The 57,671-nt window shown below is 43.6% G+C and carries 50 protein-coding genes (2 of these 50 running past the window's edge); 37 read left to right on the forward strand and 13 right to left on the reverse strand.

Annotation, left to right across the window (positions count from 1 at the left end; translation table 11 throughout):
• The 3 genes from ACTW1R_RS06075 to ACTW1R_RS06085 form a co-directional block, all read left to right on the forward strand.
• Positions 1 to 115, forward strand: the final stretch of a protein-coding gene (locus ACTW1R_RS06075) for a PRD domain-containing protein (protein ID WP_008378725.1). The gene continues 725 nt to the left of window position 1, outside the view; the window shows 115 of its 840 coding nt (coding positions 726-840); its start codon lies off the left edge, out of view; its stop codon occupies positions 113 to 115.
• A gap of 95 nt (positions 116 to 210) precedes the next feature.
• A complete protein-coding gene (locus tag ACTW1R_RS06080) occupies positions 211 to 2,097 on the forward strand; it encodes a beta-glucoside-specific PTS transporter subunit IIABC (protein WP_375806318.1) in 1,887 nt (628 codons plus the stop codon).
• A gap of 13 nt (positions 2,098 to 2,110) precedes the next feature.
• Positions 2,111 to 3,517 carry a glycoside hydrolase family 1 protein gene (locus ACTW1R_RS06085; protein ID WP_087627251.1) on the forward strand — a complete coding sequence of 469 codons (1,407 nt, stop codon included), beginning with the start codon at positions 2,111 to 2,113 and terminating at the stop codon, positions 3,515 to 3,517.
• A gap of 157 nt (positions 3,518 to 3,674) precedes the next feature.
• Here ACTW1R_RS06085 and ACTW1R_RS06090 read toward each other — a convergent pair whose 3' ends face one another.
• On the reverse strand, positions 3,675 to 4,106 hold the full coding sequence (locus tag ACTW1R_RS06090; RefSeq protein ID WP_489927524.1) for a GNAT family N-acetyltransferase: 432 nt from the start codon (positions 4,104 to 4,106) through the stop codon (positions 3,675 to 3,677).
• A gap of 284 nt (positions 4,107 to 4,390) precedes the next feature.
• On the opposite strand from ACTW1R_RS06090, the gene ACTW1R_RS06095 reads away from it, so the two are divergent.
• Positions 4,391 to 5,731 (forward strand): peptidoglycan DD-metalloendopeptidase family protein, encoded by a 1,341-nt coding sequence (locus ACTW1R_RS06095; protein ID WP_375806321.1) that lies wholly within the window; start codon positions 4,391 to 4,393, stop codon positions 5,729 to 5,731.
• A gap of 77 nt (positions 5,732 to 5,808) precedes the next feature.
• Here ACTW1R_RS06095 and ACTW1R_RS06100 read toward each other — a convergent pair whose 3' ends face one another.
• Positions 5,809 to 6,177 carry an iron chaperone gene (locus ACTW1R_RS06100; RefSeq protein WP_005225664.1) on the reverse strand — a complete coding sequence of 123 codons (369 nt, stop codon included), beginning with the start codon at positions 6,175 to 6,177 and terminating at the stop codon, positions 5,809 to 5,811.
• Between the two features lie 416 nt (positions 6,178 to 6,593).
• Between ACTW1R_RS06100 and ACTW1R_RS06105 the strand changes: the two genes are divergently transcribed.
• From ACTW1R_RS06105 to ACTW1R_RS06215, 23 genes are all read left to right on the forward strand, one after another.
• Positions 6,594 to 7,106 carry a hypothetical protein gene (locus ACTW1R_RS06105; protein WP_010747911.1) on the forward strand — a complete coding sequence of 171 codons (513 nt, stop codon included), beginning with the start codon at positions 6,594 to 6,596 and terminating at the stop codon, positions 7,104 to 7,106.
• Entirely contained in the window at positions 7,090 to 8,445 is a 1,356-nt protein-coding gene (gene celB, locus ACTW1R_RS06110; RefSeq protein ID WP_010747912.1) for a PTS cellobiose transporter subunit IIC, read from the forward strand. Before ACTW1R_RS06105 ends, celB begins: the two co-directional genes overlap by 17 nt.
• A 101-nt stretch (positions 8,446 to 8,546) precedes the next feature.
• Positions 8,547 to 9,275 carry a GntR family transcriptional regulator gene (locus ACTW1R_RS06115; protein WP_375806323.1) on the forward strand — a complete coding sequence of 243 codons (729 nt, stop codon included), beginning with the start codon at positions 8,547 to 8,549 and terminating at the stop codon, positions 9,273 to 9,275.
• A gap of 790 nt (positions 9,276 to 10,065) precedes the next feature.
• Positions 10,066 to 11,151 (forward strand): DivIVA domain-containing protein, encoded by a 1,086-nt coding sequence (locus tag ACTW1R_RS06120; RefSeq protein ID WP_016610405.1) that lies wholly within the window; start codon positions 10,066 to 10,068, stop codon positions 11,149 to 11,151.
• A 136-nt stretch (positions 11,152 to 11,287) separates the two neighbouring features.
• Complete coding sequence (locus tag ACTW1R_RS06125; protein WP_489927525.1) at positions 11,288 to 12,595, forward strand: hypothetical protein; 1,308 nt, start codon at positions 11,288 to 11,290, stop codon at positions 12,593 to 12,595.
• Complete coding sequence (locus ACTW1R_RS06130) at positions 12,592 to 12,966, forward strand: hypothetical protein (RefSeq protein WP_005235091.1); 375 nt, start codon at positions 12,592 to 12,594, stop codon at positions 12,964 to 12,966. The genes ACTW1R_RS06125 and ACTW1R_RS06130 overlap by 4 nt, the downstream gene beginning before the upstream one ends.
• A complete protein-coding gene (locus tag ACTW1R_RS06135) occupies positions 12,899 to 14,275 on the forward strand; it encodes a glucosaminidase domain-containing protein (protein WP_325815602.1) in 1,377 nt (458 codons plus the stop codon). The genes ACTW1R_RS06130 and ACTW1R_RS06135 overlap by 68 nt, the downstream gene beginning before the upstream one ends.
• Positions 14,268 to 15,311 carry a hypothetical protein gene (locus tag ACTW1R_RS06140; protein WP_375806326.1) on the forward strand — a complete coding sequence of 348 codons (1,044 nt, stop codon included), beginning with the start codon at positions 14,268 to 14,270 and terminating at the stop codon, positions 15,309 to 15,311. Before ACTW1R_RS06135 ends, ACTW1R_RS06140 begins: the two co-directional genes overlap by 8 nt.
• 13 nt (positions 15,312 to 15,324) lie before the next feature.
• Positions 15,325 to 16,779 (forward strand): hypothetical protein, encoded by a 1,455-nt coding sequence (locus tag ACTW1R_RS06145; RefSeq protein WP_489927526.1) that lies wholly within the window; start codon positions 15,325 to 15,327, stop codon positions 16,777 to 16,779.
• A 38-nt stretch (positions 16,780 to 16,817) separates the two neighbouring features.
• Positions 16,818 to 17,141, forward strand: a complete 324-nt coding sequence (locus tag ACTW1R_RS06150; protein ID WP_375806526.1) for a hypothetical protein — start codon at positions 16,818 to 16,820, stop codon at positions 17,139 to 17,141.
• 25 nt (positions 17,142 to 17,166) lie between these two features.
• Positions 17,167 to 17,862, forward strand: coding sequence for a type IV pilus modification PilV family protein (locus tag ACTW1R_RS06155; RefSeq protein WP_074931860.1), 696 nt, complete (start codon positions 17,167 to 17,169; stop codon positions 17,860 to 17,862).
• A gap of 43 nt (positions 17,863 to 17,905) precedes the next feature.
• Positions 17,906 to 18,592, forward strand: coding sequence for a type II secretion system protein (locus ACTW1R_RS06160; RefSeq protein ID WP_086338412.1), 687 nt, complete (start codon positions 17,906 to 17,908; stop codon positions 18,590 to 18,592).
• Positions 18,579 to 20,627, forward strand: coding sequence for a type II secretion system protein (locus ACTW1R_RS06165; RefSeq protein ID WP_375806329.1), 2,049 nt, complete (start codon positions 18,579 to 18,581; stop codon positions 20,625 to 20,627). The genes ACTW1R_RS06160 and ACTW1R_RS06165 overlap by 14 nt, the downstream gene beginning before the upstream one ends.
• Before the next feature lie 14 nt (positions 20,628 to 20,641).
• The gene (locus tag ACTW1R_RS06170; protein ID WP_270290485.1) at positions 20,642 to 22,216 is read left to right on the forward strand and encodes a GspE/PulE family protein; all 1,575 of its coding nucleotides are present in this window, start codon (positions 20,642 to 20,644) and stop codon (positions 22,214 to 22,216) included.
• A 91-nt stretch (positions 22,217 to 22,307) separates the two neighbouring features.
• Positions 22,308 to 23,618 carry a type IV pilus twitching motility protein PilT gene (locus tag ACTW1R_RS06175; RefSeq protein ID WP_270290484.1) on the forward strand — a complete coding sequence of 437 codons (1,311 nt, stop codon included), beginning with the start codon at positions 22,308 to 22,310 and terminating at the stop codon, positions 23,616 to 23,618.
• Positions 23,619 to 23,621: 3 nt separating this feature from the next.
• The gene (locus ACTW1R_RS06180; protein WP_016610395.1) at positions 23,622 to 24,833 is read left to right on the forward strand and encodes a type II secretion system F family protein; all 1,212 of its coding nucleotides are present in this window, start codon (positions 23,622 to 23,624) and stop codon (positions 24,831 to 24,833) included.
• 74 nt (positions 24,834 to 24,907) lie between these two features.
• Positions 24,908 to 25,444: a type II secretion system protein gene (locus tag ACTW1R_RS06185; RefSeq protein WP_489927527.1), complete on the forward strand. Its 537-nt coding sequence runs from the start codon at positions 24,908 to 24,910 to the stop codon at positions 25,442 to 25,444.
• Between the two features lie 71 nt (positions 25,445 to 25,515).
• Complete coding sequence (locus ACTW1R_RS06190) at positions 25,516 to 26,268, forward strand: prepilin peptidase (RefSeq protein WP_144808452.1); 753 nt, start codon at positions 25,516 to 25,518, stop codon at positions 26,266 to 26,268.
• A gap of 107 nt (positions 26,269 to 26,375) precedes the next feature.
• Positions 26,376 to 27,422 (forward strand): type IV pilus biogenesis protein PilM, encoded by a 1,047-nt coding sequence (gene pilM / locus ACTW1R_RS06195; protein WP_270290482.1) that lies wholly within the window; start codon positions 26,376 to 26,378, stop codon positions 27,420 to 27,422.
• Between the two features lie 2 nt (positions 27,423 to 27,424).
• Positions 27,425 to 28,048 (forward strand): hypothetical protein, encoded by a 624-nt coding sequence (locus tag ACTW1R_RS06200; protein WP_123833833.1) that lies wholly within the window; start codon positions 27,425 to 27,427, stop codon positions 28,046 to 28,048.
• Positions 28,041 to 28,667, forward strand: coding sequence for a hypothetical protein (locus tag ACTW1R_RS06205; RefSeq protein ID WP_016610389.1), 627 nt, complete (start codon positions 28,041 to 28,043; stop codon positions 28,665 to 28,667). The genes ACTW1R_RS06200 and ACTW1R_RS06205 overlap by 8 nt, the downstream gene beginning before the upstream one ends.
• 21 nt (positions 28,668 to 28,688) lie before the next feature.
• A complete protein-coding gene (locus ACTW1R_RS06210) occupies positions 28,689 to 32,732 on the forward strand; it encodes a pectate lyase-like adhesive domain-containing protein (RefSeq protein ID WP_489927528.1) in 4,044 nt (1,347 codons plus the stop codon).
• Between the two features lie 248 nt (positions 32,733 to 32,980).
• Positions 32,981 to 33,688: a demethylmenaquinone methyltransferase gene (locus tag ACTW1R_RS06215; RefSeq protein WP_375806333.1), complete on the forward strand. Its 708-nt coding sequence runs from the start codon at positions 32,981 to 32,983 to the stop codon at positions 33,686 to 33,688.
• 104 nt (positions 33,689 to 33,792) lie between these two features.
• Here the strand turns inward: ACTW1R_RS06215 and ACTW1R_RS06220 are convergent, their stop codons facing one another.
• The 5 genes from ACTW1R_RS06220 to ACTW1R_RS06240 all read right to left on the reverse strand — a co-directional run bounded on the left by ACTW1R_RS06220 (position 33,793) and on the right by ACTW1R_RS06240 (position 38,550).
• The gene (locus ACTW1R_RS06220) at positions 33,793 to 35,598 is read right to left on the reverse strand and encodes an ABC transporter permease (protein WP_144808463.1); all 1,806 of its coding nucleotides are present in this window, start codon (positions 35,596 to 35,598) and stop codon (positions 33,793 to 33,795) included.
• 13 nt (positions 35,599 to 35,611) lie between these two features.
• A complete protein-coding gene (locus ACTW1R_RS06225; protein WP_270290479.1) occupies positions 35,612 to 36,364 on the reverse strand; it encodes an ABC transporter ATP-binding protein in 753 nt (250 codons plus the stop codon).
• A gap of 7 nt (positions 36,365 to 36,371) precedes the next feature.
• On the reverse strand, positions 36,372 to 36,734 hold the full coding sequence (locus ACTW1R_RS06230) for a YxeA family protein (protein WP_081116756.1): 363 nt from the start codon (positions 36,732 to 36,734) through the stop codon (positions 36,372 to 36,374).
• Between the two features lie 167 nt (positions 36,735 to 36,901).
• Entirely contained in the window at positions 36,902 to 37,252 is a 351-nt protein-coding gene (locus tag ACTW1R_RS06235) for a hypothetical protein (RefSeq protein WP_005225673.1), read from the reverse strand.
• Positions 37,249 to 38,550, reverse strand: coding sequence for a DUF1576 domain-containing protein (locus ACTW1R_RS06240; RefSeq protein ID WP_128487511.1), 1,302 nt, complete (start codon positions 38,548 to 38,550; stop codon positions 37,249 to 37,251). Before ACTW1R_RS06240 ends, ACTW1R_RS06235 begins: the two co-directional genes overlap by 4 nt.
• Positions 38,551 to 38,927: 377 nt before the next feature.
• Here ACTW1R_RS06240 and ACTW1R_RS06245 point away from each other — a divergent pair, with 377 nt between their 5' ends.
• Entirely contained in the window at positions 38,928 to 40,721 is a 1,794-nt protein-coding gene (locus tag ACTW1R_RS06245) for an oligopeptide ABC transporter substrate-binding protein (protein ID WP_123833837.1), read from the forward strand.
• Positions 40,722 to 40,978: 257 nt separating this feature from the next.
• On the opposite strand, the gene ACTW1R_RS06250 is transcribed toward ACTW1R_RS06245, so the two are convergent.
• Positions 40,979 to 41,842 carry a helix-turn-helix domain-containing protein gene (locus tag ACTW1R_RS06250; protein WP_123833838.1) on the reverse strand — a complete coding sequence of 288 codons (864 nt, stop codon included), beginning with the start codon at positions 41,840 to 41,842 and terminating at the stop codon, positions 40,979 to 40,981.
• Positions 41,843 to 42,899: 1,057 nt separating this feature from the next.
• Between ACTW1R_RS06250 and ACTW1R_RS06255 the strand changes: the two genes are divergently transcribed.
• The 3 genes from ACTW1R_RS06255 (at position 42,900) to ACTW1R_RS06265 (ending at position 47,374) form a co-directional block, all read left to right on the forward strand.
• Positions 42,900 to 43,742: a PRD domain-containing protein gene (locus tag ACTW1R_RS06255; protein ID WP_005225677.1), complete on the forward strand. Its 843-nt coding sequence runs from the start codon at positions 42,900 to 42,902 to the stop codon at positions 43,740 to 43,742.
• A gap of 169 nt (positions 43,743 to 43,911) precedes the next feature.
• Positions 43,912 to 45,813, forward strand: coding sequence for a beta-glucoside-specific PTS transporter subunit IIABC (locus ACTW1R_RS06260; protein WP_010747921.1), 1,902 nt, complete (start codon positions 43,912 to 43,914; stop codon positions 45,811 to 45,813).
• Between the two features lie 91 nt (positions 45,814 to 45,904).
• Positions 45,905 to 47,374, forward strand: coding sequence for a glycoside hydrolase family 1 protein (locus tag ACTW1R_RS06265; protein ID WP_413127469.1), 1,470 nt, complete (start codon positions 45,905 to 45,907; stop codon positions 47,372 to 47,374).
• 50 nt (positions 47,375 to 47,424) lie between these two features.
• Here the strand turns inward: ACTW1R_RS06265 and ACTW1R_RS06270 are convergent, their stop codons facing one another.
• On the reverse strand, positions 47,425 to 47,610 hold the full coding sequence (locus tag ACTW1R_RS06270) for a hypothetical protein (protein WP_311902296.1): 186 nt from the start codon (positions 47,608 to 47,610) through the stop codon (positions 47,425 to 47,427).
• 365 nt (positions 47,611 to 47,975) lie between these two features.
• On the reverse strand, positions 47,976 to 48,233 hold the full coding sequence (locus tag ACTW1R_RS06275; RefSeq protein WP_489927529.1) for a hypothetical protein: 258 nt from the start codon (positions 48,231 to 48,233) through the stop codon (positions 47,976 to 47,978).
• A 572-nt stretch (positions 48,234 to 48,805) separates the two neighbouring features.
• Between ACTW1R_RS06275 and ACTW1R_RS06280 the strand changes: the two genes are divergently transcribed.
• Positions 48,806 to 49,693, forward strand: a complete 888-nt coding sequence (locus ACTW1R_RS06280) for an SDR family oxidoreductase (RefSeq protein ID WP_005225682.1) — start codon at positions 48,806 to 48,808, stop codon at positions 49,691 to 49,693.
• An 82-nt stretch (positions 49,694 to 49,775) separates the two neighbouring features.
• Here the strand turns inward: ACTW1R_RS06280 and ACTW1R_RS06285 are convergent, their stop codons facing one another.
• Entirely contained in the window at positions 49,776 to 51,281 is a 1,506-nt protein-coding gene (locus ACTW1R_RS06285) for a helix-turn-helix domain-containing protein (protein WP_375806338.1), read from the reverse strand.
• A gap of 92 nt (positions 51,282 to 51,373) precedes the next feature.
• Here ACTW1R_RS06285 and ACTW1R_RS06290 point away from each other — a divergent pair, with 92 nt between their 5' ends.
• The 5 genes from ACTW1R_RS06290 (at position 51,374) to ACTW1R_RS06310 (ending at position 56,988) form a co-directional block, all read left to right on the forward strand.
• Positions 51,374 to 52,042: a WxL domain-containing protein gene (locus tag ACTW1R_RS06290; protein ID WP_489927530.1), complete on the forward strand. Its 669-nt coding sequence runs from the start codon at positions 51,374 to 51,376 to the stop codon at positions 52,040 to 52,042.
• Between the two features lie 16 nt (positions 52,043 to 52,058).
• Positions 52,059 to 53,090 carry a WxLIP family cell surface protein gene (locus ACTW1R_RS06295; protein WP_489927531.1) on the forward strand — a complete coding sequence of 344 codons (1,032 nt, stop codon included), beginning with the start codon at positions 52,059 to 52,061 and terminating at the stop codon, positions 53,088 to 53,090.
• 45 nt (positions 53,091 to 53,135) lie between these two features.
• On the forward strand, positions 53,136 to 55,298 hold the full coding sequence (locus ACTW1R_RS06300) for an L-type lectin-domain containing protein (RefSeq protein WP_489927532.1): 2,163 nt from the start codon (positions 53,136 to 53,138) through the stop codon (positions 55,296 to 55,298).
• 681 nt (positions 55,299 to 55,979) lie between these two features.
• On the forward strand, positions 55,980 to 56,348 hold the full coding sequence (locus ACTW1R_RS06305; protein WP_015509452.1) for a DUF7006 family protein: 369 nt from the start codon (positions 55,980 to 55,982) through the stop codon (positions 56,346 to 56,348).
• 277 nt (positions 56,349 to 56,625) lie between these two features.
• Positions 56,626 to 56,988, forward strand: coding sequence for a hypothetical protein (locus ACTW1R_RS06310; protein ID WP_005225688.1), 363 nt, complete (start codon positions 56,626 to 56,628; stop codon positions 56,986 to 56,988).
• 74 nt (positions 56,989 to 57,062) lie between these two features.
• Here the strand turns inward: ACTW1R_RS06310 and ACTW1R_RS06315 are convergent, their stop codons facing one another.
• Together ACTW1R_RS06315 and ACTW1R_RS06320 are read right to left on the reverse strand one after the other, a co-directional pair.
• Positions 57,063 to 57,497 carry a MarR family winged helix-turn-helix transcriptional regulator gene (locus ACTW1R_RS06315; RefSeq protein ID WP_325845334.1) on the reverse strand — a complete coding sequence of 145 codons (435 nt, stop codon included), beginning with the start codon at positions 57,495 to 57,497 and terminating at the stop codon, positions 57,063 to 57,065.
• A gap of 58 nt (positions 57,498 to 57,555) precedes the next feature.
• A protein-coding gene (locus ACTW1R_RS06320) for an organic hydroperoxide resistance protein (RefSeq protein WP_034858106.1) crosses the window boundary here: on the reverse strand, positions 57,556 to 57,671 show its end. The gene runs 295 nt beyond the window's last position; 116 of the gene's 411 nt are visible here — the last part of the coding sequence; its start codon lies off the right edge, out of view; it ends in the stop codon at positions 57,556 to 57,558.

The raw sequence follows: 57,671 nt of genomic DNA on the forward strand, positions 1-57,671 counted from the left end.
TGGCTTGAAAATCAAGAAACATATTGCTGGTCAATATAAAGTGAAAATTACAGATTCAGAATTGTTATATTTTGTTATTCATATCAATCGAGTGACCACAAGAGAACTAGATTAAATGTTTTGTTACCGAATGGGCAAGACCAAATAAAGATTGAGCCAAATATGGGCTTAGTTTTTATTTGGTCTGTTTTATTTATAAGGAGGAAAAAAATGACTAAGTATCAAGAGCTTGCACAGAATATCATTGAAAATATTGGAGGAACGTCAAATATTGAGTCTGTAACGAATTGCATGACACGGTTACGATTCGTATTAAAAGATAATTCAAAAGTCAAAGAAGATCATCTTAAAGCAACACCAGGTGTTCAAGGAACAGCATTAAAAGGCGGACAATATCAGGTAATTATTGGAACAGATGTAGCAAATGTTACGGAAGAAATCAACAAAATGGGGAACTTTGGAAGTGATTCTTCAGAACCAACATCACCGAAAGAAGAAAAAGTCATCAATCGAGTTTTAGGAGCGATCACCTCAATTTTCCAACCGATTATTCCAGCAATCTGTGGGGCAGGAATGTTAAAGGCTGTTTTAGCTTTACTTGTTTTCTTTGAGGTATTAAACGCAGAAGCTCAAACGTATCAGCTTTTAAGTTTACTAGCCGATTCAGCATTTTATTTTCTTCCAGTAATGTTAGCTGTAACAAGTGCACAATACTTTAAAGCGAATCCATTTTATGCAGCGGTTTTAGGCGCAATGCTGATTCACCCAGCTTTTACAGCCATGGTTGCAACTGGTGAACCTATTTCATTTGCAGGTCTTTCTGTCAGAGCTGTATCCTATGGTTCGGCAGTTGTACCGCCAATTTTAATTGTATGGGCAATGGCGCACATTGAACGTTTAGCAAAAAAAATATCGCCAAATCCTATGAAGATTTTTCTGGTCCCTTTATTGGTTTTCTTGGTTACGGCTCCCTTAGCTTGGATCATTATCGGTCCACTAGGAGCATTAGTTGGTGATGTGTTATTAGTAGTCTTTGAATTCTTCAATGAACAAGCACGCTGGGTTTTACCAGTCCTGATGGGGGCATTTACCCCATTTTTCGTCATGACAGGGATGCATTACAGTTTTATGCCTGTTCAACTAGCACAATATGCCACATTGGGCTATGGAACGTTATTAGGACCAGGAATGCTAGCATCAAATATTGCTCAGTCTGGCGCTTCACTGGCAGTAGCATTAAAAACCAAAGATAAAGAGATGAAGCAAACGGCTTTTTCGGCTAGTACCACAGCGTTATTTGGAATCACGGAACCTGCTTTGTATGGGGTGACGATGAAACTAAAAACGCCTTTATGGGTCGTGGTAGCCTCTGGAGGAGTAGCTGGTTTATGGGCAGGTTTGACCAACATGCGAACTTATGCATCAGCAACTGCAGGTGTTTTGGCGTTACCTGTCTATTTAACGGATGATCTGTCAAATATCGTTAACGCAGTGATTTGCATTGTTATTGCATTCGCAATGTCTTTTGCACTTACTTTGTTTTTTGTGAATGCAGAAGGAAAGAAAAAAGCAGAAGTGTCTTCACAAAGTCAAACGTCAAATGCGAATCAGGTTGCTGAACCAATTCGATCATTACGGACACCTTTAGAGATCAGCAGTCCTTTGGCAGGGGATAGGTTGGCGACTCATGAAATTCCCGACAGTGTATTTGCCAATGAGATCATGGGGAGAACAGTGGCTATTCAACCAAAAAATGGTCAAGTAGTTGCACCATTTGATGGTGAAGTAGTGACGATTTTTCCCACCAATCACGCAATTGGGATCAAAAATAAGCAAGGAGTTGAGCTGTTGATCCATATTGGTATCGATACGGTCGAACTTGATGGCAAAGGTTATACTGCAGCAATCAAAGTAGGAGATACCTTTAAAAAAGGCGATTTGCTAGTAACCTTTGATCCAGAATATATTGTTAGTCAAGGATATTCTACAGTGACACCGATCGTAGTGACAAACACAGCAGATTTTACAGATGTTATTGTCCATTCTGAGGATGAAACCATCAAACAGGGTGATGTTTTAGTATCGATTTTTGAATAAAGAGGGGACAAATATGGCAAAATTTCCAGAAACTTTTTTATGGGGTGGTGCGATTGCCGCCAATCAAGCGGAAGGTGCCTATAACGAAGATGGCAAAGGACTTTCCATTCAAGATTTCTTATCAAATGGAGTCACAAGGCCACTAGATCCTGAGCTAAATCCGCAAAACTTAAAATTAGAAGGCATTGATTTTTATCATCGTTATCGAGAAGATATTCAAATGTTCGCCGAGATGGGCTTTCAAGTTTTACGTTTCTCGATTGCTTGGACACGAATTTTCCCTAATGGCAATGAGGAAAAGCCAAACGAAGCTGGATTGCAGTTTTATGAAGAGGTGATTGATTGCTGCTTATCTCATGGGATCGAACCGCTAATTACACTTTCTCATTATGAAACACCTTATTTCCTTACAAAAAGTTACGATGGTTGGCGTAATCGGGCATTGGTAGACTACTTTGATCGTTTTTGTCGGACTGTGTTTACTCGTTACCAAGGGAAAGTGAAATATTGGTTAACTTTCAATGAAATCAATGCGCTTTGGAATTTTCCCTTAATGGGAGCAGGAGTGATGACAGAAAAAGATTGCTTATCTAAGCAAGATCTCTTTCAAATAGCACATCACGAGCTTGTTGCCAGTGCCCAAGCAGTCAAAACCGCCCATGAAATTGATCCACAGATGCAGGTAGGGAATATGGTGTTAGGGATCTATAATTATCCGATGACTTCAAACCCGAAAGACACATTGGCTGTTTTGGAGGCAGATAAAAACTTAAACTATTTTATGGATGTTCAAGCTCGTGGATATTACCCTGATTGGATCAAAAGAGAATGGCAGAGGTATAATGCAACTATCGAGATGGAACCTGACGATCTCGAATTATTAAAAAATACCGTTGATTTTATATCGTTTAGTTATTATATGTCCCGATGTGTTTCTGCTACGCCTGAAAAGTACCAACAGGGAAAAGGAAATATGACAAACGTTCTAAAAAATCCCTACCTTGATGAAACGGAGTGGGGATGGGAGATTGATCCAGACGGATTACGTATTCTCTTGAACCGTTTTTCGCATCTCTATCAGTTGCCACTTTTTATCGTTGAAAATGGTTTAGGTGCTGTTGATCAGTTAATTGAAATTGACGGAGAATTAACCGTTGTTGATGATTATCGCATCAATTATTTAAATGATCATCTATCAGCCGTTGCTAAAGCCATCGATGATGGTGTCAATGTATTGGGTTATACCATGTGGGGGTGTATTGATTTAGTAAGTGCTTCGACCGCAGAGATGAAAAAGCGTTATGGGTTCATTTATGTAGACCGAAACGATGATGGAACTGGTTCACTCAAACGGTATCGAAAAAAATCCTTTGATTGGTATCGCGAAGTGATTGTCACCAATGGGGGAACCATTGGTTGAAATACCGCTAGTAAATAAAGAAAGCATTGCCGATCCAGCAAATGGAAGGCAATGCTTTTTGTCGTTTATTGTATCCATTGATTCGACGGGTAAGCCGATCAGCGGTTATGGTCGTACGATTGATCAAAAGGGGAAGAAGAAGGTGAAAAAAGCAGCATCAACGAGGCCACTCCATGGTGTTTTCGATTTCATTGGTATCAGAGTCCAGTTGTTCAGAAACGATGGTAAAGCCATGTTTGAGATAAAACGCAATAGCAGCTGTATTTTTTTGGTAGACATTCAGAGTCAACTTCTCGTGTTCTGCTTGTACTTTTTGTAAAAGCTGCTTGCCAATGCCGTGAGCACGATAGTCTTTCAAAACGAAAATACCAGCGATATAATCATCCAACATCCCGATGAAGCCGACGGGCTGATCCTCCACCGAATAGGTGTAGATAAGAGCATCGGCAAAGGCTTTTTTCACAAAGTCATAGTTATCTTGCCAATGGGCAGCTGAGATAAAGTCATGGGCATCCAAATTGCTTTGCAGCCAAATCTGGGCGATAGTTTCTAATTCAGAATCGGTAAATTTGGTCACTTGTTGTATCATGAGAACCTCCGTTTTTTTATCCAGTATAGCATAGGTCCACTGCTGATTACTGCAAATCGCGGCATTTTCGTAGACAATCGGACAGGAGATGAACCGATTGATAAGTAACGAAGGTTAAATGACGAAGAAAAGCAATCTTTTTCGTTGAAATATTCTAACAATTTTGTTTCAGCTAGATGTCAATTTCTTGCAGCCAGATGTTATTTGTGTGAAAACAGCCCCAAGAGTGAAATCTTTCGGTATGCTAGAGAAAGCGATAAGACACATCTAGTTAAGGAGAAAAAATGAAGAAGACACTTTTGGTTGCAAGTTCACTTGTTTTGCTGACGCTGCCTGTCGTGACGGTATCCGCAGACAGCTTTGATCAGAAGATCCAGCAGCAAAATGAAAAAATCAATGACATAAAAAATGAATCCACCTCATTAGAATCACTGAAACATTCCACAGAGGCAGAGATTCAATCGATTGAAGGAGAAATCCAAGCAATCCTACAAAAGAAAACGACGACGGAAGAAGAAGTCAATGCCTTGGCACAAGAGATCCAAGTCCTTGAAGAGAAAATCATCAAGCGCACAGAAGTACTGGCGAATCAAGCGCGTGACATTCAAACGTCGGAACCTTCCAATCGTTTGTTCCAAAAAATCGTTGACGCTGAATCCATCGGAGAAGCTATTCAACGGGCGATCGCTTCAGTAACGATCATGAATGCCAGCAATAGCATTGTCGAACAACAGCAAGAAGATATTGCAACAAGCCAGAAATTGGAAAAAGAGTTGCAGGAACAATTGGTTGCAATCGAAGAGCAGTCAAACGCATTGCAAGGAAAACAAGCGGAATTAGCTGATGTCAAGTTGAATCAAGAAGTTGCACTAGCCGACCTTGCCTTGGCGTTGAACACCGAAGAAGAGAAAAAAGACCAATTGGAAGCAGACAAAGCAGAAGCACAACGGCAAAAAGAAGCAGCGTTGAAGCAACTGGCTGAGCAAGAAGCACAAGAAGCAAAAGCGCGCAAAGAAGCAGAAGAAGCAGCAAAACGTCAGCAAGCAGCAGAAGCCAAGTCAGCTGAAACCGCCGAAAGTCCTGCCGTTCAACAAGCAGCAGTGGCAGCAGCCCAGCCGAAGACGGAAGCCGCAGTGGCGCCAGAAACATCGGTGTCGTCAGAAAAAACTGCAGCTACGCCTGCACCTGTGCAGCAAGCAGCTGAGCCAAAGGAACAAGCAAGCACAGGTGGATGGCAAATGCCAGTCGATTCGGTTCATATTTCGAGTCGTTTTGGGTATCGAACAGATCCAACAGGTGCATCAGGAAATCAACATAATGGCATCGACTTTACTGGGGGGACAGGAACGCCGATCTATGCGATCCAAGCAGGCGAAGTCGTTGAAGCGGGCTATGGTCCGTCAACTGGTAACTATGTGATCATCAAACATGCCAATGGCGTTTACAGCTACTACATGCACTTTAGTACGCTGCCAGCTGTCTCGGTCGGACAAAGCGTCTCAGCTAGACAATATGTTGGCGGTATGGGAACGACTGGGAATTCAACTGGCGTCCATCTACATTTAGGGATGTCAACAAGCTTATGGTCAGGATTCTTTGATCCGGCGCCAGAATTAGGCTTATAATAGTCAGAAAAACCGCAGAAGCGAACAGGCTTCTGCGGTTTTTTTGGTTGCTCTTCTTTTACAAAGTCTCAATTGGCTCAGCGCCAAAAACGGGTCATCTCCGCTTTGTCTTTCAGGTTGAAAGCGATCATGTCCTCAATCAATGCTTGATCGATCGGCTCAGTCCACTTGATGCGAAAAATGTTATCCGTATGGCTGTAACCGGCGTTTTCAATGGCATCGGCAAACTGTTCAAGACACTTGGTTTCAGGGGAGACAGAAAAATGCGGTTTTGAAACGCTGAAACCGATAATAAAGGTCTCATGGGCGGTGAACATCGGCTGATTCCACTTGATGACTGGAACGAGGTCAGGAAATTTCTTGGTAATAGCGGCAAATAAGGCACGCAGTTTTTCTTGCTTTACTGGATCTTCAATGCTGGTTAAGTAAGTTTCTAATACATCCATTGGGAGGATCTCCTTTCGTTTTAAGGAACGAGCACAGGGAATGTCGATCACTAAAAATAACGCGTGTTCGAAATCAAACATTTTGTTACTTAGAGTGTACTGTAAAGTTAGTAAGTTTACAAACCTGTTGCCTTGTTTTGGGGAACGCCTTCAGGAACAAACACTGTTTGCAAAAACGAATGCTAAAAATAACTTTTTTCTACTCGAACAAAAGCCAAGAGTCAGGAACATTCCCTCTTTATCCTGCAAGGTTCCTTGAGATTAGCTTAACTTTTCAGAAATAACGAATGAAAAAGCAGATTATTTTCAGAGAACACTTTCAAAAAGAAATCGGTTGCATTCAACAAGAATTCTGCTAGAATATAACTTGTTCGAATAAGTTGTTGAGCGAAAGCAAAACGAAAGGAGGAGGACTTGTGACCAAAAGGAAACCGGTAACCCAAGCAGCCAAGAAAGAATATGCAAACAAAAGTATGCGGTTTAATCGTTTTTTACTTTTTCGTTATATGACTGCGATCTTTTTCTTTGTCAATCTTTATTGGACCCTATTGAGTCTGTCTCAATGGACATGGGCTGGTTTGATTCCCATTGCCTTATTGATCGTTGATGGACTTATACTTATTGAACAAACTCAAAAATATTGGCAGCAATCGAATCGTTTACTGGTGACAAAAATCGGTTATTGGCTCCAATTCGGCGTCAATCTCATTGCAATTCTATTTATTTTGATCGGACAGCAAGCAACGTTGATTCCTTTTATGAATCAATCGGGTAGAGGGATCTTACTTGCCTTGTTTTCTGTCGGCATGATGGCGTGTTTGTTCATTCAGCGTAAAGCGTGGTTGATCGAGCATGACCGCGACAAATATTTCACGTATTTGACTACATTTGAAACTCAAGGAGGAACAGTCAATGGATTCAGAAAATAACAAAATGTTTGCCTTCTTGGACCGCTACTTAATGGGTCCAATGGGGAAAATCTCACAATTACGGATCGTTCGTGGGGTCATGGCAGCCGGGATGGCGTCGATTCCTTTCACTATCGTAGGATCAATGTTCTTGATCGTCAGTGTTTTGCCACAAAGCTTCCCTGCATTAGAAGGTATTTGGAGTGCGTCATTCGATAAAATCCAAAATCTTTACATGTTAGGTAATACCGCAACAATGGGGATTTTAGCCCTTTACTTCTGTGTCGTGTTTGGTTACGAGTATACAAAAATCCAAGCACAAGAGGAAAAAATCGTTCTTAGCCCAGTCAATGGTGCGTTGCTTTCAATGATGGCGTTCTTTATGTGCTTGCCACAATTAGTTTTTGAAGGCGGTATGGCAACACTAGTCAATGTGATTTCTGATGACCAAAAAATCATCGATGGCTGGGAAATGGCTGGTGGCGTTACTCGTTTAGGAACAACTGGGATCTTTACAGCGATCATCATGGCGATCATTGCCGTAAAAATTTACGCTTTCTGTGTGAAGCGCAATATTGTCATCAAAATGCCTGACACAGTGCCAACAGGAGTATCTTCCTCTTTTACGGCATTGATTCCAACGGCACTGACTTCATTAGCTGTGATCGTTATCAATGGTGCGTTAGTCGCAATGGGCACAGATATTTTCAAAGTCATTGCGATTCCGTTTAGTTTCGTGACGCAATTGACCAGTACCTGGATCGGACTACTTGTTATCTACTTCTTCATGCATGCACTATGGATCGTCGGTATTCATGGAGCAACGATCGTGACCTCATTCTTGACGCCAATCGTGTTGTCAAATATGGTGGAAAACCAAAATGGTGCCAACATTGCCTTTGCGGGTGAATTTAACAACAGTTTCGTTACGATCGGTGGTTCAGGAGCGACGTTAGGAATGGTGATTTTCATCGCATTCTTTGCAAAATCAGCGCAGTTAAGTGCTTTAGGAAAAGCAGCGATCGTGCCATCCTTCTTCAATATCAATGAACCGATTTTGTTCGGGATGCCAGTGGTATATAACCCGTACACAGCGATCCCATTCTTCTTAGCACCGATGGTTTCAATGTCCGTTGCTTATTTTGGCATCAACTTAGGCTTTGTTAACCCACCGATTGCTCAAGTAGCGTGGCCGACCCCAATTGGATTATCTGGCTTTATTGGTTCAGGTGGTGACTGGCGTGCCTTTGTCTTAGCAATCATCTGTGCAGTCGTTGCTTTCTTGATTTGGTTCCCATTCATCAAAATGTATGATGGCAAATTATACAAGGACGAACAAGCAAACGCAACGAAGGCATAATCAATCCGTTTTTTTGATAAGCCGGCTATGAAAAATAGCTGGCTTTTTTTACGCCAAAGATGATAATAGTAGTAGAGAATCCGAAGGAAAGGAGTAGGCAAATGACGAAACTCAGTATTGAAGACTTAGCAGCAGAATTGATCAGAAAGATCGAAGCGGGTGACATTGGAAATGAGCAGGGGAAGATGCCTAGTGAACGAGAGCTTTTGGCGATTTATCCCGTTTCTCGTTATACGTTACGTCAAGCCCTCAATAAATTGAGCAAGATGGGCTGGATCTACCAGATGCAAGGCCGCGGCTCGTATATTCGCTTTCAAAATAACCAAAAACCGACCATTGAACAAGGTGATCTTGGCTTCAATGAAGACTTGACCCGGGGCGAGAAAAACATTCGAACGGTCAAAGCTTCAAAGCGACTGGTCAAAGTATCAGAGGCGCTGTTTCTTCCAAGTCAAAAACAATTTGCGAAAGATCAACACTTTATCGAAGTCCAACGGTTTCGCACGCTAGATGACAAACCCTATTTGATTGAACGCTCCTATTATATACCTGAAATCGTAGGGGAGATCTCTGAAACAATGATGAAGGGTTCAATGTTTCAAGCTTTGGCAGAAGAAAAACAACTGACAGTCGCCTTCATCGACAAGTTTATCCAAAGCAAACCGCTATCACAGGAACAAGCAGCGTTTTTTCATCTAGAAGAAGGCATGCCCGCACTGATCGTACGAGACGACAGCTATCTGAGAAATGGCGAACTATTAGCCTTTTCGATAATCCATTATGATTATCGGATGGCGACATTGTACATGCATAAAAAGTTGTTCGTTTAAAGAAAACGGATTTTCAAGAAACGGTTCTTTCTTTTTTTTAAGGTAAGAGAAAAGCAGCCCATTCGGGAGAAAAAAACTTACAGTTGCGGAGCAGCGGACTGGAACGGCTTTCAAACTGAGAGAAAGGGGATCGCTTCCAATGGATGAAAGATGACTGAGCAGGAAAACTATATAATAGGTAAAGAATCGATCAGCGACCTTATAAGCCAAGGTCGCTGATTTTTTTTGAGGGGATTGATCGGTGGTTGAAAAGGCGTGATGGTTGATTCAAGATAAAGGTCGTTTAAAGAAGAACACTTGTTTTCTTAATACGGAGATATTTTGCTCAATTTTTAACAATATAACAGGGATAAATGATCTGCTCTGACAAATATTTCATCAAGTGAAGAAATATCTGATTTTTCAATCGGTTTTTGCTTTGATACTATCAAATAGACAACAGATGTTCTGCGCACGGAAGCCGTCTTTTCGTTTAATGGCTATTTTATCGAGGAACAGGCCGATTCACTTACTTGATTTCTATCTTCCAAAATAAATGGAGGTCGTGGAAATCAAGGGTTGTGGGGGTCTTTGCTTTCTTTTTTTAAGCAAAGGAGGGCAAGAAGCAAGCGGACATCACTGCTCAAAAGGTCACGGCAGAAACGTCAGCTCGTTTGAAAAAAAGACCGAGGTTGGAACAGCCAAAGTGCAACTTTTCACGAAAGCAGACGATCAAGCAGACCAATTTGTAGACACACTAAATTGTTCAACGAATCAAATCATCGATGAGTGAGGAATCAGGAGGGGTAACATGGCATTATTTCGCAAAAAGAAAGATGAAGAAACTTACGAAGGCGTTCATGTCTACGACGAGGAATATGATGAAGAAGAGTACGACGAAGACGAGTACGATGATGAAGAATATGATGACGATGAGTATGACGATGAAGAATATGAAGACGACGAGTACGAGGACGATGAGTACGATGATGAAGAATACGAGGAAGACGAGTATGAGGATGATGCCCAAGAAGAGCTGTTGGCATTAGAAAATACCGTTTCACAATTGACCAAAACCGTCGAACATTTGACCAAGCAATTGGAAAACAAACAAGAATCCATCAATCGGATGGCTTCGCAAGCGACGCAACAAGAAAGTATCATTTATGAAAACAAGCAGCTGCAAATGCGCTACAACGAGTTACAGCAGCAGTTAAAAGAAGCAGAACGTCAACAAGAAGCCCTCAAAGCCAATTATGAGCAGGAAATTGAGCAGTTGACGAGTCAAGAAGACGAATTGATCGAAGTAGAAGAAGAACTCGAACAATTGCGTCAAAGAGAAGATGAACTGTTAAAAGAATTAGAAGAGAAAAGCAAGCAAGTCCAAGCGTTTGAAGAAAAAGCGATTCATTTAGAAGAAAAAGCGGCGATTATCGAGAACTACAAATTAAAAGAAGTCGAAAGCATGCGTCGGATCACTTCGCTTGAAAATGAAAATCAACAATTGAACTTGCGCTTGCAAGAAGCCGAAGCGAAATATCGAGATCTCGAACGTTCAAGAGTCGAACAATTGGCAGATAAGAATGTCTTACAGCGGGACTTGGAACGTGAATTGACAAAGGTCGAACAAATGAAGGACGAGCTGGCGACGATTTTGATCGAAGCAAAAGAAAAAGCACGGGAAACCGCTGCTGAAGCAGAACTGGAAGCCGACAGAAGACGTCAAATGGCGGAAAATGAAGCCCACAAGATTATTTCAGAAGCATCGATGGAAGTGATGAAGATCCGTCAAGAGATCAAGCAATACCAAGAACGACTTACGACGTTTCATCATGAGTCGAAAGGGTTGTTTGAGCAGTTGATCCAGCATAGCAAAGTATTGAATCTGCCAGACTAAAAAGAAGGTTATAAGTCGGAATAGACGAAAAGGTCTGCTGAATAATTCTGAGAGCGACACGACAAAGGAGGGAAACCCACTACGACCATATGTGCTGTTTAAGAAATCACAGGCAACAACTACGAGTTGATTTCTTATGAGCATGTTGGTTATTGGGACGAATGTGACGAATGATATTTTAAAAATTGCCATCTATCCAACCTTGAGTCCAAATCTTGAGGAATTATTTTATAAACAAGAGTCACTTCCATCAGTAATCACTGCCTGTGACAACCTCTATCAAAAAAAGTGGCCGCTCAAATCCTCGATCCGCAAACAAGTGACGCATTACTTTGAGCAATTTTATTCCATCGAAGCCTTCACCCATCATATCGAGATGGAGATTTTACGGAAAAAAATCGATTACTCAAAATTACGCATTCCTTTGGAACAGCAATTCCCACAGTTTGTGTGGACGCAAATCGGCATCAATCATGTGTCCGATGAAAAAAGCAATCTGTTTTTGGAGTTTGTACCAATCGCTTACACAGAAGAAGAGTTTCCCTTTACGATTCAGTTGGATGCTAGCTTGCAGCAGCAAGCCTCGGCTGGTGTAAGTGATGCGAACGACTTTAAAGAGCAACTGGCAAAAATCGTTCAAAGCGTGATCGATGAACAAAATGTCACGTTTGTGAGTCGCCCGAAAGCGCAAGTCCATGAAGAAAAACGGCAAGGCAAAACCGATGCAGTGAAAAAAGAGCTGGAAGACACAGTCGAGTTCCAAAAGATCAGTGCGGATGAGCCACCAAAGTTCAAAAAGAAAGTTCGCAAAAAAAGCAGCAAAAAAAAACAGTCAAAAAAAGCCAAGCAATTACCCAAAGTCAACGCCAATGAATTAGCGTTGGAGGAAGAGGCAAAGCGAGAACGAGCAAGCAAAGAGCGCTTGCGCTTGGCCAATCAAAAGCTTGAGATCTACATCGAAAACTTAGAAGCCTCTTTGATCAAAAATAGTATCCACTATTTAAACAGCTTGACCGATGAAGAAGACGAGAACTGGCATACGCAATTGAAGATCAGCTTACGAGAATATACCTATCTTTTTCAAAAAGCCAAATACCTGGAACAGGTTTGGCGCATCAATGACAATCTCGTACAAAAGATCGAAAAGATGACCTTGAACGAAAAAGAGTTGACCTATGAGAGAGGGCAAGTGCAGCAAGTGGTCGACAACAACCTTTCTGCTAAAGATATCAGCTTGGTTTTTTATGAATGCAGCGTGATTGAGTCACGGGTCAAATTGTATGAGCGACCATGGTTTAGAAAACCTTACGCACGCATTATGAAGATGGACTATGACAATCTTTTACGAAAAGCCGCTTACTTTGATCTTCTCCAAAGCGAAAGCTATCTATTAGAAAAAAAAGCATTGATCGAAGGCAATACAGACGTTAGGAGCAGCCTATGAGAACCCAAAAGCAAAAACAACGATTCTTATTCTTATACCGCATCTACTTTATTGCTTCTTTGATCCCATTAGCGGTATTTTTGCAGCTGACCGCCTATTTTTATCTCTCTGCCTTTCGAGAATATGTCACTATCAGTCACTTGTTTTTACTCGCTCTTTTGCTAGGTTTTACGATGTATTTGCGGAACAATGCCTTTCATTATCAATTGCTGCTTGTACAGCTTGAAAAAAATGAAAGCAAAGACCATGAACGACCAAAAAAAGGCACCAGCAAGAACAGCCCCAAGGAGGAGGATCAAGAAGATGAAAAAGCCCAGAAGAAACGTAAAAAGTCTGTTAGCGATCGGAGCATTTATCGGAATCATCAATAACCAAACGATTTCTGAAGCCATGGTTCGATCGATCTTAGGTGTAGAACCATCTACGTATATGGAAACCATCGATGCACAACGAGAAAGTCGTGGGCAATCGATAACGGATGCCCTCCGACCGGTCTCTTATGAAGGAGCTGACAGGATAACGGAGCAACTTGATACTCCTCCAGAACAAACAAACGAAACTCTCCCAGAAAAATCGGAGCAGGCCGATAAAGGAACGGAAGTCCAAGTCGTAAATGATGTTGAACGACCAGCAGATGATGGGCAGACAGACGAGGAAGAAACAGAGAGCGGCACGGATGAAACAGAAGACCAAGAGACTGAAGATGTTCCGTCGACGCCAGAGCCTTCAGAAGGCGATCAACAGCCGAATCAGCCTGATGGACCTGAAACGAATGAACAAGAAACCAACGATACCAGCAGCAACAATAGTGGAAACAACCAATCAAACGGGAATCAAACCAATCAGGACAAAGATAAAGATCCCGATCCAATCACTGAAGAACCCGAATCGCCGATCGATGAAGAAGAGCGGGAAAGCAACTTTCAATTTTCAGTTACTCGTAATCTAACGACACAACAATTCATCAATGAGATTGGTTCTGATGCGCAGGATGTTGCCTATAACAATGATCTTTATGCCTCAGTGATGATCGCACAAGCCATCTTGGAGACTGGCTCAGGAAACAGTGCCTTATCCAGTCCGCCAAACCACAATCTCTTTGGCATCAAGGGCAGCTTTCGTGGGCAAAAAGTGACCTTCAATACGCAAGAAGATGATGGCAGTGGTGCGTGGTATACGATCTCTTCCAATTTCCGTAAATACCCAAGTTACCGTGAATCCATCGAAGATTACGCTCGCTTACTAAGAGGAGGCATCACAGGCAACCCGCGCTTTTATGCCCCCGTTTGGAAAGAAAATGCCCCAACCTATCGGGAAGCAACTGCGTGGTTGACCGGTCGCTATGCCACTGACATCCATTATGACCAAAAGCTGAATGCGTTGATCGAAGCGTATGATCTAACTATCTATGACAATGAGCCGACCGAAGAGGTCTTGGAAGAGATTGAACGCACACGTGCACAAGCAATTGAAGCAGCACGCAAGGAAGAAGCGAAGACGACCCGTTCGTTGTTTGAAGACTTGCAAAGAAGCTCGGCAAATCGTCGAGGCTCAGGGAATTTGCCAGCGTCCATTCGGACCGTCAAGGATCGCTTGCAGGAAAATGCCAATGCCAATACTTATGCAAACCAATTAAGAGGCATGGAACGAGCGGGCAGCGAGGTAGATGCCAATGAGTAATCAGTCACAAGCACCTAGAAGAAAAAAACGTCCGCCACAGCCTGCCAAACGTGAAAAAAAACGAGAACAACCAGAGGATACACCGAGAAATCCCCGAATCGAAAAGTTTCAAGCGCAAGGCAAGCAAGCCAGCACTTCAAGTGGCAAGAAACGACCAAAAAAGACACCCCAAAAAGAACTGACAGGACAGGCGCCTGTGAAAAAGAAACGAAAAAAAGCGGCTGGCACAGCGAATCGCCCCAAATTACCGACCGAAAAGCAGCATCCTAGCAAGCAAAAAGAAAGAGCAGCTGCCAGTACGACCAGTGAAGCACCACGCAAAAAGAAAAAGCGTCCACCGCAGCAAGCACGTCCAAACCAGCGTAACGAGCAGGGGAAAACCAAGAAATCAAGTAATCCGAATGCCAAATCAAAAGGGACCCACAAGCAAGGCAAAAAACCAGCGGAGGCTTCCCAGAAACGACCAACCTCGCAAAAAGGCAAAGCTGCGACGAAGAAACCAACAGCTAAAAAGAAATCTGGCGATCTCGGACTGAAAATCATTTATCTGATTTTCTTGGCTTGTAGCATGACTGTCCTCTTTACGTTTATCGGCTTATATGTAGCTGATCAAAACGAGATGACGGTTTTCAATCATCGGGTGGTGCGTTTATCAGATAATGGGATGGCGAATCTTGACAGCTCTGCATTACGCACACAAGATTTGATTATTTTAAGAGAACAAGCCTTCACTCAAGTACAGCCAAACGGGATCGGGGTCTTTACAAATGGCTCAGGAACTGGCTATATTGCCCGCCGAGTACTATCGATCGAGGCTGACGAAGAGCAAGGCTATCATTTATCCGTCATTGGTGATGGACAGGCATTTGGGGAAGAAGCCATCGAAGCAGACCGTTTCGTTGGGGAAGTCTCAATGAGTATCAACCATGTAGCAGATGTGTTTCGCTTTATTGATCAAAACTTGATATTATCCATCATCTTCTGTGTATCATTGATCGCCTTATTCATTCTATTAGGCATTTATCTCTTTACTTGAGAGCCGTCATTACTTGAGAAAAGAGGAAACAAGGTTGCAAAAAAAAATAGTGTTAAGAAATAGTATCGCGGGTCTGCTTTTCTTTCTTTTGTTGCTTAGCATCTTGATTTGGCAGAATAATCAGTCTATTCACATTCGTCGATTAGCGGATGAAAATGAAGTGTTCGAAAAAATCGAGATTTTGGAAGAATGGCAGGAACGAATGACCCTTACAGGGACGACGATCCAACGATCCGTTCGGGTAATGAACGCTAGTGAAGTGCCAGTCTTTGTCCGAGCAAGCTTTGAAGAAGTGCTGCGCTATATCGCGCCAGACAGTGAGGAAGCAGCTTTTGAGCAGGCGGCAGATGCGAGTGATGCGCCAGACTTATTACCTGTACTGTCTCGCTTTGATGAAAACGAGATTTTAGCAAGAGGGTATCAGAACGTGACCCAGCAGATCCCAGAACTTATTGGAAATGCTCTTGATGGTCAAGTGATGGTTTGGATCAGCGATGAGACGATCGAAGAGTTGGCACCTACGCCTGCCTTGGATGCTTTCGATAGTGAAGAGATGCAGGAGCTATTGGGGGAATTAGACGCTGAAGGACAGGAAAATCCTGAGAACTTCTACGATCACACCGAAGGCAATGAAGAAATGGAGGAGCAACCGTCATCAGACTTGATCGATGGTCCGCCAGATCTCTGGCAAGAACCGGTCCTTGTCGAAGCGCACTTCAGCTATTCCTTTCGACGGGACCAACGACCGGTCATGCAGAAAATGAGTGGGGAACTGCTGCTGCTCAATCCTGCTGATCCGGTTGCTGAGTGGACCTTTGAAGCAGCGAACTTGACCTATAGTTATTATCTTGAAGGGTATCGTTATTTTGTTCGAAATTGGGCGGAGTCGCAGCTAGCCAGCCCCTTTTCCACCAATGAAGAACCTACGGGATTCACGTATCTCGGAGAACAGGGAACGATTGACCAGTCGTCATTTGATTACACGACGACAGAATCTGGGTTAGGCAGTGCCTTTCAATTGCCAGAGATGATCAGTGCGTTTCCTGATGCTGCTGGCTTGTATCCGACCCAAACGGTGAAAACGCTAAGCAGCTTTGTCTCTGAAAGTCCCGCCCAGATCGACTCAGAAGCCATCATGATCGAATTCGGCTCTTTGAGCGATTACCGTCAGATTGATCGAAATACTTGGATCTATAATCCCGATGATGGCTGGTTTTATTATAGTTTCCCTTTGGACCGATCCTATCAAAATGAAGACGGGTATGGCGTCACCCGTTCACTGATCGAACAAGTGATGATCGATACAAGTGTCGCAGACGATAGCCATCTTGCCTACGAACTTTTACCGAAAGTCGAAGTCATTCAGGCTTCTGATCGACAATCATTAAAGGAGGTCTTTCAGTTAGACAATGAACGGCCAGAGAGTGCCACTGCGATCATCTATCGGCATTTGCACTCACTTCAATAAGTTGCTAGAAAATAAGTCAAGGAGAGATTCACGTGAAAATGGTCATTGAAGAAATTGAATACCGTTATTTTCTTCAATACGGGAAGTATTTGGATTATTTCTACCAACAATACATGCAAGCGAATGTCGAAGATCCTGATGTTGAAAAAGGGATCGCCGAGATTCAGCGACTGGTTGAAGAAGAAAGGTATCATTATATCAGGGAACGAATCCGCATCACACGCAAAGCCAAAAAAAGTATTCCATTAGCTGACTACCCTGATTTCAATAAACTGATTCACTGGGGGTTCACCCTTAGCAAATTATCTTTTCTTGACCCAGATACAAGTATCAAACAGCTAGAAGAAAAGGATTCTCCTTGATCGGGGGCTAGGCAAAAAGCAGGTGATGAAACTGAAAAACGGCAGACAAGCACATAGAGTACTTGATGAATCAGGGTTCAGCCTTGTTGAGATCCTTGGAGCGATCGTCATTCTCGGGATCGCGATGGTCATGATCGCCATGCTGATCATCCAAAACAACCTGATCCTTAGCTACAATACCCGAATGGAAGAGGCCATCGCAGCACGAGATGACGTCAAGGAATGGCTAATCTACCGAGCGCAGACCCAAGATTTGGCGGATTTGAATATCGGGATCTTTACTGCTCGACCATCTTGGATGATGGTCGATCCAGATGACCCCTCAGAAGTTCGCAGACACCATTTGGTCCTCGATAATTCAGGGATCCAATACAATGCGCAAGGGCAACCGATGTATGAAGAAATCCCGATTGCTGTAGATGATCTCAATCGGGGACGGTTTATTCGCAAAGTGGTATACGATCATTCTGGCGCTCATTTGCCGCAGCCCTTGGCAAATTCGGAAGAAAATCGCCTCTATATGGGAACGTACTTGTCGGAGAATGAAGAGACCACCAACTATTTAGTCAAGGTCTCCATTCGTGAAGACCCTAGGCATGGACTGCGAGAAGATACTTATGATCGTCGGCAGCTGGGCATCGGACTTATTATTCAGGTCTTTGATAAACAAACGGGCGCATTTTTAACAGAAACGTATCTGCATTGGGTAGTTGACTATTGAAAAGGCTGGCTGTTCTTGCGGAAGTTGCAAAGGAGGGGCGCAGATGAAGCATCGATTACAGGATGAGCAAGGAGTCACGCTTGTCGAATTGTTAGGGGCGATCGTGATATTCGGCATCATCATTGCTCTCTTTTCTGGGACACTCTTTCTGATCGTCCAAGCCTCTGTCCGTCAAGGTCGAATTGCTGCCTTTCAAGGGATCGCGAATGAAATCATGGCGCAAGCAGACCAAATCGCCAAAATTGACGGCATCTATGAACATGCGGGGTATTTAGGAAAATATGATAGTCTTCTTTTCCACGAGGAACATATTGTCAAAACAATGCCCGAAGGAACCCTAGGGGCAGCAATTACGGAAGAGGGCAGTCCGCGAATGGTTGTGACGGATATCACAGATACCAACAATATCCGTGCCAGAGTCTATGATACGAAAGACCCTACCATCAAGTTAAAGATCATTCAACAAAAAAATGAGAATGAAGCGACGTTGACCCATCACTATACGCCTAATTATCGCGATACGTTCAGTATCCAGACCAAGTTTTTCGTTTTGTTTTACACCGAAACGATCAATTTTGCGGATTATTATGATGATTTGACTGGCTGGTGGCAGATGGAGGAGCTGGTCACTGATTACCACGAGCAGATTATCTATAAACGAGAATTTACGATCAATTATCGGGACAATGAGAAAGCAAGAGGGGGGGTACCGGGGAATGGACGATGGTAGAAAAAATGAAGCGGGGTTTGCGCTGATTTATGCTCTCGCGGCGATCATTCTTTCCTCTTTGATGATTGGCTTGGTTTTTCTAGTTGCTCGAAATGTCAATTCACAAATTCGAACGGTAGACAGCTTCCGTCGCGTGGAAGATGTACACGAATATTCCTTTCAACTCGCTTCTCAGGACCTAAAACTGAGAATAGATGATTTAATCACTCGAACCATGCGGTCTGGCGGCTTTTATTCTTATAATAATGAATGGATAGACCATCTAGAATCAGAGTTGGTATCTATTTTTGACCAGGTCGATGTGAATGAGACCATCGATAATACATTTGCTTTTACCTCCTCTGTCGTTGACTATCAATTCAACGAGATCGCTCCTTATGTAATGACGAAATCTGGTGGGGAGCAAGGATGGATCCAAGCAGCCTCGATGCTGCCAGATAAAACCAATCTTCAAATCATTATTCAAATTCAATCGCAAGTCACGGATCAGACGCAACTGGATGAAGGACAGCCGCGAGTACATACAGCTTCTGCCGAGTATATCTATGAAATGCAGCTTGAAGAAGAAGACCTCGAACAAAACCAAACACAGCTGGATATTTGGCGAAACATTTTTTATCCCTATTACTTACCCTCTACAGCAGGGCAAGCGGTATCCGCCGATACCTGGGTTCGAAAATTATTCGAAGTCGCTGATTTTCAGCGCGTACGCCCATCATTTGATTATCTCGCCTTTGAATCGGATGACTTCTTGCAATTCGGGTTTGCCAACAATGTCCTGCAAGATTTTCAAGATGGCAGATTTTTAGATTTTCGAACAAAGCCGATTCTTAATTGGCTGCATTTCGATGGTTCCTTTTTCTTTAATCATGGGATCCAGATGGAAGGACAGGGAAGCGGACAGTTTTCGGCAAAAAGTCTGCTTGCGATCCAGAATGATGGCGGACAGCCTAGTAACGGGTTGAACTTGATCAAAGACATCTTCTTGCAAGCGGGTCTAGGAATGTATATCGATTTGGGTAGTCGAGCGGGCAGCCGCTTGGTCCTATCACAAGCATATACGGATATCCTGGCTGGAAACCTATGGATCAACAATACCAATAGTTCGGCTTCGAGAGTTGAGCAAGAAGGGGTTCTCTTTGCTGAAGGCCATCTGAATGTTTCCGTAAATTCACCAGATGCGGGCTCTGGATTAGGCGAATTAAATAGCAATTATTTTAATTTCTATCATCGAGAAGCCACGAAACAGAATCCTGCTGCAGATGGTAGTTTGACGTTTATGAAGCCGTCGATGGTTCTGACGAGCAGCAATTTTTATGCGGGACCAGTCACGGAAGGCTCGATCGTGCATAGTACCGAAGATACGGAACGAAGGATTACTGTTTATGGTGATTTTATGCTGACGAATACGATGATGCCTAGTGGTGGAACAATCGATGATTTCTCGTATTTTCAGAATCAAAATCAATTCACGGTGCCCCATGACCCGTCAAGAATCACATTGGATGGCAGCAATACCATGATGGAGGTTCACGGGCTTTCATTTATCGATGCCCCGAAGACTGCTCGAAGACTGGCATTAGCAGAAGCAGGCAGCTCAGCTGTTTTTGATTCTTACTATGAAGATCCAGCGTATTGGAATCAAATCACCTTAAAAAATGGTGCTCAGCTGATCTTGGGTCATACAGGCGTTGAACCCTTTCATTTAGCTGTGGATAGAGAGTCGACCTTTGTCATGGAAATCCTGCCAGATTTGGCATTATTTGACCCGACTTTTTTAGCAACAGGGGCTCATAACCGTCGTCTTGAAGGAACAGTCGTTCTCGTACCTTACTATATGGATGACCAGGTGGAACTGGAAAATCAACTGCAACAATTAGGCGTCAATTATCGCGTCCGCGACTTTGAAAGTCAGGCGCAACCGGGGGAGGTAACGATCCTCAGAAGCTTTTTGGATCGAAACATGTGGTCTGATGATGAAGCATATTTAACCGTTACACGAATGTTTGACTATATCAACAAACTCGATTATTGAAAGGAGGGCGCCAGTTGCCGCAATCAAGTGAAAGAACGCCACGTAGAAAACCTAGAAGGCCTCTCAAAAAGTTAGAGAGCAGTCCAAGTTCAACCACCGCTGAGAAAACACAAACAGGCAACCTGTTTGACTTAGAGATCAGCTCAGAGGTTTTGTCCCTGATCCCCCGCTCGTTTGCCAAACAGCACAGCGTCTTTCCGTTAGAGAAAAAAGGCAATCGTTTGACCGTTGCGATGGCAAACCCTGGGGATTATGCGGCGATCAATGAAATGCGTTTGATCACTGGGTTATTGATTCGTCCGCAAAAAGCTCACAATGCCGATATCCAACAACTGATCGTTCGCGATTACCCTTCTGAGATCAGTTTGGATGGTTTGAACGACTCTCTCGTTGAAACCATCGATCCAGAGGGCGACTCAAAATTAGATGACTCGCCGATCGTCAAATTGGTCAATACCCTGCTGCAAGATGCAGTGGATCGGGGCGCCAGTGATATCCATTTCGATCCCCAAGAAAAAGGATTAGTTGTTCGCTTACGGGTCGATGGGGAGCTTCGCACCCATGAAAACTTGCCTAAGAGTATTCAGACCGGGGTTACTTCACGACTGAAAATCATTTCCTCCTTGGATATTACCGAAACACGTGTGCCACAAGATGGTCGGGCAATGATTCGTAACGGGGGCAATGTGGTTGATTTACGGGTCTCGGTTTTGCCTGTCATTCATGGGGAGAAAGTCGTGATTCGGGTGTTGGATCGCTCCAGTGGCATTCGGCGCCTCGATGAGTTTCGCTTTGAACCAAAGGTATTGGCAACCTTTAAAGCGATTTTGCATAAACCCCACGGGATCATTCTGGTCACTGGACCGACAGGATCAGGGAAATCATCTTCCTTGTATGCGGCGCTGCAAGAGTTGAACACGCCTGAGATCAATATTATCACCGTCGAAGACCCCGTAGAGTTTCAGCTGCAAGGCATCAACCAAGTGGCAGTCAACAGCAACGTCGGTTTGACCTTTTCCGCTGGGTTACGGTCGATCTTGCGGCAAGACCCCAATGTCGTGATGGTGGGAGAGATTCGGGATGGCGAAACGGCGGAGATTGCGATTCGGGCTTCCATGACTGGGCATTTGGTATTATCCACCCTTCATACCAATGATTCCGTCAGTACCATCAATCGCTTAGTCGATATGGGGGTAGAACCGTTTCTGGTCGCCAACGCGTTAGAAGGCATCTTAGCTCAACGGCTCGTCCGTACCCTTTGTTCTTCTTGTAAGACAGTAGGACCAGCCAGCGACAAGGACAAGCAGTTATTTGAATCCTATGGCATCACGGTTACGGAACTGGCACAGCCTGTGGGTTGTCCAAAGTGTGGCAATACGGGATTCAAAGGGCGAATGGCCGTCCAAGAGCTGTTGACGATCGATGCTAAGCTGCGCCGGATGATCACGAACAAAGCGACCAACGACCAGCTGATGGATTATGTTCAGGAACGAAAGATGCGCTTTTTGTTGGATGATGGGTTAGACAAAGTGCAACAAGGCTTTTCCACCATCGAAGAAGTCTTGAAGGTGGTCGCCGCAGAAGAGTGAGGCGCTGATTGATTTATCGGTGATCCAGGGATCACAGAAGAACTACATATATTGTTTTAAAAGGAAATGCACATAGAAAGGGGCTGGTTTAATGGATCAAACGAGAGTGGCAACACAAGAGCGAGCAACCAAAAGGGCGACGAGAGAAAAAACAGCTCCGACCCGTACCCGCATTCGGGAAAATCGTGAACTGAGAGAAAAAAAACGTGCCCGCAGTCGACAGAGCGATCAAGACCGACCTGTCTCGACACGGGAGATCATTCAAAAAGCAGAACGGCAAGCAGCGACAAAACCGACGACTGCCAGCAGTGCACAGGGCGTCAATCACAACGAAGCTGCGCAGTTTGCTGCCATGTCACCTAAAGAGCGGATCGATCATTGGCTGATGATTGCCGTCGAACAAAAAGCATCGGATATCCATTTAGTCGAAGGCGTACCGCCGATTTTTCGTCGCCACGGCGACTTGCTACCGATCGAAGGGGTGCCAACCATCGACACCAAGGACATCGAAGCCATTGCCGAAATCCTTTGCAACCAACGGCAATGGGAGGAATTCAAGGAAAAAGGCGAGACCGACTTGGCCTACGAATTAGGCGACATCTGCCGCTTTCGGGTCAATATTTTCCGCCAAAAAGATACCGTTTCGATCGCCTTGCGGCAGATCCCCATCGAGATCCCGAAATTAAGCAAACTTGGTATGCCGACTGTCTTGCGGACCCTGATCCATAAAAGCCAAGGGCTCTTCTTAGTTACAGGGCCGACCGGTTCAGGGAAATCAACGACACTGGCTGCGATGCTGGACTATTTGAATGACACCAAAAAGACGCATATTTTGACGTTGGAAGACCCGATCGAGTACATCCATAACCACAAAAAAAGCATCGTTGCCCAGCGGGAAGTCGGCAGCGACACCATGTCCTTTGGCAATGGCTTACGAGCGGCCCTGCGGCAAGACCCAGACGTCATCTTAGTAGGGGAGCTGCGGGATTTTGAAACGATCTCGATTGCCTTGACGGCAGCGGAAACGGGACACTTGGTGTTAGGAACCTTGCATACGTCAAGTGCCCCGGCGACCATTGAACGGATCGTCGATGTCTTTCCTGCCGATCAGCAGACTCAGATTCGCACCCAGCTTGCTGGCGCATTACTAGGGATCTTGTCCCAGCGCTTGCTGCCCACGATCGATGGCAACGGACGGGTAGCAGCAACCGAAATGATGCTCAATACCCGAGGGATCGCCAGCTTGATCCGTCAAGGGAAAACCCACCAGATCCATAATATGCTGCAGATGGGGAAAAACGAAGGCATGCATACCATGAGCGCTTCTTTAGAAGAACTGGTTGCTGCGGAACGGGTCGATGCCGATGTGGCAGATAACTTAATGGAGGAAGGGGGCGAATAGCCGATGGCACTCTTTGCCTATCAAGGCACCAATGTCCGAGGCGAAACGTTTTCTGGCAGCTTGCGTGCCAATTCCTCCGTCGAAGCCCGCCAAAAACTGCGCCAAAAGCACATCAAAGTCAACAGTTTGATCGAACAGCCAGAAACCTTGGCGAATAAAGAGATTCAACTCTTTACAAAAGTTTCGTTAAAACTGCTGGTAGGGTATTTACGCCAGTTTTCGACATTGATCGCTTCGGGGATCACGATCGTTGATGCCTCACGAATGCTAGAAGAGCAACAAAAAAACCCGAATTTCAAGAAAATTCTTGGTGAAGTTCGGGATGAGATTGATGGCGGACGCCCGCTCTCAGAAGCCTACAAAGATCATCCCAATGCCTTTCCGACACTTCTGACCAGTGTCATCGCTGTTTCGGAGATGTCTGGTTCACTGGAAGGAAATTTGAAGGATATGGCGGATTACTATGAAAAAAGCGCCGAAAACCGCAGCGGGATCGTCACCGCGATGGTTTATCCGATTATTCTAGTGATCTTAACCTTTATCGTAGCCATTATTTTATTAGTAACGATCGTCCCGATGTTTGTGGAAGTATTCGAAAGTTTTGACACAGATCTGCCGAAGATCACCGTCGCAACGATGGCGATCAGCGAGTTCCTTCAGACCAGAGGGTGGGTTTTAGCCGTCTCGATCGTCGGATTTTTCGTCGGACTGTGGATCGCGCGACGCAATCCAACCTTTGATTTCGCTTTTCAAAGTTTTCTATTACGCATTCCGCTGATGGGCGATATGATCACCAAAAATAGTTTTTCATTATTTATGACAACCATGTCGACATTGCTCAGCAGCTCCGTCGGTATGGTGACCGCCTTGAATATGAGTCGGGATGTCGTTTCCAATAAATACATCAAGCGAATCATCGATAATTGTGCCTTTCAAATTGAAGAAGGCGGCAAGATGAGCGATGTCTTTCGCGGCAACATGATGGTTCCGATGTTAGTGACCCAGATGGTCGAGATTGGTGAAAGTACTGGTTCCCTAGAGGACATGCTGAAGCGATTGAGTATCATCTATCAAAAAGAGGTCGATGAAACCAGTAAGCGACTGAAAACGATCATGGAACCGATTGTGATCTTAGTGATTTGTGTGATCGTTGGTTTGATCGTTTCGGCAATCATGATTCCGATGTTCGATCTTTTTGCAGCAATTCAAGGGTAATGATTTTGGTATTATCAAGCCACCTAGACGGCTTGTTTAATATATATGGAAGAAACAGGAGGAGTAAACACACTATGATTGATGCAATTTTAGCAGAAGAAACAACAGACAATCGATTGAATAAATTATTGAAAGACGAGCGCGGCCTCTCTTTGGTCGAGTTGCTGGCAGTAGTCGTTATTTTAGCGATCATCGCTGGGATCGGGGTTATTGCGATTGGGAACGTGATTCAAAATTCTCGTGAAGATGCAGTTATCTCTGAGGTACAGCAAGCGTACGCAGCAGCAGTATTATATCACTCAACAACCCCTAGCTTAAATAGTACTTCAGCAGCAGCTACTACATTTACATTGCTTGATGTAATGGATGCAGGCCTAATGAATAGTACTTTATGGGGAACTTCGACAGGGGGAGATTCACCTACAGGAGCTGGAAGAGTAGTATTTACAATTGCACAAAACGGTTCGTTAACCATGACAGTTCCTGCAGGAGCTTTGATGGCTGGACAAGAGCCAAATAATGCCCTTACAAATGCAACTCAAAATGACATTAATTCACTGACCCGTGATGATTTCTTCCGTGAAAATGCTGGCGGCGGTGGCGGCAGCTAAAAACACCTTAAGTCACTAACCTGACCTAAGGTGTACGGCAACTCAACCCCCCAGGAAAAAAGGAGTTTTTTATGAACGAAATTTTGCAACAGATCCCAATGGGCCTAATCATTGGTTATCTTTTCATCATAGGAATGTGTCTAGGTTCTTTTTTCCTAGTGGTTGGTTGGCGGGTTCCCAAAAAGGAATCCCTGCTGACTCGCTCGCACTGTGATGACTGCCAACAGACATTAGGTGCAAGGGATCTCATTCCAGTTTTATCATACCTTATTTTAAAAGGCAAGTGTCGCAAGTGTCAAAAAAAGATCCCACTGATTGCTTTTCTTTATGAAGTGTTGATCGGCATGCTATTTACGATTACGACCTTGCTGTTTTGGGGCACTGCTGAAGTGATTGCCGCTTGGTGTTTATTAGCCTTATTAGCCATTATTTCTGCCAGCGACATCTTCTATCAGCTGATCCCCAATAAAGTGTTAGCCCCTTTTTTCGCTGGAGGGATCGGTTTACGGTTGATCCAACCGCAAAATGAATTTTGGTGGTATTGGCTCGTTGGCTTCTTTGCTGGCTTCTTGCCATTGTATCTCTTAGCCGAGCTCAGTAAAAAAGGCATGGGTGGCGGCGATATCAAATTATTTGCCGTCTTAGGGGTGTATATCGGCCCAGTGCAAGTCTTGACCGTTTTATTTGTCGCTTCTTGCTTGGCAGTGATCTTTTACGTGATCCAAATGCTACGGGGCAAAGTCAAAAGCCGCTACATTGCTTTTGGTCCCTTTATCGCCATTGCTACTGGCATGGTTTATCTTGGCAGCGGCTGGTTCCTTTGAATCGGGTTGCTGACCTTGGCGTTTGCTTGGTTTGCTAAGCAAGCGTTGTACATAGAAATAACGTTGGCTCCTTCATAAAAACCAATAAGAAGAAAGCAGGTCCTCGTATGTTTGGCAAAAAAACAATTCCCCGCTTAGTTGGGATCGACATCCAAAAAAACTGCATCCGTTACTGTACCAAAAAAGGTGACCGCCTCAAATACGGCGAGCTGGTCGTGAATGGTACGATTTTTAAAGATGATAAGCTGCGCAATCCTGATAGTCTTGAAGCCGCCTTCAATGAGATTGCCAAACGCTTGGGATTACGCACGATGAGTGTGGTGATCACGGCGCTAAATTCTCGTCTATTGATCAAGCAGATCCCTATCGGCAAGATGAACTCGGAAAAAGAGATTCGCGAGTATTTGTATTTTGAATTGGGGGAGTCCATCTCCTTGCCTTTTGAAAACCCGATTTTTGATTTACTGATTCTAGGCAAAGGCAACAAGCAAAAAGTGCCAAAAGAGAAAAAGAAAAGAGCCAACAAGAAGGAAGAAAAAGGAGAGCCGCAAGCTGTGGTCATCCAGCGGAATCGGTTTACCATCAATGGCAATGTGCCAGTCGTGGTCACATCAGAGCCGATTTTGATTCAACTCGGCGACACATTGAAAAAAGGCGGCCATCAGCTGATGGGCGTCGATTGCAGTTTTCTGGCGTATAGTCGCATATTTCAGCGACAGATCAACTGGAGTGAAAATTTCGTGCTGGTCGAGTTAGATGCTGGCATCGCCAATATTACCTTTTTTGAAGAATTGGTGCCGACCTACCTGCAGTATGAAGATTATAATCAAGCCAACTGGAAATATATTGAAAAAGCCCAATCTGTGCAAGTAAACTTTAGGGAAAGCGCGGAGATCCAAGCACTGGAAGGGTTGGCAGAAACCCTGAATTCGGTCATTGCTTACTATTATCAGGAAATCTCGCCTGATTGTGAATTGAAAAAAATCTACTTAGTCGGCGGTCATCCAATGCTGCGCAAAGAAGTCCAAGAAATTTTTCACGACGTATCTTCTTTGCCAGTCAAAATGATTTCTGCAAAAGTAAGTGAAACCAGCAAGAAAAAAATTCCCGACCGCTATGTCTTGGCTTCGGGATTAGCGACGAAAGAGGTGTAACCATGAACATCAATCTATTGCCTAATAAATTTATTCGTAATCGGGCGTTTGAAGTCATTCTTTCGGTTTCACTTCTCCTTTCGTTAGTTGTCGTTGGGGTTTGTGGGTTAGGCTTTTGGTATTATCAACGTTTGGTGACCAATAATCAAAGCAATATCATGTCTAGTCAAGCAGAGCGCATCGTCTTTCAGCGCCAGTTAGAAGAGATGCTGGCGTCAAAATCTCAAGATCTGCAAGAATTCATCGCCCTGCAAAAGCAAGAAAAATATTTCACGGCACCTATTATGGAGACTTTTGAAGAAGTGGCATCAGGGATCGATGTGACCATCAATTCGTACAATTTGCTGCTAAATGGCGATGGGGGAATGTCCGAAACAGCCCAAGACGGCACCCCATTGTTTCCTTTGGTGAACATGGCAGTCCAAGGGGATGTTTATGAAAGTCTGATTCGCCTTAAATCAGCTTTTGAAGCAATCGATTGGGTACATTATGTGACCTATCAATCCTTCTCTCATAGTTCAACGCCGCAAGATGGGCGCATCACTGTTTACCTTTCACGAATCGATGCACCACAAGTGTTCAGTGAAGACAGCGAAGAAGAAAGCGAGGTGGAAGCGGATGACTAGAGTCTTTTTCTCCAAAAAACACATCATCATCTCCGCGGTGATTGCATTAGTTCTCGCTACCTCCGTACTTATTTTCTGGCTATTTTTACTGAATCCCAAACGTGCCGAAGGGATCGAATTGGCTCAGGAATTAGCTGGGATCGAAGCTGAGATCCGCGACATTCAAGAACAGCTGGTCTACCTGCAAGGGGAACCAGACCTTCTTTCTTCAGAGACGGTCAATGAGGTGCCGATCATTCCCAATGGCATGGCGATCGAGTCTTATTTTACCGATCTCGCTGCTCTTGAAACGGAATTGCCGATCACGATTTTGCAATCGACCTTTAATGAGGAGATGCTTTATCCTACACCAGAACAAATGGCGGATCAGACTGGTGACAATCCTTTGGCGACGCAATTTCGGGTCACAAGGATCGGTTTTGACCTCCTGAGTGACACGAATGAAGGAATCGTGCGTTTTATTGACCGGATGGAAAACCTGAATCGCTTTTTAAAAGTTGAATCAGTCGAATATCGGCAAGGAAACAATACGTCAGGAGCAGATGCGTTTTCGGCAAGTGTCGTTATCAAGCTATATTATCTATCAAGCTTTGAAACGGGACAAGAACTGTTGGAGTAATCAAAAGAAAGGGGTGCCTAGATGAAATCATTTACTGTTCTAGCGACTGTCTCGAAAATCAAACTGGCTGCCGCTGCATTAGGGGTCTTTATCGTTATTTCTGTCTTGTATGCGGTCTTTGCTATCAATGGTGGCAATTCCTATGAAGTGTCCGGTCACTTTGACCCAGAAACAGGACAATATGTATTGACGATCGAATCGGAACAAGCCGCAGGCGAGACGCTTTTTTTGATGGCGAATCATGAAGCGCTGGTGTCATTAGAAATGTTTGAAATGCTTGAGCTGGAAGAAGCGACCTTGCATCCAGCTGAACAAGAGGGTGTTTATGGTGTGGCAATCGAAGTGGCGCCTACGGAAGAAACATTGTCCTTGGCATTACCGGTCACTTTAGGAGAAGAAGAAGCCATCGAATTTGTTCTAAAGCGGGGAAACCGTACGCTGCAAAAAATCGCTCCGCCTTCTCTCGAGGAACGACAAGTCTTGCGAGTTGAAGCCGATCAGGCTGTAGAAGAAGCAGCTTTGCTTGACGTTCAGCAGCAGGAAACCAATGAGTCCGTAGAAGTCGAATTACTGACCGAACGGGCGACACAAGGAGAGCGTGCCGAAGTTTCGGACTATCAAGAGCTGCGGGCTGCTTTCAGTAATTCCATGATTTCTGAAATCGTGTTTCTCGCAGACATTACCGCTGAGTATACGAATGAGACTAACAATCGATTAGCTGCGTTGAATCGGTCGGTGTCCATCGATGGGAACGGCTTTACCCTGACCACACCGAAGCGTTTCAACACGAACGGGACACCAAACTATGGCACGAATCCTACTGGACGTTTCTTTGAACTGACGACTACCCATGATCGTCAGCCAGCGGTCTTTGAGTTAAAAAATATGACGATCGATTTTCAGGGAAACAATCTAGGATTAAACGCGTTGATCTATCAACAATCCTTGGCAGCTTCAGCTTTTTGGACGGTCAAAATAGAAAATATCGAGGCAAAAAGTGGTGTGCTAGAGGGAAGTACGGGCAATAATTTCCTTTATTTGCAGCAAGGAAATCTCGAGATTCGCGGAACGTTCCATTGGGTGGCTCACAGGAATTCAGCCGCGGGCAATAGTTCAGATACTGGCAGCTTTAATGTCAAAAGTGTCTTGATCACGGATGGGGCGGATGTCAAGATCTCAAATACTCGGCCGATTTTTCGGCTTCGGCCAGATAACAATAATATTTCAACCTCGTTTCGAGTCAATAAGAGTTCTAAAGTAGACCTCTACAGTGTCCAGAGCCAAGCAATTTGGGCAAATCTTGAAGGACGTACTAACGAGGTGATCTTTGAAGTCGATGGAGAAGGTACCGTCTTAAATGCTTCGTCACAAATGGACTTAGCGGGAGCAAACGGCGCAATCATTTCCTTGATTGGACAACGGGATGAGGGGAATAACAAGTTTTCTCGTACGATTATTTCTGGCGGAGCGGTCGTAAACTCGTATTCTAGAGCCCCCAGTCCCACGAATGGTGTACCGAAAGGAACCGCTGCTTTTGTCAATCAAATTTCCAAAGCTTTAAGAGACACCGAACTCGGTGGCAATGTGACGGTAACTGGGGAAGGGTCGCAGTTTAATTTGTTTGGCGATGGTCAAAATCATGACTATGCTTCTGTCATGCGGTTTCGCTTAGTAGGGGAGCAGACCTTTGTGCTTGCCGACCAAGGGAGAATGAATATCGTCAAATACCATGGAAATTCGGCTGCAGTGCGGATGTATGGTCGAAATAACGAGTTCTATGTGGAGTCAGCCGGTCAGTTGAATATCTTTAATCATGCCGGTACCAGGACTGCGGCAGATGATGGCATCTATATTGATGAAACAGGCTTTGCCGTATTCGATCAATACAATGATGAAGAACGAGAATTTGACCCATCTGCTGCTTCCACCATTACTGCCAGTAATGGCTCAGATACGGCCGGTCGGCAAGGCATTCAATTTCCCCTTGATGGAAGTGGAACCTCGGTCTTTAGTGCACAAGGTGAAAACAGTCGAATCCACATCTATGCACATCGTGGACCTGCTGTTTGGATGCAAGGCGGAGAAGCCGAGTTCTTAGCTGGAAAAGATGCGACCTTTCGAATGGAAGGTCGGACCCTAGGCGCAAATAATGGAATAATCAGTTCGGTTGCAAGAAGTAATTTTGTGATTGATGAACCACTGTTTTATGATTTTCGAAACAATCGACCCAATGGCGGACAAGCATTCTCAAACTCAAATCGCGATAGTACCTTTAGGTCTAATCGTGTCGGACTAGCGGTTTGGGAAAAACGCAACGGAGTGGATCTAAATGGTGACCCGGACAATTTCTGGAATCCATTGAGCTATCAATTAAGTGGTCAAAACTTTACACAGATCGTCAGCCCTCAGCCAGGAGAGCCTTTTTCAAATGAGTTCAACAGTACGACTTTTAGGGGCGGGAATGCCTACACGCGATTTTCTGCCAATAATTACCCGCCAATGATCCAGCACTTAGTGACCCCGACCAATGCCGACAAAACCTTTTATGCCAAAGCGGTCGTTCCGTATGAATATACAGGGGCGATTCGTGATGCCTGGGAAGGTGAGGTCTGGGTGGAAGTTGCTTTGAAGGACGAGGCAGGCAACCAGCTTGAAACGCAATGGCTTTCCTCTAAATCAAGTGTCGATGTTTTTGGTGAGGTGCATGATGGGGTAATCGCATGGACGCGGGACGACTTTTTCAAGACAGGTCAACGTTTTGAAGTGCTGCGTGCCCATCGGGGAGTAGACCCCACGATGGAGGATGTTGACGATTCGATTTTTATTCATGCAACAGAAGAGAGTATTGCCGCTTTGCCTGATGCGGTCGTCGTGGATGTACGACCACCGACGGGTCTGCAAGTGGCAGAGGATCAGGTCTTTAATGAACGGACGACAACAGTTTCGGGGATCATGGATTTTCATTCTCCGCAAGACGACCAGCCAAAAGAGCGAGTCGCCATTTATGCGAGTACCGCGCAAGGATTGATCCGTGATGCTTCAGGTGACCCATATGTCATTACCCTTGATGCCGAACAAGGCAACGCCGTGCCATGGCAGTATCAATTACCACGTCGTCTTGATCCTGAAGAGGATGTGTATATCGAATTTTACGCGAAAGATTTTGCAAATGATCGTTACGACGATTTCGTAGGAACGTTACCAGATACGACAACGACGGAACCAAATGGTCAGTTGGGGAGTACGAATCCGTCCGCCAGCGATTACGAGGACTATTTAGGGTATCGTGATGCCATTGGCGATGATCGTTTCCCACCAGCGCTCTCCTTTGAAGTCACCAGTATTCGACCTTCTGACCCATCGATTACGTTGCGAGTACCGCAAAGCTTTGATCGTGATGAAGAAGGCAATCCGATTATCACCGTCGGCAATCAATTGATCTTGCGGACGATCGTAGAAAGCAACGATGCGCGAAATTCTGGGAAAGACGATATTGAAAATGCTGTCGTGACGCTAGATATCTCGCCGAATTTATTGACATTCTTAAATGTCGATGCGCTCGTGTATGAAGACAATGTCGCCTCGGCTAGTCTTTCTGGCGATCGTATCACGATCCACTTAGAACGCCCGATCGCACCAGGAGATCGCATAGAATGGAACTTGACTGCTCGGGTGGATGAACAGGCAGCTGCTGGGAACGGTCTGACCCCAGTAACGATCAACGGTAGAGTTTCGGGGAATCAGCCAGAAACGGAAAACATTCTGGTAGGGGAAGACAGTCTCACGCTGCAGACAGGTACACGCGCTGTTACTGGTGAGTTGATCAACCTTGCTGTTCATAACAATCAGCTGCAGATTTTTTATTCCAATCTTAGTACCTTTGACGTCTATATGGATGGCACCTTTTATCGAACATACAACGTGCAGCAAAGACCCGTCACGGATTCTGTCACCCTTGATATTCCTGTCCATGACATCCGTAATATGATCTCTGTGCGCTACAAAGACGAAAATGGCGCAGACCGTGTTTCTTATTGGAACAATATCTGGGACTTTATCGATTAAACGTGAACAACCTGTTTTAAAAGCTAGAAGAACAGTCTTTCACTGCTGGATCCGCTTGTTGCTGACCGAATTGCCTTGGTCAACAACGTGGGGATCTATGTAGGAAAGGCTGTTTTTTAGTGGGGAAATGACTGGAGGAAAAGCAGAAAGCAGGGTTTTTGTTTCGCAGGTTTTTTCGTGCTAGACTAAAAAGCAGAAGCACGTGAAGCAACAGCAAAACGAAGGGAACAAAGAAAGGACGTGCCGCAATGGCAACAACAGCCAAAGAAACCAAAGTACATGATGTATTTGAATCGATCGCTTCCCGTTATGATCGAATGAACGGTATTATCTCCTTTCAGCTGCACAAACGGTGGCGCAAGGACACCATGAAACGAATGGCAGTACCATTAGGTGCTGAGATACTAGATTTATGCTGCGGTACCGGGGATTGGGCGTTTGCGTTGAATGAAGCGGTCGGTTCGACGGGGCAAGTGACTGGCGTTGATTTTAGCGAAGAGATGTTAACGGTTGCCAAAGAAAAGGCCCAGAAAAAGCAACAAACGCAGATCCAGTGGCAGACTGGCAATGCGATGGCATTAAGCTTTCCAGATGAGCACTTTGATTATGTGACGATCGGGTTCGGGTTGAGAAATGTCGCGGATCGCCAACAAGTCTTGGCGGAGATCCATCGGGTGCTGCGCCCAGGCGGGAAAATCGTTTGTCTCGAAACATCACAGCCCACACTGATCGGCTGGCGGCAACTGTTTACTTTTTATTTTCACCATGTCATGCCGTTATTTGGCAAACTGTTCGCCAAAAGCTATCAAGAATACTCCTGGCTGCAGGAGTCTGCACGGGATTTTCCTGACAAGGAGGCATTGAAACGAGAATTTCAGGCAGCTGGCTTTGATTTGTTGCAAGTCAAAAGCTATGCAGGAGGTGCGGCGGCGATGCATCTAGGGGCCAAACCCTAAGATTTCTTTCCCTTTGTGCGAGAAAAAACGAAAAAATGAAAGAGACCATCATGCCCTTCATGGCTTGATGGTCTCTTTGCGTTGAGCAATTCAGAGAGTGATTGTTATTTTTTCTTTTGGTTTAAAACAATATTGGTGTATAACCCAATAGTCACCACGTAATAAATGGCGTAGAGGGCGATAAAGATACCAAAAGGTAGCCATAGGTCATGGTATGGATCGATCATCAAGGTGGTGAACATTTTTAGACCGAACAAGACATGGATCATTCCTAAGATACCAGGAACTAGGAAGAGCACGCCGATCTCTTTGCGGATCGAGCTTTTCAGTAAACGCGTGCGGGTACCGATTTTTTTCAACATCGTGTAACGTTGAATGTCGCTGTTTGCCCCTGAAAGAATTTTGAACATCAGGCAGCTAGCTAACATCGTCAAGAAGGCGATACCCAGGAAGAAGCCCATAAATTCAAAACCAGAGAAAATCCCGTTATAGCTGTCGTAAGCGAAGACCCGTTGTGAGAAATTCATATCGGCAGTTTCTGAAGAATTTGCGTCTTGATTTGCTTGCGCCAAATCACGCAGCCCATCGTAGCTTGCTTGGAAGTCTTTGACTTGTACCATTCGCAAGCTGGTTTCCGATGCATTGACCGCATCAAAAGCGGTTTGATCCACGACTTGGATCTCCTTACCTCGTTGTTCTGGTAAGAGGTAGCTACGCAATTGATCTTGGGCGGTCACATCAGAAGCCAATTGATCGCCAGTCAGCTTGTTGTAAGTAACATCGACACTCAACTGATCCATACTGGAGCTGAGCAAGTTGTTTTCATTGAATTGTTCCTTCACGTAATAAATGGTGTCATCCGTTTCTTTCATGCTGTAGGTCACATCAAGGGTCGGGTGTAACGCGTTGACTTTTTCGTCAGAGGCGTTTTGGGCATTGTTCAAATACAAGTCATAAGGGGCAATAGTTTTTGCTAAGATAGGGATCTCGTTTTTAAAGCCAAGACCAACCGTCAAGGCACCTAATGCTAGAGCAAAAAGCATCGCCACCATCGAAAGCATCTGGGTATACTCACGAATCCGAAAGCTTAATTGCGACAAGGTGAAATTGTTTAACTTTTTCAACGCGATCGTATCATTCTTCTTTAATAGAGATAAAAGAGCGATGATCACCGAACGAAAGACGAGGTATGTGCCAAGAACGATCGTGACAAGGGCGATGCCGATCCCGATCAATTGGAAGGTCATCAAATCGCTCATCATATAATAGCCGATGGCTAAGGAACAAAGACCTAAAATGGTTTGCAAGAAGAGTAAGAATGGTCGTTGTTTGACTTGTGCCGGCGTGCTTGTTTCTCGTAATAATGCTAAAATAGATTTTTTGGCAATTGCCCGTGCATTGAAGATGGCAGCAATCAAAAAGAGAACCGAGAAGAAGACGACGGTTACGATCAATGCCTCGGGACTAAATGCTGCATAATGGGTGATCTGCAAGTTTAATTGATTGACTAGCAAAGTATTGACACCACTTGCTAAGCCGATCCCTAAGATCGAGCCGACAGCGGTGGCAACGATACCTACCATAAAGGTTTCGATAAAAATCATTTGGGCGATCTTTCGTCCTTTGGCTCCTAACATCATAAACATGGCATAGTCCTTTTGGCGCATCGCCATCAAGAAAGAATTCGCGTATAAGATGTAGGCAAAGGTAATGATCCCTAAGAGGACCGAGCCAAAACGAAAGACGAAGACCACCATACTGATGATCGAGTTGCTTTTTAAAAAGGCTTCATTGCTCGCCATTGATTCGAACATATAAAAGATGGCTGAAGCCATGACTAAACCAGAAAAGAGGACGATATAATCCTTCAACCGAGCTTTGATCCCGGTAAGTGATAGTTTCCAAAGCATGTGTTCTTCCTCCTTATTGTTCCAAGTTTCCTAGAATGACAAGGATCTGGCGGTAAAATGCTTCGCGGCTTTGATCCTCACGTTTGACTTCTTGATGGATCTTTCCGTCCTTGATAAATAAAATACGTTGGCAATAGCTGGCAGAAAGGGGATCATGAGTGACCAATAAAATCGACACTTGGTCATTGGTATTCAAGTCGTCCATCATATTCAATAAATCTTTCGCACTTTTTGAATCCAAGGCACCTGTCGGTTCATCCGCAAAAAGGATCGTTGGTTCCGTGATCAAGGCTCGCGCGGCTGCCACCCGTTGCTTTTGTCCACCAGAGATCGCTGCTGGATATTTGTCGAGAATATGTGTGATGGACAAGCGTTCTGCGACTTGTTTGATCCGTTGTTGGATGATTTTTGGTTTGACTCCTTGTAAAGACAACGGCACAGCGATGTTTTCTGAAGCCGTTAAGTTTTCTAATAGATTGAAGTCTTGGAAAATAAAGCCGATTTCACGGCTGCGGAAATCTGCCAAGGCATCGCCTTTTAGTTTGGTGATATTGCTATTGTTGATGCGAATGGCACCTTTTGTCGGATGATCCAACGTTGAAAGAATGTTGAGTAGGGTGGATTTCCCTGAACCAGAAGCCCCCATGATCCCAATGAATTCGCCTTTTTCAATATCAAAGCTGATGCCTTTTAAGGCTTCGGTTTGTTTTTCGTTGGCTTTTCCGTATACTTTGGTCAGTTCATTTGCTTGAATAATTTTTTCCATCGTTGCGTTACGCTCCTTTTAATTGGGTTAATGCTTTGGCTGGGATGTCTTTTTCTTTGACCTCTTCATAGCCAGTTACCCCTTTTTTTTCGTTCCAAGTAAGCTTCAAATAGGCTTCTTTGCGCAATGGTCGTTCTTGGAAACCGTTGAAATCAAGGGTTTTGCTTTTGCCGTTCTCATCATACCCTGGCAATTCGTAATGGTATTGCGTATAGACATTCCCATTGTCATCCTTAGAATTCGTCTTTTCACCATCTGTGGTGATTTGGACATAGTAGCTGTCGCCGCCCATGATGACGGTTTGTGCGACTTGCAATGCGCCGAACCCTATGAGGAGGAGCGCTGCAAGTCCAATCAGAAGTTTTTTCATCTATCGGTCACCTCATTTTTTATTATGATGAAAGTATAACGCTGGTTTTCTGAAAAGTAGTGTGAAAAATCTATCAATAAACTTTCAATTTTGTCACGACAAACGAACAAAAAACGTTTCTAAAGGGTGAAGGTCACCGATTAGAAACGTTTTTTGCGTAGGGCTTTTCAATTGTATTTTTTGCGAAATAGTTCAACGATTAGTTGGCCCTCGTCATACATAATGGCGGCTTCGTCGATCATTAATCCTAATAGATAGTAATCTTTTTCTTCATGGATCGTTTGATGACCGCCTAACAGCTCCACATAATAATTTTCTAACGTGCTATCTCTTGGTGTGTTGAGCATGTCGATAAAATGTTCTAAATCAGAGGGCTGCTCTGGAAATTGACCTTGCACAACTGCTTTAAACCCCTCTGCTTCAAAGGCCATCTCACTTATTATCTTTTGACAGTCATGGGACAAAAAGTAGGTGACCACTTCATCGACGATTCGCCGTGCCCGTTCTTTTTCAATCATTTTCTTCTCCGCCTTCTGATTTGCTGGTATTCATCTAACAATGGTACCATTGCTGCCGCGACAAATCCACTGGAAAAGCCATTATTGTATAAGTTCAATCCTCCATGTAAATAGGTGATATTTGTGACCAAGGCTGCATGGACCACCCCAGCGATTACGCCAGCAACTGGACCATAATACCCACTGATGGGGGCTAGACTGGTGCCGAAGATCGCTGTCAGCAATAAACTGAAGGTCGAGACATCAGAGGTCAAACCGACCTTGGTTGCTAAAACCACCCCAATCATGACAGGCAAACTATTTCTCCAGTGATTCCCGAATGCACTGAAGCCTATCACGGTCAATATTGCGCCTAAAAGGGGACCAGATAGTTCCCCTTGTAAGAAGAAGACAAAGAACAGCATCAACATCCCCATCATCGCCATGTTCATCATCGTGACCCCAAGGGAAAAAATCGTGACATAGTCCGTCATTAATTTCCCTGACGTTTGAAAAAGCTCAGGCAAGCCTTTGAGGGATCGCTGATTTAGAAGATACCCGATAAGAAACATAGCAAGACAAAGAATGAGCAAGAACCCAGTCAGGTAATAGTGATAATCTGTCGTCAACTGTTTGTTTGAATAGACTTCCAAGTCGAACAGGCGTAAAAAACTCGTGAAAAACATAGTGATGATGCCAGCAGCAAACCCGATATTATACAAAGAAAAACCTTGGTGGAATTGTAAAAATTGAGCTGCTAGAGGAGGAAGCGCCAAACCGATCAATAGACCGATGCCATAACCAAAAGCGATCCCGACGGGTAAAGGCAACCCTAAACCGAATGCTAAGTAACTGATAACCGGCGAGGCGGCACTGCCAAATAAGGCAACCAGTGAATATTGTGTAGCGGGGCGTTGCTGTATGTAAGAGTATAAATAGACACCAAGTGGAATGGGAATCGAGTTAAAGATGTTTTTTCCAAAAAAAGAAAAGCCAGATATGGTAAAAAAAGCAGCGATCATTGGTCCACTAATAATCGTTCCTTGCTTTTTCGCAAGGAGGATACTGATCAATGTCAATAAGCCACTGTTTAAAAAGGCGCTTCCAAGATTGCCGATCGCAAAATAATCAGAAATCAAATTGCTGGGGGCATTTAAGATTGCCAGCGAGCCTTGCCACAAAGCTTGAGGAGGGGAAGCAACCAAGCCAATGAGGATCAAGACGATGCTATACGCCAAAAGCAAGCGCTGGGTTAAGAGCTGTGAGATAGGTGCAAAGGGTTTCGATTTTGTTTGTAAGAAAACTCGTTTATCTGCCATAGTTTCATTGAACGCTCCTTTTTTTCATAGTATCACACCTTTTAGCGACAAAAAAGTATTTTTTGACAGTTTTAAGTAGCGGGAGAACAAGGTAAATGAGAACCAAAAAAGGGAGAAAAAGAAAAATTTAAGAAAATGCGAATAAAAATAACGGCGATGTATCAAGGAGAATCGCCGTTTTTTCAATAATTTCATCAATCGGTGAAATTATTGACAGAAAGAATTTTACGAAAATTGTTATAATTTAGTTAATCTCGTTCAGATTTTCTAATAAAAAAGCCATTTTAAGATAAAAAAAACTGTTTGCTTGGTTTTTTTATTCGAAGATCGAGTGATCACTGAATCACGAGGAAGGGATTTAAATAAGGAGGAAGAGTATGAAGAAAACGAAGTTTGGCATGATTACTTTATTGGCAGCGCTTGTTTTAGGGGCTTGCGGACAAAGTAACGAAGGTGGAACAGGTTCGACAGATACACAAGAATCATCAACTGAGGCAGCTGGATTTGATATCAATGATTTGCAGCTTGCAGTTGAAAATAACGATGAAGTGATCGATGGGGGCGTCTTAGATGTTGCGGTAGTAACAGATACGCAATTCCAAGGGTTGTTTCAATGGGAGTTTTATCAAGATGCTTATGACCGTGACTTCATGTTACCAAGCCATGAATATTTGTTCCTACAAGACGAAGATTTCCGAATTGTGAATGGTGGACCAGCTGATTTAGAATTAGATGTCGATAACAACAAAGCAACGATCACTTTGCGTGAAGATTTGAAATGGTCTGACGGGGTCGATGTAACGGCTGAAGACGTGATTTTCTCTTATGAAGTCATCGGACATCAAGACTATGATGGCGTTCGTTACAACAATGATTTTACGAATATCGTTGGTATGGAAGAATACCACAGCGGCGAAGCTGATACGATCTCAGGGATCACAGCAGTCAGCGATAAAGTCGTTGAAATCGAGTTTAAAGAAATGCATCCAGGTATGCAGCAATCCGGTGGAGCGATCTGGCATTCTGCATTAGCGAAACATGCCTTTGAAGGCATTGAAGTGGCAGATATGCCTTCAAGTGATCCCGTTCGAACCAATCCAATCGGTTTTGGTCCATACAAAATGAGTAATATCGTACCAGGTGAAACGGTGGAATATGTACCGAATGAACATTACTATGGCGATACACCAAACTTAGAAAAAATCGTGATGCGTAACGTCCCTTCGGCTTCAATCAATGAAGCGTTAAACGCGAAGCAATACGATTTAGTCTTAAAAATGCCAACAGATACCTTTGATACGTATCAAAACATGGATGGCTACCAAATGTTAGGTCGTCCAGAACAATCTTACACGTATCTTGGCTTTAATTTAGGTTCATGGAATGATGAAACAAACAGTGTTGATTTTGATCCAAATGCAAAAATGGCGAACAAAGCATTGCGTCAAGCAATGGGCTATGCCATCGACAATGATGCGATCGGTGAGCGTTTCTACCACGGCTTGCGTTCAAATGCTTCAACATTGATCCCACCTGTTTATGGTACGTTGCACAATAGCGATGCCGAAGGATACCACTTAGATATGGAGAAAGCAAACCAACTTCTAGATGACGCTGGCTTTATCGATGTGGATGGCGATGGCTTCCGGGAAGATCCAGATGGCAACAAATTGACCATCAACTTTGCGTCAATGTCTGGTGGGGAAGTTGCCCAACCATTGGCGGATTACTATGTTCAACAATGGCAAGAAATCGGTTTAGATGTTCAATATTCAACAGGTCGTTTGATCGATTTCCAAGCCTTCTACGACAAGCTGAAAAACGATGATCCAGATATCGATGTCTTCCAAGCTGCTTGGTCTACTGGTTCAGATCCATCACCAACCAGCTTATGGGGACCAAATTCAGCATTTAACTACACTCGTTTTGAGTCAGATGAAAATACTGAATTGTTAGCTGCGATCGATTCAATCGATTCCTTTGATGAAGCAACACGGAAGGCTGCTTTTGATGCATGGCAAGAATATGCGATTGAAGAAGCTTTTGCGATCCCAACGTTGTATCGGAATCAAATCTTACCGATCTCTGATCGTGTCGCAAACTTTACCTGGGCATTTGACGCCGATCATAACCCATGGGCAACCATCGGTGTGACTTCAGAATCTCGTTAATCGGTTAGTAAATTGCACAAATGAATCGGCAGCAGCATGCTCGTTGCTTTTGCCAAACAAAACCAGTTAGGATTAAAACCTAACTGGTTTTTTCTTGGTCCATGTAGACGGAAGAAGCAAGTCGAATGTTGAACCCTTCATTTCGAGCGGATGTTTCGTGGGCGGGTTGGAGTGACATTGACGAAAAAGCTGAGCTCCGTTGGAAGATCAGCTTTTTTTGTTAGATAACATTACATAAATGTCCATTTAATAAGCGGCTAAATCGCACGATTGGTAACAGCAGCAAGCAACTGTTGGAGATCGTTTTTATGGTTCTGGTAACCGGCTTGTTCAATAACGACTAAGGTGTTTTTTAGAATCTCTTTGTTCAACTGAGCGGATTGCAAATACGAGTATATTTCCTGATACAGCACTTGATGGATTTTTAAATAAAAATAGAGGGGTGTATTGGGTAGCGGTTCAGACAAGAGCAGAAACTTATTAAGTAGATAGGCATCTTTATTTTCGCTGGCAAAGGCACAGCCGTTTAAGATCACGACACTTAACAGATTTGCATAAAATGGATCATTGGCGTAGTGAAGGATTTTTTTGATCCCATGATCTAAGTAATAACTGATCGTTTCTTGGTCAAAAATAAATAACAAATTTGAGAATAAATTTAACTCAAAGCGCCCCCAGGTTTCGATATCAAACAAGTATTGCTTTACCAGTTCGACTTCTTGGGTGTAAGCTCCTTGATTCATCAGAAATGATTCACGGTTGAGCAGCAGCAATCCTTGAACATACAAAGAATAATAGAAAAAATTTTGTGTCTCAAAGTAGCGTTTTTCCAGGCTAGTCAAGTAGTCGAGAGTCAGTGTTCGCTCATAGTAACGGGTATAGAAATCTTGCACCAGCTGACGTTTCTGATCCGTGGCTTCGCTGTCGATCAACAGACTGAACTCATGAACCGTAATATTCATTTTGTCTAAGTAGTCAAACAGGGTTTGTGAAGAGAGGTTTGTTTTACGATTTTCGAATGAAGAAAGGGTAGTACGTGAGGAAATACCTTCGGCAAGCTTGGCTTGCGAGATTTTGCGATCTGTGCGCAGTTTTTTGATTAAAGAGCCTTGCTGTTTCATGGGGGACCTCCTTAATTGTGACGCATTTCTGAACAATGTGATTTTAATAACATGTTATCAAATATAATAAGGTATAGCAAATAATAAAGGAGGTAGTTTTTCATGGAATTTGAACCATTCGGCCCTTGGGAAATCAACCCATTTAAAAACTAGTACTGCCTTTTCTGCGAAACCTTATCGTTGACCTTTCAATGATAAGTCTTGTGACTGTTTCCTTTATGATAGGAACAGCATATTCCTCGCTCTCTGCGGTTTTTATCGCAGGATCGAGCAACATCTTGAAGAATCGAAAGGTTATTTGATTGCTTCCCCCTCTCAAAGACACCTTTTCGTTTGTGGAAGTCATGAAGCGCATGAATCGCTAAAAGCGGTCAGTCACATTGAATGTCTGTCATGCACCAGACCTTCCCCAATTCTTTGTGATTGATCGTTTTTTGTAAAGCATCATGCTTCTAGCTATGACCGTAATGTACGAAGATTACGGTTTTTTTTGTTGTGTGCTGTTGGATAAAATCTGCAAGAGTTGTCACAGAGGGTTTATACAGAAAAACCCCTCACTATCAGTAAGAAAACTACGAGCAAATAAGAGTGAAACGAAGCCGAAAACGAAAAAAGAAAAACGTTTGCAAAAAAAGTGTTGACATTTTTTCTCAGAATGAGTACTATTATCTCAACGGAACATGAGAGTGTTCTCATTACTGGATTCGTTACTGTTCGGCAGGCAAGACCAGAGGAAAAAAGTGCGTTGATTACCCAAAGTTTCTTGGGTTGTACACTTTTTTGCTTTGGTCTTCTTTTTTTGCTCCATTATTTCTAATAGCTAAAAAAAGAACCGGTTCCAAGGTAAGGTCCAGTCATTGATCAGCAAAGGAGGGGAGAAGTAAAACGCAATGAACTGCCAGCTAGGTTTGACGATAGCCTGCAGCACTGTCTGGAGCAGTCAATCACCTCGTCACTTAACGGCACATCAGAGAAAGAAAAAAATACAAGACCTTCTGCATAGACGTCAAAGGATGCAACGCTTTTTACGGGCTATGCTGATCAAGGAGGATCGTTCGTGAAGATTATCAAGAGGATCAACAACAATGTTGTACTTTCAAAAGAAGATGAAGTTGAAGTGATCCTAATGGGAAAAGGGATCGGCTTTCAAACGAAACCGGGTGACCCGATTCCAGCTGAGCGAATCGAAAAAAAATACTATCCAGAAGATGATTTGACAGTGGAACATATGTCGAAAGTCATGACAAAGGCTGACGAAAAACAAATGGCCGTCATTTATGAAATCGTGCGTCTTTTTCGGGATAGTGTTGGAACCGATTTCAATCCAAATGTTTATTTCACACTGATGGATCATATCTTGTTTGCCATCAGTCGTCAAAAGCAAGAAATTGTTTTGACCAATCCCATGCATTGGGAAATCAAGAAAATCTATGCCAAGGAATATGCGGTCAGTGTCCAAGCGGTCGAGTTGATCCGCAAAGAGCTGTATCCCGATTTTTCACAAGAAGAAGCTGCGTTTATCACTTTGCATTTCGTCAATGCGCAAATTGAAAAAAGCGCCAATCAAAGTGCTTATGAGCACACCGAGTTGACGAACAATATTTTACGGATCGTTAAGTACAGCATGAACATCGAGTTTGATGAGAATTCTTCCTACTTCCAACGGTTCGTAACCCACATTCGCTATTATTTAATTCGACAAAGTCAAGAAAAAGAAGAGCCAGTATTGGCAAATCCAATGATTGCCTTGGCCTTCAGCAGCTATCCAAAAGAAAAAGAAACCGCAGATTCGATCAAAGAATACTTATTTGAACAAAAGGGCTGGCATGTCAACGATATGGAATTGATGTATTTGATTCTGCATATCGGTAACTTAGCCGCTCACTCAAAATTAACCTAAGAATGGAAATGGATTCGTTACAGTTCGGCTGGCAAGACCTGCACTTTCTTACAATACTCGATGAGGAAACCCGTCACTCTTTTTTTGGAGGTCTCTCATGCTTGTTTATTGTAGAAATGGCTGGTCTTTTTATTTTTATTAAATGACCAATAAAAAAGGAGCAATCAAAATGGCAAAATATACTGAATTAGCGCAAGACATTTTGGCCCACGTTGGTGGCAAAGAAAATGTCTCATCTGTAAAACACTGTGTGACTCGCTTACGGTTCCACTTAAAAGACGAAAGCAAAGCGGACACTGATTATTTGCAAAAACGTGACGGTGTCGTGACCGTCGTCAAAGCAGGCGGACAATACCAAGTCGTTATCGGCAATCATGTGCCAGATGTTTATGATGAAGTGTTGAAAGTCGGCGGATTAGCCGATGGTGGCAGTCTTGATATCGATGAAGGCGACGGGCAAAAAGGCAGCTTGTTTGACCGCTTTATCGATGTTATCTCAAGCCTGTTCCAACCGTTCTTAGGCCCATTAGCGGCAGCCGGTATCTTAAAAGGGATCACGGCGTTGCTGGCAGCAACTGGGATGGAAGCGACCAATGGTATCTATGTAGTAATGAATACTTTAGGCGATGGTTTGTTCCAATACTTACCAATGATCTTAGCCGTCACTGCAGCGAAGAAATTCAAGATGAATACCTATACAGCATTAGCGATCGCAGGGGCGATGGTCTATCCTGGCTTAGCAGAAAGCGTGGCTGAAGCGAGCAAAGTCTTCGGTCTAACCTTGACCTTGCCAGCAGGCGGCTACTTTAACAGCGTACTGCCAATCATTTTAGCGATTTTTGTCGCTTCAAAAATTGAGCAGTTTATGCGCAAAGTCACACCTGACGTAGTCAAAATGTTTGTGGTTCCGTTTGTAACGATTTTGATCACCGTGCCGTTGACCTTCTTTGTGGTAGGTCCAGTCGCAAATACAGCCTCTAGCTGGATCGGTGTTGCTTTCCAAGCAGTGTACGATTTCAGCCCAATTATTTACGGCTTTGCTTTAGGGGCATTATGGCAAGTATTAGTTATGTTTGGTCTTCACTGGGGTCTTGTGCCATTGGCGATCATGGATATGGCGCAAAACGGCTCTTCGATTATTTTGACCGCAGCAGTGCTACCATGTTTCACGCAAACGGGGGTGTTAGCAGCGATTTGGTTGAAAACGAAAGAACCAAAAGTCAAACAAGGCGCAATGCCAGCATTGATCTCATCGATCTTCGGTGTGACTGAACCTGCGATCTATGGGTACACGTTGCCAATGAAAACACCATTTATCGTTTCTTGTTTAGTTTCAGGTTTCGTCGGTATCTACTTGTCAATCTTTAACGTCACTGGTTATGCAATGGGTGGTATGGGTATCTTCTTGTATCCTGCATATATTGATCCAGCAACAGGCAGCTTCCATAGTGTGATCCACTTGGCGATCGGTACAGTGATTGCAATCGTAGCGTCATTTATCATCATGATGTTGTTGAAAGTACCAACATTGTATACAACTGTTGATTCACCAGTCGACGGTCAAGCAACACCAGCAGCGCCAGCGCCAGAAGCAAAAACCGTTTCTGCCAGCGTCAAAGATGAAACAGTCAAAAGCCCAGTAACTGGTCAAGTGGTTGCTTTAGCAGATGTGGAAGACAAAGTCTTTTCTTCAGGTGCTATGGGAAAAGGGATCGCAGTTGAACCAGCTATCGGTGAAATCACTGCACCAGCAGATGCAGAAGTCAAAATCTTGTTTCCAACAAAACATGCCATCGGTTTAGTGACAGAAGATGGAACAGAACTATTGATCCACATTGGCATGAATACGGTAGAACTTGAAGGCAATCACTTTACTGCCTACATCAACCAAGGAGACAAAGTCAAAGCTGGTCAAAAATTGATTTCTTTTGATACAGAGGCGATTCGTGCGGAAGGCTATTCCTTGCTGACACCAGTCATCGTCACGAACTCTAACGACTACAGTGACATCCAAACGACACAGTCAAAAGAAGTAACAGCGCAGGACGATTTGATCGAAGTCGTAAAATAAATGCGTTTAACGGCACGTCGCAGGATCAGTAAGAATGCTTTCTTGCTGATCTGCTGTGTCGATCATTAAAGAAAAAGAAAGTAGGCTAATCATGACAGAAAAACAATTTCCAAAAGGCTTTTTATGGGGCGGCGCCACTGCAGCCAACCAATTTGAAGGAGCATGGAACGAAGGCGGACGTGGTCCAGCGACATCTGATACAGCGATCGCTGTCAAACCAGAAGACCGCAAAAACATGGCAGAATTTGCTGCACCAATGACACGGGAAAAAGTTTTGTTTGCCTTAAATGACAAAGAAGGCTTGTATCCAAAACGTTGGGGGTCAGATTTTTACCATCGCTACAAAGAAGACATCGCCTTGTATGCAGAGATGGGCTTCAAAACCTTCCGTCTGTCCATCGCTTGGTCAAGAATTTTTCCAAATGGTGACGATGCTCAGCCAAATGAAGAAGGCTTGCAATTTTATGACAATGTGTTTGATGAGTGTGCGAAATACGGGATCGAACCCTTAGTGACCCTCTCTCACTACGAAACACCTATCGGGATCGCGTTGAACTATGGGGGCTGGAAAAATCGCCAAGTGATCGATTTGTTCGTCAAATACGCAGAAACCGTGTTGACCCGCTACAAAGACAAAGTCAAATACTGGTTGACCTTCAATGAAATCAATATCATGGGGATCTCTGGCTATGTTGGTGGTGCCTTGTTATCCGAAGACGGCACACAAAACCTTTCTGACATGTATCAAGCCGTGCATCATCAATTTGTGGCTTCTAGCTTAGCAACAAAATTTGCCCACGAAATCAATCCTGACATCAAAGTAGGGATGATGTTGGCACGAATGCAAGCTTACCCAGCTACACCAAATCCAGCAGATGTGATGGAAGAAATCAAGCGTGACCACGAGAATCTCTTCTTCTCTGATGTCCAAGTTCGTGGGAAGTATCCCGCATATACGAAGCGCTTCTTTAAAGAAAACGGCATCGAAGTGACCTTCGAAGACGGCGATTTAGACCTTCTTGCGAAATACCCTGTCGACTTCATGTCCTTTTCTTACTACATGAGTTCTATTGCTCGCCACAATCCTGAAGAAGGCGGCGAAGCAACTGCTGGCAATTTTTCTTTAGGCGAATCAAACCCTTACTTGGAAGCCTCTGACTGGGGGTGGCAAATCGATCCAATCGGCTTGCGTGTGACTTTGAATAACTTGTACGACCGCTACCAAGTACCGTTGTTTATCGTTGAAAACGGCTTAGGTGCCTTGGATACAGTGGAAGAAGATGGTTCAATCCATGACAGTTATCGCATCGATTATTTGAAGGCGCATATCGAACAAATGTATGAAGCGATCGAAGATGGTGTGGAATTGATGGGCTATACGCCTTGGGGTTGTACCGACTTAGTTTCGGCTTCCACGTCAGAAATGTCGAAACGCTACGGCTTTGTCTATGTAGACGCGGATGATGAAGGAAACGGCAGCTTTGACCGTTCCCGCAAAGATAGTTTCTACTGGTACAAAGAAGTCATTGCCACCAATGGCGGTAGTTTGTTACAGGATTAAAAACTAAACCAAAGCGGCTCTCTTTTGTGAGAGCCGCTTTTTTGATGTGCTCAGTAAAAAAAGAAGAGAAAGGGGGTTAGCAGCTGCCATGCTAGAAAGATCAAAGAAACAGTTAACGCCCACTTCTTCATTTTTGGCTTAGGCACAACGGATTCAGGCATCAAATACACAAGGGAAAAAACCGTGAGAAAAAACAGCAGGGTCAGTGGTTGGACGACAAAGGTCAGCCAGTTCATAGGAAACGCTCCTTTCAAGAGGTTTGATGATTCTTTGTTATGATGTGGTAATTTACAATTTTATTATATATTTAATTATTCGGGAAGGCAATGTGTTCTAGGGGATCGCAAGTGTCGCAACGAAAGGAATCAGAGAGAAAGGCTTGGCATGCCGTAATCGGCGAAAAGTGATTTTTTCATCAAATCAGACTGAATAAGAATGAGTGAGGATGAATAATAAAAAAATCCCCTCAAAAGGGGATCATGAGCCGCAATCCTTACGAAGGGGATGAAAGGAGCTACTTCATAGGTATAGCTCGTCTTTGTTGTAGTCAAAAGAGTGTTCATTAAGAGGGTGTTTTGGCGCGAGCAAGGCGCAGCTGCAGTCAACTTTTTCTACTTCGCAAATAAAAAATATACCCAATCAGACTAGCAGAAATCAGGAAACCCATAAAATAAACGGTTAGTTTCATATCTGGCATGACATAGGAGTATTCTAATATTTTACAAACAAAGATAATCAAAGAAACAGTGATCGTTAGAGAAACCCACGTGAAACGCGGCAGTCGTTTGGTTAGGAAGACCAAACCTAACGAAAAAAAGATGACTGGTACCCAAAAGATCAAGCGAGCAAGTTGGATCATTTTATCTCTCCTTATTCTTTCTTATTTGAGTAAAAGGATAACGTAAATATTCATTTTTTTAAAATAATATCCATTGGTTGTGAAAAAAATAGTTAATAATCAGAAGGGTATGTGAAGACCCGCTAATGTTTTTAGTACCGCGAATAAACAGCATTTTTTTTAGAAAACGAGCATGCTTTTTATTACTTTAGAAAGTTTCAGCACATATTACAGACACCAAACACTGGATGATCGACAGCCACCACAGTCATCCCGATGTTTTTCTACAGACCGCAAAGGAGATGGAGGCCTTTCGTCGGGCACTGCTCGAACTGCTAGAAAAGTAGCAAAATCAACCACTGCACACAGAAACTTCACTACGATTTCCCAGCAGAATGATGAGATGCCTGGGGGCGTTTTCACTACTGAGTTATGCGGCATTTTCGTTTTACTAAGCATCTGTTTTCTTACGGATGCTTTTTTTCTGGTGAGCGTTTCGTTTCTCATTCGCTCCATCTTCCTTTACACTTTTAAGTAAGGTCATAACAAACGATGACAAATAAGAAGTAGAAATAATCAAGGAGGAAACGAGCATGTCAGAAAAAATCAACAATCCGTTAACGAAGTATTATGATGGCAAATTTGAAAAACAGGTGCAAGAAGCACCGGCGATTCAAGGAAAGATGCAGCCAGTACCTGATTGCGGGGAAGAAAGCTACTCAGGTTCAGACAAATTAGCTGGACGCAAAGCATTAGTGACCGGTGGTGATTCTGGTATTGGTCGAGCAGCAGCGATCGCTTTTGCCAAAGAAGGCGCCGATGTTGCAATCAACTATCTTCCTTTTGAAGAAGAAGACGCGCAAGAAGTCAAAGCAGTCATTGAAAAAGCTGGACGCAAAGCCGTCTTGATCCCAGGAGATTTGAAAGATGAAACCTTCGCTCGTCAATTGGTTCATGAAGCAGCCAAAGAATTAGGCGGGTTAGATACATTGGTTCTAAATGCTGGGATGCAACAAGCGGTGAAGGACATCAAAGAGTTGACTACGCAACAAATTCAAGACACCTTTACAACGAATATCATCTCGATGTATTGGACAGTCCAAGAAGCATTGGATTACTTACCAGCTGGTGGAAGCATCATCACGACCACTTCGATCCAAAGTGCGGAACCAAGCGCCCATCTTTTAGACTATGCAGCCACGAAAGGTGCCATTACTTCCTTTAGTAAAGGGCTAGCTGCGCAATTAAGTGAAAAAGGCATTCGGGTCAATACCGTTGCGCCTGGTCCAATCTGGACGCCACTTCAAATTTCTGGTGGACAACCACAATCTGCGATCCCAGAATTTGGTCAAAAAGAATTGATGAAACGTGCTGGACAACCAGTCGAATTAGCACCAGTCTACGTTTTCCTAGCCTCTGATGAAGCAAGCTATGTAACTGGTCAAGTGTACAGTGTAACGGGTGGTAGCTTCTTCGCTTAACAACCCCTGGATAAACTTGTAGGAAAAAAGCTCGAGCAAAGATGCTCGGGCTTTTTTTTTGGATGAAAATGGAATCGGCAGCTTACTTTCCTTGTTTGGCAAACATCTTGGACATCATCAGTTGATTGATCTTTGCAAAAACGGCTGCCCACTCTTGTTCGGCTTGCAGGTTAGACAGTAAGACTAATTTTTCGGAAAAAATCACTTCTTCATAACTATCGGTGATCAATAGATCGGCTGCTTCCATCTGGTTGACAAAAGTCACTGATGCTTTGGAATAAATCGAACGGATCCTTGTCTCGATCATTTGCTTCGTGCGGTATTGGATCGTCGTTTGAATATAGATCGACACGGTCGGGGGCGTATTCATCTGTGTTTCCAAATACAAAAGATGTGCAAGATAAGGCAACTGTGTCTGTTCAAAATACTCTTTGTCCAAGTCAGCAAATGGATACCTTTCAACATGGGTCAGTAAAAGCTTGCAGATTGCTTCATAGGTTTTGTCATTCGAAGGAGTGTTTTCGGTCAACAGCTGGTGTTCGAGCTGCCACACTTCCAGAAGATCGATGCCGATAATGATCGATAGATTGAAGACCAGCAGACAGCTACTTAATAGTTTTTCAAATTCGGCGACTTCTTGACTTGGAGCAAAGGTATCGTGCCAATCTTTGATCATTGCGGTGAAAAAGCGCACAAGATCGGTATCAGAATGTTTGATCTCTTGGATGATCGCTTGATTCTTCTCTTGGGGAATTACCCCTGGCAAAAAGACATGCAAAAAGAAATTTAAGTAAAGATATTCTGACTGAAGCGTCTTTTCTGAGGCATAATCGGCACTCAAAAAAAGCGATTCGAGGATTTCCTCTGGTAAAAAACAATAAAAATTCATCAATCCCATGTATTTTTCAGGGATCGCTGGCAAATATTTTTTCTGGATCGTTCGGCTGACCACTGCTTGCCAAAATGCAGCGAGTTTATTTTTCGTCAACGGGTCAAAGTGAGAAACAGCAAAGAACGCTGTAAACTCTTCGACATTTTTATGGGAAACGCTCGGCAATAGCCACAAATCAGCAGGCGCACTTTGGGTCAAGAAACTGTAGGTGAAAATACGGATATCAAGCTCTTTTCCAGCAAGAACGATGCGATTATTCAGGTCTGTTCGAATTTGGATTTGAAACTTTTCCAATAGTTGATTGATTTTCTTGATCAACCGATATATATGCGATTGGCTGACATGCAAATCCAAACATAATTGCGTCAAGGTCATTTGCGGGCGCCCAATCAAGTAGTGAATCAAGGTATATTGTGTGGAGTTGAGCAAATAATGATACATCAATTTTGCATAGAAAGGTTCATCGTCCTCTGCTCGCTCAACAAAATACTGATTGTAATGATTTTTTGAGAGAAGCAGGTGAGGGGAGAGCAGCTGCAAATCTTCATTTAAAAAATAAATATATTTTTGCAGACTTTTTTGTGGGATGTTCAAAACTTCTGACAGTTGGACCAATGTCACGCCATTGGAATTACAGACAACTTTGAAAATCTCTAATTTCTTTTCTTCTGCGGGAGAAATGAATTCTCGATACATAAGGGATTCTCCTTTTTGGCGTTTTTTTTACGCTAAATCTGTGAACCGTATGATAACCATGATGGATTATACTTATGATAGATGAGAATAGAATGAAAAAACACCAATTAAATTATTATTTTTTAAGGCTGTTTTTTTCGATCACCCTCGGTTTCTCATTAAAAAAAGTGAAGGAAGAGATGAAAATGAACAAAAAGGCAGTGATGTTAGGTTTGGTCGGAATGGGTTTAGGAATGGCGCCGACTGCGGCAGCTGCAGCAGAAGCGAATCCAACGGCTTCAATGACGAGTCAAGCAACGCTAACGATCGAACAAGGAATCTTGTCACTGGATCAGGTGACTAATTTTAACTTCGGTACAAGCAGTATTCAAGAGATCGCTACTGATGAACAAGTGATTCAAACAACGTCGAATGAAGTGACATCGATCACAGATTACCGTGGGCCAAATCAAGCTGGCTGGCAGTTGACGGCGCAATTATCGAAAATGACGAATGCGAGCGATAACGAGCTGGCAAATGCCAAAGTCACTTTAAATGGTACAACGGCTTCTGGCGATGCAGCGCTAGTCGCGGGCACCGAATTGATGGTAGGGGCAACAGACCCAACGCTGATTGCTTCTGCTAATGGCACAACTGGCTTAGCAACCAATGACTTTAACTTTTCCAATGCTTCATTAACCGTACCGAAGCAAAATGTGAACAGCGGCACTTATAGCGGCACGATCACTTGGACATTAGCGAACACGTATCAAGCAGAGTAGGAAAGAAAGGGCGACAATGAAAAAACAAATCAAGTGCTTCGTACTCATTAGTTTCTTTATCAGTTTGTGTTGCGTTACGAAAGTCACCGGTCATGCACAGACCACACGGTTCACTGTAACCCCTGAACTTCCCCAAAATCAAGTCAGTGACGTCACTTATTTCGACTTACTGGTAAATCATGAGACCGAACAGAATTTGACCGTTGCCCTTCATAACACGAGTTCGGAAACCCTTACGATACAAGCATCCGCACTGAATAGTTACACAGCTGCTAGTGGAATCATCGCTTATCAGGCAGCCGAAACAGCAGAGGATTTTGGCGGGGTGTCTTTCACGACCTTGATAAAGAAACCAAATCAAATGATTCAGCTTGGACCAGGGGAAACACGCCAAATGGTATTTCCTCTTTCAATGAATGACAAGCGTTTTACAGGTGAAATCTTAGGTGCCTTTTCTTTTGAAGAAGAACAAAAGGAGGGGCAAGAGACGGAGGAAACAAGTCTTACGTCAACCTATAAAATCGTCCAAGGTGTCCGCCTTCGCCAGCAGTTAGATGCGCTACCTGATCCTGAACTTTCCTTGATCGAAAGTGAGGCGATAGAAAAAGACGGCATCGCATCCCTAAAAAGCCGCATTGAAAATGATCAGCCAGTGGCTTTTGGGAAGATTGCTGTTAAGACTGTGATTCGTGAGCAAGACAGTGACAGGGTTGTGGGGGGATTTACTGCGGAAAGTTTTCAATTTGGCCCAAACTCTACACTGGATCTTTATAGCGCGTTTGATGAAGAAATTGTAGAGCCAGGAACCTATCACATTCAAATCGAGCTGAGTGCGCCACGTGGAACGTGGGTTTTTGAGGATAGCGTTACTGTTTCTCGCCCAGAAGCTGAATCGATCAATCGAAAAACGATCGTGGGATCAGGCTCTCTTCACAGCAACCGTTGGGTATATATTGTTGCAGTGGTCATTCTCCTGCTTATTTCCAGTCTATTGCTCCTGATGTATTTGCGACGAAAAAAATCAAAGGAAACAACAGAGCAGGAATGAGAAGACTTCATTTAAGCACTTGATCAAACAAAGCGGAGGATGACGATGAAAAAATTTCTTACGACACGTTTTTTACTTTTCTTCTTGTTAGGTATCGCCTTATGCTATACAGGAAACGCATCTGTTGCGGCGACCGTCGTTGAGCCAGATTTTGCGACGTTGCCGATCGATGAGACCTTGATCACTACGGTGGGGCAAGCTGGTTCTCCGCAAGGATCGGATGGCTATAACTATGTTCAGATAAATGATGGGGTGACATCAAATGTTAGTGGGGGCGTTTGGTTCAACAAAGCGGTTTCTTTTACCCGATCTTTTCGTTTAGAAATGGCTTTTTGCATTGAAAATGCAGCTGCTGATAGCGATGGCTTAGCTTTTGTCATGCAAAGCAGTGGCTTAAATGCACTTGCTCAACAAGCCGGTCCAACGATTGGTGTTTGGTCGAATGTAGGGGGAACCGACCCACTGAATACCGGGGCGATTCCGCAAAGCTTTGCCATCGAATTCGATACTTACTACAATTCTGGTAGTCTGGGTTTCCATGGTGCCATAGATCGTGATGCCCCCAATAGTCATCATATCGCATGGAATTTTCCAGGTTCAAATGAAGCCTATACGACAGAAGGTTGGTTGCCGACATACAAGGTCGTCAACCATCTTGATCCTGTCGCTGTCACCAAGATTTCTGATAGCCAGTGGCATACGTTTACCGTTACTTTCGATCAGCCCAATCAAACCTTGCATTATTCTGTCCCAGATTTTGGGGTCGATGTCACGGTACCCGTGGATGATACGTTCAAAACGAACTTGAACTTGACCAACAATGCGCCAGTTTATTTTGGTTTTACTGGTGCTAATGGTGGAAATGTCCAAGAAAAAGCAGTGGCATTCATTGATGTCGAAGGCTTGGTTGATATGGAATTGCGTACAGGCGTATTTGAACGTGACACCAACAAGCTGTTGCTAGATACTGAGACAGCTCTGAGTCAACCACCAGTCGTTGATGCGCAAAAAACAATTACTTATGCCACGTATCTTTCTTATAAGGACACCAGTGATTTAACGGAGTTGGAAGCAGGCATCAAGCTGCGTTCGTTTCTTCCAGAAGGCTTTTCTTTAGTCGATGAGACAGTGTATTTCGGTGGTCCTGATTTGATGGTAAATGGTATGCCAGAAGGTGGCACGCCGATTGATTTTAGTGTTGAAGCTGGTGAGTTGGTCGCTACCCTACCTGCATTAGCCAAAGGGAATGACTATCTGATCCACTATTCGATTACCTATACGGGGGCGCCGCTCAATGAGAACTTGAATCAAACAGTGCCTGTGCAAACGACCTTCCAAGGGAATGCCTTTGTATCGAGTCTCGTATCTGGCAGCCCTGAGACGCATTCCTACACAATGACCGGTGTGTTTCCGCCCACGCTGACAACGGGTGTGCCTACCTTAGCAGAAGCGAAAGAAACCCAGCAGATCGTGCGGGAAAATCGTTTGTGCTTTACCCCGATTACCATCGATGACCGCAATTCAACGCAAGCACGCTTGTATGTTACGGATTTTTTTACGGAAGCAGAGACGGTGACGGAGGCAGATTTCTCAGAAACAGCTCAGATAGAGCGTGCCACATTGGCAGATCCCTTTACATACACGTTGGAACGAGATACCGCGAATCTGGAGCCGGGAACCACTTATTATCTTGCTGCTTTTGTGATCGATGCAGAAGGAAATCAATCAGAAACCCATTATTATGGCATTGATTTTCGAGGCAGTGTACAATTTCTCAGTGCGCCGGAGTCGATCAACGGACCGACAATCAATGTAAATGAGCTCGCACGATCGATCCGAAGTGATGGCTTTGCCTATCTTCTTGTTTCGTTTGATCAAACCTCGGCACTGCTGTCTATCAGCAACAGCAGTGAAGGGACTTGGCAGCTTAGTGGGCAAATGACTGATTTCTTGCAAGACCAGCAGCAGTTGGCCAAAGAAGTCCAATTCGTGATCTATGATCCGCTCGACGATCACTTGGTGGCAACAGTTACGAAAGAAGAAACGATCCTTTTTCAGCAGCTTCCCGACGGCGAGGCTGATTTAACCCTTGCTTTAAATGAATATAACTGCTATTTACGATTTGTTCCTGATTTTGATTTGATTCAACCGGGGACGTATACTGGTACGGTCAATTGGCAGTTGGAGAGTACGATTGTAGACGAATAAAAAAAACGCCAATACGGCGTTTTTTTTATAAAAGTTCTCAGTCGATCATTGCTAACTTTGTCGACTTTTCGCAATTTTTAAAACTAATGATAGGCCTGCTAAAGCAAAACTGCCGTATTTAACGAATTTTTCCAAGGAATCTAAAGTTTGCTGTTTTTTGCGTTTGCAGTCCGGACAGCTTTTTTCATTGCCAGTTAACTTCTTGCCGCATTTACAATGGTTCTTCATCTTTGCTCCACTCCTCGTCTCGTTTATTTTGATGACTTTCTCTACTTTAATTATACATGTTGCTGAAGGTTCTGTCTGAGATTATGCTGTCTCCGTTTTTTGTGAAGGACAATAAGGGCTGCTGGTTGTTTGTTTCAAATCGATCGCTGCTAAAGGATGCGATCTTTGGCGGCTGATTTTTCGTATAAAAGAGAGGCAATCTATCTAAAAAAGGAGGGAAATCTGACAAATTTCTCATTTTCAGATGTTGCTGATTCGCTTTGCTTATCAGTTCAGCAAAATTTTGCTATTGTGGAGTAAGATTGAGGAATCAAAAAACGACTTCTCCTTTTTTTCTTGATTCTATCCTTAATCTGAGAACGAAAATCACCGATAGTATGCTATATATAGGAACAGGGAGCCATCCTTGACGATGTCGAATATGGCATTTGAATGAAAGGATTGATGAAATAAGTGATTTCTTCAATAATCTATACGGACACAAAGGCTTATTTGGATAAGGTGGTCGATCAAGCACTGTTGGATTTGTTAAAATCTGATTATCCCAAAGTCTATGATCATGTACAACAATTGATTGCTAACTTTGAAGAAACGATTCAACAAATTGATCACTCAAATTTTTGGCAATTGATGCCAGAGATTTTAGGCTATGATTCACGCTTTGTCTTGTTGAACTCGTTGCAATTGTCAGAAGACAAATTTTTGACGGAAATCGAGGTTATTCAGATGATCGAACGCGATTATCCGAATTTGAATAAAGAGTTTTGTGGCTATTCCTTAAAAGAAAAAGAGCACGAAAGCCTGATCTTCAACATCCAATAAGCGGTTCTTCTTAGGATCACTTGATAGAAAAGAAAGCGACTAGCGCATCTAGTCGCTTTTTTTTTATGGAGAAGAAGGAGAATTAAACGTGTTATTTATCATTAAAATAAAAATTATTTTGAAATTATGAATAAAATAGATTATTATTGGTATATAATCCTTTTAGTGAAAGAAAAAACAATCGTAAAATGAAGAGGATAGATAGATTATGTCAATAGCTGCGATTGTTTTGATTAGAAAATAAGAACCAGCCTGATTGGCATGGAAAGGAGCAGTTATGGATTACTTGAGTTTTTCAAAAAAAGAGTGGGAAGTCTTAGTTTGTTTTTGGGCTGTGGATGAGCCGCTATGCTGTACCGAATTTAGTGAACGCTTCGGCTTGAATCGCAACACGTCATTGTCAGTGATTCGTAAGTTAGTCAATAAAGGGATACTTGAGATCGCAAGTATCAAGATGAGTGGGTCAGTTTTGGCTCGTCGTTTCCAACCAGCCGTCACCGAATTGGAGATTTTGCAAAGTGGTTTGACGGAGGAACAAATTTTTGAACTGGTAAAAATTGCGATCAAAAAAATTGAAGACCCAGAACAATTAACTCAGTTGCGAAATGTTATTGGCGAATTGAAAACCAAAGCTTCGTAGGTCATCCGTTTTCTTCGCTGTTTGTTAGTGAAGGCTTAAAAGATAAAAAAATGATCCGCTGTGAAAACAGCGGATCATTTTTCTTGTTCTTGAAATTTTTGGACCATTTTGGTCGTCAATTCGTGGAGGACTGACAGTTCTTCCGGTTCAAGGGGCAAGAATTCCGTTACTTTGTAGGGGATCTCTAGCGCTTGTTCATGGAGTCCTTTGCCTGAAACAGTCAATGTGACCCGCAAGGAACGTTCATCGTCTTGATTTCGATTTCTTACTAGGTATCCTTTTGCTTCAAGCTTTTTTAAAACCGGTGTCAGTGTGCCAGAATCGAGACATAATTGCTTCCCCAATTCTTTGACACTGATCGCTTCATCTTCCCATAACACCAACATCACTAAATATTGGGTATAGGTCAAATTCAACGGGTCCAGTAAGTCTTTGTACTGTTTGATAATTTCTTTTGAAGCGGCGTATAGAGGAAAACACAATTGGTTTTCTAACGCTAAGACATTCATGTTTTCACCCCTTTTTCTAACATCCGCCTCTTATCATAGCTGTTTTTTCAACGAAAGTCTACTCGCTAACGGCTTTGACAGTCACTTCAATGTTGCCAGCTGTAGCTTTTGAGTAAGGACATACGGTATGAGCGATTTCAAGCAATTCTTGTGTTTCCTCTGTTGATAAACCTT

Source organism: Enterococcus sp. R12 (genome assembly GCF_058135755.1).

Coding starts and splice junctions, on each gene's coding strand:
- ACTW1R_RS06080 (WP_375806318.1), top strand. CDS start 211: ATGACTAAGTATCAAGAGCTTGCACAGAATATCATTGAAAATATTGGA.
- ACTW1R_RS06085 (WP_087627251.1), top strand. CDS start 2,111: ATGGCAAAATTTCCAGAAACTTTTTTATGGGGTGGTGCGATTGCCGCC.
- ACTW1R_RS06090 (WP_489927524.1), bottom strand. CDS start 4,106: ATGATACAACAAGTGACCAAATTTACCGATTCTGAATTAGAAACTATC.
- ACTW1R_RS06095 (WP_375806321.1), top strand. CDS start 4,391: ATGAAGAAGACACTTTTGGTTGCAAGTTCACTTGTTTTGCTGACGCTG.
- ACTW1R_RS06100 (WP_005225664.1), bottom strand. CDS start 6,177: ATGGATGTATTAGAAACTTACTTAACCAGCATTGAAGATCCAGTAAAG.
- celB (WP_010747912.1), top strand. CDS start 7,090: ATGGATTCAGAAAATAACAAAATGTTTGCCTTCTTGGACCGCTACTTA.
- ACTW1R_RS06115 (WP_375806323.1), top strand. CDS start 8,547: ATGACGAAACTCAGTATTGAAGACTTAGCAGCAGAATTGATCAGAAAG.
- ACTW1R_RS06120 (WP_016610405.1), top strand. CDS start 10,066: ATGGCATTATTTCGCAAAAAGAAAGATGAAGAAACTTACGAAGGCGTT.
- ACTW1R_RS06125 (WP_489927525.1), top strand. CDS start 11,288: ATGAGCATGTTGGTTATTGGGACGAATGTGACGAATGATATTTTAAAA.
- ACTW1R_RS06130 (WP_005235091.1), top strand. CDS start 12,592: ATGAGAACCCAAAAGCAAAAACAACGATTCTTATTCTTATACCGCATC.
- ACTW1R_RS06135 (WP_325815602.1), top strand. CDS start 12,899: ATGAAAAAGCCCAGAAGAAACGTAAAAAGTCTGTTAGCGATCGGAGCA.
- ACTW1R_RS06140 (WP_375806326.1), top strand. CDS start 14,268: ATGAGTAATCAGTCACAAGCACCTAGAAGAAAAAAACGTCCGCCACAG.
- ACTW1R_RS06150 (WP_375806526.1), top strand. CDS start 16,818: ATGGTCATTGAAGAAATTGAATACCGTTATTTTCTTCAATACGGGAAG.
- ACTW1R_RS06155 (WP_074931860.1), top strand. CDS start 17,167: ATGAAACTGAAAAACGGCAGACAAGCACATAGAGTACTTGATGAATCA.
- ACTW1R_RS06160 (WP_086338412.1), top strand. CDS start 17,906: ATGAAGCATCGATTACAGGATGAGCAAGGAGTCACGCTTGTCGAATTG.
- ACTW1R_RS06165 (WP_375806329.1), top strand. CDS start 18,579: ATGGACGATGGTAGAAAAAATGAAGCGGGGTTTGCGCTGATTTATGCT.
- ACTW1R_RS06175 (WP_270290484.1), top strand. CDS start 22,308: ATGGATCAAACGAGAGTGGCAACACAAGAGCGAGCAACCAAAAGGGCG.
- ACTW1R_RS06180 (WP_016610395.1), top strand. CDS start 23,622: ATGGCACTCTTTGCCTATCAAGGCACCAATGTCCGAGGCGAAACGTTT.
- ACTW1R_RS06185 (WP_489927527.1), top strand. CDS start 24,908: ATGATTGATGCAATTTTAGCAGAAGAAACAACAGACAATCGATTGAAT.
- ACTW1R_RS06190 (WP_144808452.1), top strand. CDS start 25,516: ATGAACGAAATTTTGCAACAGATCCCAATGGGCCTAATCATTGGTTAT.
- pilM (WP_270290482.1), top strand. CDS start 26,376: ATGTTTGGCAAAAAAACAATTCCCCGCTTAGTTGGGATCGACATCCAA.
- ACTW1R_RS06200 (WP_123833833.1), top strand. CDS start 27,425: ATGAACATCAATCTATTGCCTAATAAATTTATTCGTAATCGGGCGTTT.
- ACTW1R_RS06205 (WP_016610389.1), top strand. CDS start 28,041: ATGACTAGAGTCTTTTTCTCCAAAAAACACATCATCATCTCCGCGGTG.
- ACTW1R_RS06210 (WP_489927528.1), top strand. CDS start 28,689: ATGAAATCATTTACTGTTCTAGCGACTGTCTCGAAAATCAAACTGGCT.
- ACTW1R_RS06215 (WP_375806333.1), top strand. CDS start 32,981: ATGGCAACAACAGCCAAAGAAACCAAAGTACATGATGTATTTGAATCG.
- ACTW1R_RS06220 (WP_144808463.1), bottom strand. CDS start 35,598: ATGCTTTGGAAACTATCACTTACCGGGATCAAAGCTCGGTTGAAGGAT.
- ACTW1R_RS06225 (WP_270290479.1), bottom strand. CDS start 36,364: ATGGAAAAAATTATTCAAGCAAATGAACTGACCAAAGTATACGGAAAA.
- ACTW1R_RS06230 (WP_081116756.1), bottom strand. CDS start 36,734: ATGAAAAAACTTCTGATTGGACTTGCAGCGCTCCTCCTCATAGGGTTC.
- ACTW1R_RS06235 (WP_005225673.1), bottom strand. CDS start 37,252: ATGATTGAAAAAGAACGGGCACGGCGAATCGTCGATGAAGTGGTCACC.
- ACTW1R_RS06240 (WP_128487511.1), bottom strand. CDS start 38,550: ATGGCAGATAAACGAGTTTTCTTACAAACAAAATCGAAACCCTTTGCA.
- ACTW1R_RS06245 (WP_123833837.1), top strand. CDS start 38,928: ATGAAGAAAACGAAGTTTGGCATGATTACTTTATTGGCAGCGCTTGTT.
- ACTW1R_RS06250 (WP_123833838.1), bottom strand. CDS start 41,842: ATGAAACAGCAAGGCTCTTTAATCAAAAAACTGCGCACAGATCGCAAA.
- ACTW1R_RS06260 (WP_010747921.1), top strand. CDS start 43,912: ATGGCAAAATATACTGAATTAGCGCAAGACATTTTGGCCCACGTTGGT.
- ACTW1R_RS06265 (WP_413127469.1), top strand. CDS start 45,905: ATGACAGAAAAACAATTTCCAAAAGGCTTTTTATGGGGCGGCGCCACT.
- ACTW1R_RS06270 (WP_311902296.1), bottom strand. CDS start 47,610: ATGAACTGGCTGACCTTTGTCGTCCAACCACTGACCCTGCTGTTTTTT.
- ACTW1R_RS06275 (WP_489927529.1), bottom strand. CDS start 48,233: ATGATCCAACTTGCTCGCTTGATCTTTTGGGTACCAGTCATCTTTTTT.
- ACTW1R_RS06280 (WP_005225682.1), top strand. CDS start 48,806: ATGTCAGAAAAAATCAACAATCCGTTAACGAAGTATTATGATGGCAAA.
- ACTW1R_RS06285 (WP_375806338.1), bottom strand. CDS start 51,281: ATGTATCGAGAATTCATTTCTCCCGCAGAAGAAAAGAAATTAGAGATT.
- ACTW1R_RS06290 (WP_489927530.1), top strand. CDS start 51,374: ATGAAAAAACACCAATTAAATTATTATTTTTTAAGGCTGTTTTTTTCG.
- ACTW1R_RS06295 (WP_489927531.1), top strand. CDS start 52,059: ATGAAAAAACAAATCAAGTGCTTCGTACTCATTAGTTTCTTTATCAGT.
- ACTW1R_RS06300 (WP_489927532.1), top strand. CDS start 53,136: ATGAAAAAATTTCTTACGACACGTTTTTTACTTTTCTTCTTGTTAGGT.
- ACTW1R_RS06310 (WP_005225688.1), top strand. CDS start 56,626: ATGGATTACTTGAGTTTTTCAAAAAAAGAGTGGGAAGTCTTAGTTTGT.
- ACTW1R_RS06315 (WP_325845334.1), bottom strand. CDS start 57,497: ATGAATGTCTTAGCGTTAGAAAACCAATTGTGTTTTCCTCTATACGCC.